Here is a 57,671-nt window from a genome sequence, read left to right as displayed (position 1 = left end):
CCGCCGGCACGTCACCGTCCTGGTGCTCACCGGCAACCGGTTCATCGTCAGCCACACCGACGAGCAGGCCGCCGACGCCGGCTCCCCCTCCCCGTACGCGACCACCTCGACCGAGTCGGTCAAGCTGTCCGGCATCTCCTCGGTGGTGCTCAGCCGGGTCGTCGCCAACCCGGAGTCCTACACCCCCGGCACCCTGCCCCGCGAGGTGGTCCTCACCATCGGCTGGGGCGCCGTCTCCCGGATCGACCTGGAGCCGGCCGCCTGCGGCGACCCGAACTGCGACTCCGACCACGGCTACACCGGCAACTCCACCGCCGACGACCTGAGCCTGCGGGTCAGCGAGGCCGGCGACGGCCCCGAGGCCGTCCGCCAGACCCTCGCCTTCGCCCAGGCGCTCAGCGAGGCGACCGCGGCCACCGCCGCCGGGGCGGGCGCACCGGGATCCGCCCGCTGATGACGTACTCGCCCGCGCAGGACTGGCAGGACCCGGAACCGCTGGACCTCGGCGGCGCCCCCGTCCCGGAGTACGGCCGCGGTTCGCTGGCCGACCTGCTGCCCACCCTGGCGGCCGGCCAGGGGGTCCCGGGGCTGGAGGCCACCCTCGCGGAGCTCACCCCGGCCGACCGGAACTGCGTGTTCCTGATCGACGGGCTGGGCTGGGAGCAGATCCGCTCGCACCCCGAGTGGGCGCCCTATCTGACCTCCCTGCTGGCCACCTCGCGCGGGGGCACCGGCCGGCCCATCACTTCCGGGTTCCCCGCCACCACCGCCACCTCGCTGGCCTCGGTGGGCACCGGTCTGCCGCCGGCCCGGCACGGCCTTCCCGGATACGCCGTCCGCAACCCCGCCGGCGGCGAGCTGATGAACCAGCTCCGCTGGCAGCCGTGGACCGATCCGAAGGCCTGGCAGCCGTACCCCACGGTCTTCCAGCTGGCCGACGCGGCCGGCGTGGCCACCGCCCAGGTGTCCTCCCCGGCCTTCCAGACCACCCCGCTCACCAAGATCGCGCTCAGCGGGGGCAGCTTCCTCGGCCGGATGACCGGTGAGGAGCGGATGGACCTGGCGGCCGAACGGCTGGCCGCCGGCGACCGCTCGCTGGTCTACACGTACTACAGCGAGCTCGACGGGGCCGGCCACCGGCACGGTGTGGACTCCGACGCCTGGCGCGGCCAGCTGATGCACGTGGACCGCCTCGTCCAGCGGCTCGCCGAACAGCTCCCGCCGCGCACCGCGCTCTACGTCACCGCCGACCACGGCATGGTGGACATCCCGTTCGACGAGGACTCCCGGATCGACTTCGACGAGGACTGGGAACTCGGCGCCGGGGTCGCCCTGCTGGGCGGCGAGGGCCGGGCCCGGCACGTGTACGCGGTGCCCGGCGCGGAGGCCGACGTGCTCACTGTCTGGCGCGAGGTGCTCGGCGACCGGTTCTGGATCGCGAGCCGTGAAGAGGCCCTGGACCGGGGTTGGTTCGGGGCGCCCGGGGAATGCGACGAGCGGGTGCGCGGCCGGATCGGCGATGTGATCGCCGCCGCCCACGCGGATGTGGCCATCACCGCCTCCGTCAACGAGCCCAACGAGTCGGCGCTGGTCGGCATGCACGGCTCGATGACCCCCGCCGAGCAGCTCGTCCCGCTGCTCGAAGTCCGCTCCTGACCCCGCGCCCGCCGCCCCGCCCTTCCCGTACACCCCGCCCGACCGCCGAAAGGTCCGTACTTCCCATGCCCGAGCTGGTGTTCTTCTCCGGAACGATGGACTGCGGAAAGAGCACGCTGGCGCTCCAGATCGCGCACAACCGCGATGCGCGGGGCCTGGTGGGCGTGATCTTCACCCGTGACGACCGGGCGGGCGCGGGCAAGCTGTCCTCCCGGCTGGGGCTGGTCACCGAGGCGATCGAGGCGCCCGAGGGCATGGACCTCTACGCCTATCTGGTCGCCCAGCTCTCCCAGGGCGGCAAGGCCGACTACGTGATCGTGGACGAGGCCCAGTTCCTGGCCCCGGCCCAGATCGACCAGCTGGCCCGGATCGTGGACGACCTGGACATGGACGTCTTCGCCTTCGGGATCACCACGGACTTCCGCACCAAACTGTTCCCCGGCTCCCAGCGCCTGATCGAACTCGCCGACCGGCTGGAACAGCTCCAGGTCGAGGCCCTGTGCTGGTGCGGCGCCCGGGCCACCCACAACGCCCGCACGGTGGGCGGGGAGATGGTGGTGGAGGGCGAACAGGTGGTCGTCGGCGATGTGAACCGCCCCGCGGAGGAGATCGGCTACGAGGTCCTCTGCCGCCGCCACCACCGCAAGCGCATGACCTCCGCCGCCGCCCACGCGAGCACCCTCTCCCCGGACGTCCTCCCCGTCAACCACTCCTGACCGGGCGGCCCATGAGGGCCGGGGTCAGGGGGCGGGCTGGACCACGGTGAAGATCGCGCCCTCCGGGTCGGTGACGGTGGCGAGGCGGCCCAGGGCGCCCTCGCGGGGGCCACGCAGCAGCTGGCCGCCGAGTTCCACGGCCTGCGCGGCGGCCAGGTCCACGTCCGACACCTCGAAGTAGGCCATCCAGTGCGCGCCGCGGTCGTGCGGCAGGGACCGGCCCACCCCGTGCACCGAGGCCACCGGCCGGCCGGCCAGGTGCAGGGTCAGATAGTCGAAGTCGGCGGAGACCACGGCCTCCGGCTCGTGTCCGAACACGTTCTGGTAGAACTTGCCGACGCTCAGGGTGTCCCGGGTGACCAGCTCGTTCCAGACCGGGGTGCCGTGCACCCCGGACAGCCGGGTGCCCAGGTGCAGGCCGGCCTGCCAGATGCCGAAGACGGCGCCCGCCGGGTCCGAGCAGATGGCCGTGCGGCCCGCGCCGCCGGCGTCCAGCGGGCCGACCGCGACCGTGCCGCCGCAGTGCCGGATCGCCTCGGCCGTCTCGTCGGCGTCGTCGGTGGCCAGATAGGTGGTCCAGGCGACCGGGAGGTTGCGGTCCGGGGGGAGCTGGCCGATGCCGGCGACCTCCTTGCCGTCCAGCAGGGCCCGGACGTAGGGGCCGAGGGCCTCGGGGCCCGGGGCGTACTCCCAGCCGAACAGGGCGCTGTAGAAGTCCTCGGTGGTCCCGAGGCCGTGCACCATCAGGCTGACCCAGCACGGTGTGCCGGGGGCGCGCCGTGTCACTGCCTCGGTCATCGCCGAATCTCCTTCACCGTCTTCGTGCGTCCGCCGGTCGCCGTCCGTCCGCTGCCGACCGCAGCTGATGTTTTCACTCCCCGGGCCGCGGCGCGCCCCGGCCGCGCCGCATTTCCGGTGCCCCGGAGGAGATGACCGAATCCCTGCGGGAGGCGGGTGTCGGCCTTGTTACGCGGGGGCCGTCGAGGGGGAGAGGATGGGGCCATGACCGCAATCCTCACCGCATCCGAACTGATGGCCGAGCTCGCTGGTCCGCGGCCTCCGGTGCTCCTCGACGTCCGCTGGCAACTGGGTGGACCCGATCTCCGCTCCGCGTACGAGGAAGGCCATCTGCCGGGTGCCTCGTACATCGACCTCGACCGGGAACTCGCAGGTCCGCCCGGGTCGGGCGGCCGGCATCCGCTGCCCGACCCGGAGGCCTTCGGCGCGGTGATGCGCCGGGCCGGGGTCCGGTCCGGCGCACCCGTGGTCGTGTACGACGGGGGGCTCGGCTGGGCCGCCGCACGGGCCTGGTGGCTGTTGCGCTGGACGGGTCACCCGGATGTCCGGGTCCTCGACGGGGGCCTGGCCGCATGGACCTCGGAGGGTGGTGCACTGACGGTCGAGGAGCCCTCGGAAGAAGGGGGCGATTTCAAGCCAACTCCGGGCGCGATGGGCCTGCTCGACGCGACGGAGGCGGCCGCGCTGGCTCGAACCGGGCTGCTGCTGGACGCGCGGGCGGGGGAGCGGTACCGGGGCGAGATCGAGCCCATCGACCGGGTCGGAGGCCACATTCCGGGCGCGGTCTCGGCTCCGACGGCCGAAAACGTACGACCGGACGGCCGGCTGCTCCCGGCGGCGGAGCTGCGGGAGCGGTTCGCCGCCCTGGGGGCCTCCGGCGGCACCGGAGTGGGCGTCTACTGCGGCTCCGGCGTCTCCGGGGCACAGCAGGTGCTGGCCCTTGAGGTGGCGGGCATCCCGGCGGCGCTGTACGCGGGCAGCTGGTCGGAGTGGTCCTCGGACGAGTCCCGTCCGGTGGCCACCGGACCGGACCCGCAGTAAGGCACCCACGGGGGGCCCGAGCCGGGGCAGCCGAAGGCGGCCGGTCCCGTGCCGGGCCGGCCGCCGGGGTGTTCCGCCCGGGCTACTCCTGCTTCTTGCGGCGGGTGCCGAAGACGATCTCGTCCCAGCTGGGCACCGCCGCGCGGCGGCCCGGCCGCACGCCGTCCGCCTCGGCCTGGCGGTCGGTGGTGCCGGTCAGCCGGTCCCGGTGGCCGGCCACCGTGCGGGGCATCAGGACGTCGGCGTAGGCGGAGCCGGCGCCCGCCGAGGCGGCCGGCGGGACCTCCTCGGCCTCCTCCGGCTCCGGTTCGGGGGCGGCCGAGGGCCGTTCCGGGACCACCAGGTCGCCGCGGAAGCTCGGGACCGCCTCCAGCAGGCTGGTGAGGGAGTCCCGTTCCTCCTCGGGTTCCGGCGGGGCAGCGGCGATCGCCGGGAGCTGCCGGTCCAGGGCGCGGTCGAGCGGCCGGTCCAGAGTGCGGTCGAGCGGCCGGTCGCGCGGCAGCCGGGCGATCCGGGGCACGAACGGGAAGGTGGGCTCGGGGGTGGCCGGCAGGTCCTCGGACTCGCCGATCAGCGAGCGGGCCTCGTCGTCCACCGCGACCACCAGCCGGCGCGGCGGGTCGTAGGTCCAGCTGGCCGAGTGGGGTTCGCCGACCACCCGGTAGACCAGCAGGACCTCCCAGGTGCCGTCGTCGCGGCGCCAGGAGTCCCACTGCACGGTCTCCTTCTCGGCCCCGCGCAGCAGCAGCCGTTCGGCGACGGCCTCGCCGAGCTGGGGTCCGGTGTTCTCGCCGGGGCGGCGGACCGGGGTCTTGCGGGCCCGTTCGGCCATGAAGGCGCGTTCGGCGAGGACCGGTCCCTCGAAGCGGCGGACCCGGTCGACGGGGATGCCGGCGAGCTGTGCGACCTCCTCCGCGGAGGCACCGGCACGTATCCGCGCCTGGATGTCCCGCGGGCGGAGGTGGCTCTCCACCTCGATCTCGATCTGGTTCAGCCGGGCACGGTCGTTGCGTACCGCCGCTCGAAGCCGTTCGTCGATCGGAAGCGTGTACTCCGTGCTGTCCGCAGCCTTGAGCACCAGTCGTGTGCCGTCATTGGAGACGGCCACGACACGCAGTTCGGGCATGGGGACCTCCCGGGTGGTGCCTGCCGACGTCACGTGCGTCGCTGCTTCCGCTAGTCGAGTGTGGCCTGCCCGGGTGCAGCCTGCCACAACCTTGCCGAGTTAAACCGGCGTGTCGGGCAAGCGCCCTTGATCGCCGTTATGGCACGGTTACCTGTTGGCGACAGACAGTGACCGGGTGGTCACTCTGTGCAGCAGAAACCCGTGCGATAGCGCTTCCTCGCCGGTTTCGAGCGCCGTTTCTCCATCAACCGGCCCCCTCTCCCGAGTCCGGACATCCGAAAGGAAGGACGGCCCCAGGGCTCGCCACAGTACTCCATTCGGGCCACCTGGGTGGACCGCCGCGCCGCCGAACTTGTCCGGGCGGAGCGGAGTTTGCGGGCCGGGCGTTTCGACCTGCCCGCGCGCGGGGCCGGTTCGGGGTGTCCTGCTTCACAGAATCCGCAGAAACGGAACTATTCGTTTCGCTCGTGGGTCAGTAACTCCTGTAACCGGTGGAGCGGGAGTTGTGGGGATGGATCGGAACACCAGGCAGGACACACGGCCGACCGGTGGCCCGGCGGACCCGGAAGGGCCGGCGGAGCGGAAGCTCGACCTGAGCGTGGCCCAGGTCGCGGGCAGTTCCCTGGCCACCGTCGCGGCCGCCCTGCTCGCCTCCCGGCTCGGGGTCTACGGCACCATCCTGGGCGCCGGGGTGGTCAGCGTGGTGGCCACCGCCGGCGGCCCGGTGATCCAGCACTTCTTCCGGCGCACCGGGGACCAGATCCGCGAGGCCGCCGGGCCCCGGGGCGGCCGGCAGCTGCCGCTGCCGCCGGAGCCCGCCGCCCCGCCGCCGGACGGGGAGTTCGGCGAGGCCACCGTGCACGGCAGCCGCTCCCGCCGGCGCGGCGCGAAGCGGACCGCGCTCGCCGCCGGACTGGTCTTCGTCCTCTCCCTCGGCGGCATCGGGGCCTACGAGGCCTTCGCCGGCACCCCGGTCAGCCACGACGGCCGCTCGCTGCTCCCGGGCGGCCCCACCCGCTCCGCCCCGGAGCGCACCCGCACACCGGAGCCGGAGGGGTCGGAGGGGTCCGGGCGCCCCGGGGGCGGGGCCACGGACGGCCCCGGGGACGGGACCGGCGGCGACGGCACCGGCCGGTCCCCGGACCCGGACCGCTCCACCGACCCCACCCCGACCCCGACGCCCACTCCGACGCCCACCCCCACCCCGACGCCCACTCCGACCCCGACCCCGACCCCGACGCCCACGCCGACGCCCACCCCGGGCCCGTCGGACGGGCGTTCACGGCCGGCCGCCCCGCCCGCGTCACCGCCGGCGGCCCCGGAGGGCGGTCAGGACCCGAGCACCCGCCTCAGGTAGTCGTTCCCGAACACCCGGTCCGGGTCCAGCCGGTCGCGGAGCGCCGTGAACTCCCCGAACCGCGGGTAGACCCCGGCGAAGTACTCGGCGTCCCGGGTGTGCACCTTCCCCCAGTGCGGCCGCCCGCCGTGCGCCGTGAAGATCCGCTCGGCCGCCGTGAAGTACTCCCGGTACGGGGTGCCCCGGTACATGTGCACCGCGATGTAGGCGGTCTCCCGGCCCGAGGCGGTGGACAGGGTGATGTCGTCGGCCGGGGCCGTCCGCACCTCGACCGGGAAGCTGATCCGCAGGTCCGATCCGTCCACCAGGGCCCGCAGCTCCCGCAGCGCCGCCACCGCCGCCGCACGCGGCAGCGCGTACTCCATCTCCACGAACCGGACCCGCCGCGGGCTGGTGAACACCCGGTACGGGATGTCGGTGTAGGTGCGGGCCGACAGCGCCCGGCTGGCGATCCGGGCGATCCCCGGAATGGCGGCCGGCACCGCCCGGCCCAGCGAGTTGGCGGCCTGGAAGACCCCGTTGGACAGCAGCTCGTCCTCCACCCAGGCGCTGACCGCCCCGGGCGGGGCGGCCGGGCCCGCGCTGCGGTTGTTCCGCTTGGTGTTGCAGTTGCCGGTGTGCGGGAACCAGTAGAACTCGAAGTGCTCGTTCTCGACCACGTGCTGGTCGAACTCCGCCGTCACCCGCTCGAAGGGCATCGGCTCCTCACGGGCGGTCAGCAGGAACAGCGGTTCCACCGCGAAGGTCACCGCCGTGACCACGCCCAGCGCCCCGATGCCGATCCGGGCGGCCGCGAAGACCTCCGGATTCTCCTTCTCCGAGCAGACCAGCAGCTCCCCGTCCGCGGTCACCAGGTCCAGGGCGCGGACCTGGGCGGCTATCGAGGCCGAGTCCCGGCCGGTGCCGTGGGTGCCGGTGCCGATCGCCCCGGACACCGTCTGCTCCATGATGTCGCCCATGTTGGTGAGCGACAGGCCCTGCGCCGCCAGCCCCCGGTTGAGGTCCTTCAGAAGGGTGCCGGCCGCCACCTTCACCGTCCCGGCGGCCCGGTCCACCTCCAGGATCCCGGCCAGCGCCTGGGGCCTGATCAGCACCCCGTCCGTGGCGGCCGCGGCCGTGAAGGAGTGGCCGGTGCCCACCGCCTTCACCCGCAGCCCGTCCGCGGCGGCCCGCCGGACCGCCTCCCGCAGCTCCCCGACCGAGGCCGGTTCCACCACCCGGGCCGGCGTGGCGGTCACATTGCCCGCCCAGTTACGCCACGTGCTCCCGGACTTCCCTGCTGTCGCCGTCCCCATCGCCGGTGCGCTCCTCCCCTTGCGCCGGCCTGGTCAGCCGGCGGTATCCCGCGAACGCGACCGCCGCCGCGGCGGCCCCCGCCGAGATGGAGACCACGTACCCGGTCCGGGCGCCCGCCGAGTCGATCACCCAGCCGGCCACCGAGGACCCGAGCGCGACCCCGACCGCGAGCCCGGTGCTCGTCCAGGTCATCCCCTCGGTCAGCTTCGCGCGTGGTACGTGCGCCTCGATCAGGGCCATCGTCGTGACCATCGTGGGAGCGATGGCGAGGCCCGAGACGAAGAGCGCCACGGCCAGAAACGGAAGGTTCCCGGCCAGTAGGAGGGGGATCATACTCACGGCCATGGCGGTCACGCCCAGTACCCAGCGGCGTTCGGCCTTCCCCTTCAGGTGCAGCAGCCCGAAGACCACCCCCGCCAGACAGGACCCCAGCGCCCAGACGGCCAGCACCAGACTGGCCGCCGCCTTGTGCCCGGCCTCCTCCGCGAAGGCCAGGGTGACCACGTCGATGGAGCCGAAGATCGCCCCGGTGGCCACGAAGGTGGCCACCAGCACCTGGAGTCCGGGGGAGCGCAGCGCCGACCCGCGGTCCGCCTCGGTGTGCGCGGACCGCGGGTGCGGTTCCGGTTCGGTGCCGCGCTGGGCCGTCAGCCACCAGGTGCCGGCCAGCAGGCAGACCGCCGCCACCAGCGGACCCGCCTCCGGGAACCAGGTGGTGGACAGCCCGATGGCCAGGATCGGCCCGAAGATGAAGCAGACCTCGTCCACCACCGACTCGAAGGAGTACGCGGTGTGCAGCTCGCGCGGGGAGTCCCGGTAGATCACCGTCCAGCGGGCCCGGATCATCGAACCGACGCTGGGCACCACACCCGCTCCCGCCGCGAACACGAAGTACGTCCAGTCCGGCAGCCCGTACGCCGCCGCCAGCAGCAGCCCGGACACCGAGGCGACCGCGATCAGGGTCGCGGGCCGCAGCACCCGGCGCTGCCCGTGCTGGTCCACCAGCCGGGACACCTGGGGGCCCAGCGCCGCGGTGGCCAGCGCCAGGGTGGCGGTGACCAGTCCGGCGAGCTTGTAGCGGCCGGTGAGCTCCGAGATCATCGTGACGATCCCGATGCCGACCATGGACAGGGGCATCCGCCCGATGAACCCGGCGGCGCTGAACGCCTTGGCGCCGGGGGCCGCGAAAATCGCGCGGTAGGGACTGGGCACATCGCCCTCCGTAAGGGATGTCATTGGCCCATACAGGTTACGACCGGGATCAAGGCCCCCGCACGGCCGGAATCCGCATCCCTGTCCGGTGGTGACAAGGTGGCCCGGCCGACTGCACGGCGGTCGGTGCCGGGTGGCAGGATTCAAGGCATGTCAGACCAGTTCCCGCACCCCGCGAGCGGCGCCGACGGATCGGCCCGCCCCTACGACGCCCTCCTGCTGCTGTCCTTCGGCGGCCCCGAGGGTCCGGACGACGTCGTGCCCTTCCTGGAGAACGTCACGCGCGGCCGAGGCATCCCACGCGAGCGCCTCAAGGAGGTCGGGCAGCACTACTTCGGCTTCGGCGGGGTCAGTCCGATCAACGCGCAGAACCGGGAACTGCTGGACGCCCTCCGCAAGGACTTCGCCGAGCACGGCCTGGACCTGCCGGTCTACTGGGGCAACCGGAACTGGGCGCCCTACCTGACGGACGTGCTGCGCGAGATGGCGGCCGACGGGCGCCGCCGGATCGCCGTGCTGGCCACCAGCGCCTACGCCTCGTACTCGGGCTGCCGGCAGTACCGGGAGAACCTCGCGGAGTCGCTGGCCACCCTGGAGCGGGAGGGTTTCGAACTGCCGCGGGTGGACAAGCTGCGGCACTACTTCAACCACCCCGGGTTCGTCGGGCCGATGGTCGACGGGGTGCTGGAGGCCCTGGAGTCGCTGCCCGCCGGGGTCCGCGACGGCGCCCGGCTCGCCTTCACCACCCACTCCATCCCGGACGCCTCGGCCGACACCTCCGGCCCGGCCGAGGGGCACACCTCCGGCGGCCGGGGCGGGGCGTACGTCCGCCAGCACCTGGACGTGGCGGGGCTGATCGCCGACGAGGTCCGCGAGCGGACCGGCCTGGAACTCCCCTGGGAGCTGGTCTACCAGTCGCGCAGCGGCGCCCCCCACATCCCGTGGCTGGAGCCGGACATCTGCGACCACCTCCAGGCCCAGCGGGACGCCGGCGCCCCCGCCGTGGTCATGGTCCCGATCGGCTTCGTCTCGGACCACATGGAGGTCCTCTACGACCTGGACACCGAGGCCACCGCCAAGGCGGCCGAGCTCGGCCTGCCGGTGGCCCGGTCGGCCACCGTGGGCGCGGACCCGCGGTTCGCGGCGGCCGTCCGGGAGCTGGTGCTGGAACGCGCCGCGACCGAACGCGGCGAGAGCGTGGAACGCTGCGCCCTGGGGCTGCTCGGCCCCACCGCCGACCGGTGCGCGGTCGGCTGCTGCCCGGCCCGGGAGCCGCGCCCGGCGGCCGCCGGCGTGGACAGCCCCTACGCGTGAGGAGCGCCGAGGTGCCCATGGACAGGGACGAGGACGGGGCGGACCCGGCGCCCGAGCTGCTCGCGGAGCTGCTGGAGGTGGCCCTGGAGGCGGCCCGGCTCGCCGGGGAGCTGCTGCGGGACGGACGGCCGGCCGATCTGGCGGTGGCCGCCACCAAGACCAGCCCGATCGACGTGGTGACCGAGATGGACATCGCGGCGGAGAAGCTGATCGCCGGCTTCCTGGCGGAACACCGGCCGGGTGACGGGATGCTGGGCGAGGAGGGCGTGGACACCGAGGGCAGCACCGGGGTGCGCTGGGTGGTGGACCCGCTCGACGGCACCGTCAACTACCTGTACGGGCTGCCGTCCTGGGCGGTGTCCGTCGCGGCCGAGTACCGCGGCCGGACGGTGGCCGGAGTGGTCCGGGCGCCGCTGCGCGGGGAGACCTACCGGGCGGTGCTCGGCGGCGGCGCGTACCTGGAAGGCACCGCCCCGGACGGCGGGCGGCGCGCCGGGGTGCGGCTGGCCTGCCGGCCGGAGGCCCCGCTGGACCAGGCCCTGCTGGCCACCGGCTTCGGCTACCTCCAGGCCCGCCGGGCGCACCAGGCGGAGGTGGCCCGGCGGATCATCCCGCTGGTCCGGGACATCCGGCGGGGCGGTTCGGCGGCCATCGACCTCTGCGACGTGGCCTGCGGCCGGCTGGACGGCTACTACGAGCGCGGGCTCAACCCCTGGGACCTGGCGGCCGGTGAGCTGATCGCCCGCGAGGCGGGCGCGCTGACCGGCGGCCGGCCGGGCGAGCCGGCCTCGGGGGAGCTGGCCCTCGCCGCCACCCCGGCGGTCTTCGGGGCGCTCCAGCCGCTGCTGGACGAAGCGGGTGCCTGGCACGACTGACCGGCCCCGGACGGCACTGACCGCCCCCGGAGAGCGGGGACGGCGAAGAGCCGCCGTGCACGGACCCGGGGGTCCGTGCACGGCGGCTCTTCTGTGAGGGTGTGGCCCGCCGTCAGGCGGCGGCGACGTGGACGCCGTGTTCGGCGGCCAGCCGGCGGAGGTCTTCCAGCTCGGCCTCCTCGACCTCGGCGAGGAATTCGTCGCCGGTGCGGTGGGCCCGGTCGAGGTCCGACTCGGTGGTGCGAATGCGGTGCAGGAGTCCTGCGGTGAATGCGTCCATGGCGGCTGCGCCCCCTCTGCGTGGCACGGAGTGTCCGGGAGGTAGGTGATCGGTGATCGGGATGTGTATCTCGTCCTCCCCGGCACCCAGGCCCCAGAAACCTCGGGAGCACAGGGAATCCTCACTTCCGCCCCGCCGGGCCCCTCCCGGGGGCCCGCATCGGCGTCTTACAGCCGGTTTACGGCCGAAACGGGCAGGATGGGGGCGCAAACGCACTGCCCGTCTGGGCCCGGAGGAAGGAAAATCGACGTGCGCGTACTCGTCGTCGAGGACGAGCAGCTGCTCGCCGATGCGGTGGCCACCGGACTGCGGCGGGAGGCGATGGCCGTGGACGTGGTCTACGACGGCGCGGCCGCCCTGGAGCGGGTCGGGGTCAACGACTACGACGTGGTCGTGCTGGACCGGGACCTCCCGCTGGTGCACGGCGACGACGTCTGCCGCAGGATCGTGGAGCTGGGCATGCCCACCCGGGTGCTGATGCTGACCGCCTCCGGCGATGTCAGCGACCGGGTCGAGGGCCTGGAGCTCGGGGCGGACGACTACCTTCCCAAGCCCTTCGCCTTCACCGAGCTCACCGCCCGGGTGCGGGCGCTGGGCCGGCGCACCACCGTCGCGCTGCCGCCCGTACTGGAACGGGCCGGGATCAAGCTGGACCCGAACCGCCGCGAGGTCTTCCGGGACGGCCGGGAGGTGCAGCTGGCGCCCAAGGAGTTCGCGGTGCTGGAGGTCCTCATGCGCAGCGAGGGCACCGTGGTCTCCGCCGAGCAGCTCCTGGAGAAGGCGTGGGACGAGAACACCGATCCGTTCACCAACGTGGTCCGGGTGACGGTGATGACCCTGCGCCGGAAGCTGGGCGAGCCCCCGGTGATCGTGACCGTGCCCGGCTCCGGCTACCGGATCTGACGCGGATGGCGAGCTCTCCCGCGCCACCCGCGGCGCCACCGAAACCGACCTGGGACCCCGGCCCGCCCGAGGGTCCCTTCCCTTGGCTGCGGCCGACCATCCGGATACGGCTCACGCTGCTCTACGGCGGCATGTTCCTGATCGCCGGGATCCTGCTGCTGTCGATCATCTACCTGCTGGCCGCGCAGACCATGCGGGTCGGACTGCCGCCCCCGTTCAAGATCGTCGGGGGTCAGGACGTCCAGGTCACCAGTGAGACCTGTCCGGCCGTCAGCCTGGTGAAGACCGCCGGGCAGCTCAACGACGCGGTCGCGGCCTGTATGGACATCCAGCGCAAGCATGCGCTGGACGACCTGCTGAGCCGCTCCCTGATGGCGCTGCTGGGCCTGTCGATCATCGCCTTCGCCTTCGGCTACGCGATGGCCGGCCGGGTGCTCTCGCCGCTGGGGAAGATCACCCGGACCGCCCGCCGGGTGGTCGGCTCCGACCTGACCCGGCGGATCGAGCTGGACGGCCCGGACGACGAGCTCAAGGAGCTCGCCGACACCTTCGACGAGATGCTGGACCGGCTGGAGCGGGCCTTCACGGCCCAGCAGCGGTTCGTCGCCAACGCCTCGCACGAGCTGCGGACCCCGCTGGCGATCAACCGGACCCTGCTGGAGGTGCACCTCTCCGACCCCGGGGCCCCGGTGGAGCTCCAGCAGCTCGGCAAGACCCTGCTCGCCACCAACGAGCGCAGCGAGCAGCTGGTCGAGGGCCTGCTGCTGCTGGCCCGCAGCGAGAACCAGATCGTCGAGCGCAAACCGGTGGACCTGGCCGAGGTGGCCTCGCGCGCCATCGACCAGGCGCGCGGTGAGGCCGAGGCCAAGGGCGTGGAGATCCGCGGCGAGCGCGGGCTGGCGGTGGTCCAGGGCAGCGGTGTGCTGCTGGAGCGGATCGCCCTCAACCTGGTGCAGAACGCCGTCCGGTACAACGTGCCGGAGGACGGCTGGGTCCAGGTCACCACCGAGGTGGCGCACGGCCAGGCGGTGCTGGTGGTTTCGAACACGGGTCCCGTGGTTCCCGCGTACGAGATCGACAACCTCTTCGAGCCCTTCAGACGGCTGCGTACCGAGCGAACGGGCAGTGACAAGGGTGTCGGGCTCGGGCTGTCCATCGCGCGCTCCGTGGCGCGCGCCCACGGCGGACGGATCCACGCCGAGCCGCGGGAGGGCGGTGGCCTGGTGATGCGCGTCACCCTGCCCATCTGAAGCCCGTCCCGGTGTTCGCTACCGGCTGAACGCCGGGACGCCCGGGACGGGTGGAGGCTGTGGGATCGCTCACAGTCCCCGCCGCCCGCCCCTGTACGGTCCGTGACCTCCACGGACCCGGAAAGCCCGGGAAAGTCCGGGTTTCCGGCCCATCGATCGGCGGAAAATACACGGGGTGGCGTTCGTGCACGACTGCCACCGGACCGTGTACGGTCCGCTCGACATACCGGCCCATCGCCCCTTCGGGCGGGCGGCTGGGTGTCGATTGAGTAACAGACCTTGATGTGAGGCAAAATCTCCGCCTCAGGTCGGGCACAAGTCCGGCCTCTCGCGCGTTACGTGCGCTGAGACACCGCTAACACCCAGAGGGGGAGAGCGAACAATGGCAACGGACTACGACACCCCACGCAAGACCGACGACGACGTCGACAACGACAGCATTGAAGAGCTGAAGGCCCGGCGCAACGACAAGTCGACCTCGGCCGTCGACGTCGACGACTTCGACGCCGTGGAGGGCCTGGAGCTGCCCGGCGCGGACCTCTCCAACGAGGAACTGGCCGTCCGAGTGCTGCCCAAGCAGGCCGATGAGTTCACCTGCATGAGCTGCTTCCTGGTCCACCACCGCAGCCAGCTGGCCCGCGAGAAGAACGGCCAGCCCATCTGCCGCGACTGCGACTGAGGGCTGCCGGCCGTGACAGGCTCGACGCCGTCCCGCAAGCGGTTCTTCCGCAGGCAGGGTGAGTCGGCGGAGACGTCCGTGGACGCCACGGGCCCGGAAACGGGCCCCGGGGCCCACGAACGCTTCCCCGCGCCCACCGGGCCCGCGGACCCCGAGGCGGACGGAGGGCCGGTGCTGCCGGCGGTCAAGCAGACCGGCGGCCTGACCCGGTGGAAGTCCGCCGGGCACCGGATGGAAGCCGTCAGGAACGGCGTGCGCAAGGGCGGCGACGGTGCTCGCGCGGTCGCCCTGTACATCGCCGACCGGATCATCGAGAACGCCCCGCGCGTTCCCGTACGGGACCTCGCGACCCTGCGCGCGCAGTTCCCGGGCCTGGGTCCCGATCAGCTTGCCGACAAGCTGATCTCCGGTGCCGCCAACGGCACCTCGACCGTGGGCGCGGGCATCGGCGCGGCCGCGATGCTGCCCGTGCCGCCGGCCATGCCGGCGGAGCTGGCCGCCGAGATCACCGGGGTCGCGGCGATCGAGCTCAAGCTCGTCGCCGAGCTCCACGAGGTCTACGGGCTGCGCCCGCCCGGCAACCTGATGGAGCGCAGCTTCGCCTATCTGACCTCGTGGACGGAGGAGCGGGGCGTGGACCTCACCAAGCCGACCACGCTCAACGCCGCCCTCGGCGGTCAGATGAAGCGGGAACTGCGGCAGCAGATCATGAAGCGGATGTTCCGCAACCTGCCCAACCTGATGCCGTTCATGGTCGGCGCCGCCGTCGGAGCGGTCATGAACCGCCGCGACACCAAGAAGCTCGCGGAGAAGATCCGCCAGGACCTGCGCCACCGGGCGGTGCCCTGGCACCAGCTCGCGGCCCTGCCCCCGCTGGAGCGGCCGCCGCACGAGCCCCCCGCGCTCGGCACCCCGGGACCGGGAGAGCTGCCCGGGTCCGGCTGACCCGGCCCGGTCCCGCCGAGCCCGCCGGGCCTGCGCCCGCTCCTACTCGGCGCGGGCCGCCCGAAGTGCGGCCGCCAGGGCCTCCGGCTCACGGGTGGACACGTACACGTAAGGGGTCGGATCCGCCGGGTCGGTGATCTCCACCCGGACCGCCGTCGGCACATAGCTGCGCATCAGCATGAACGCCCGGGTGTCCGCCTTGTGGGTGCGCCAGGCGCGCGCCTGCTCCGGGTCCAGCACCTCGGGCTCGCCCAGCGCCGCCACCGGGATCCGGGCGTCGCCCGCGGCCAGCGCCCCGTTCACCACCCGGACCCGGGCGCTGCCGTACGAACTGACCGCCAGCCCCGTGAGCGCCGTACCGCCGACCAGCCCGGCCAGCATCGGCAGCAGTCCCAGCGGCAGCAGCATCACCGCGCAGGCGAGACCCATCAATGCGGCGATGCCCCACCAGGCTCGGGGGGCGTGCAGGCGTTCGTCGTGGTGCGCGGGGGAGGGCTGCATGCTCCCAAGCTTGGCACGAGGCGACCGGCGGACAGCGGCGCGGGTAAGGTCTGCGGCTGTGAGTGGACGAAACGCAAGCCTGACGCCCCCGGCCGACGCCGTGGCACCCGTCCGGCACCCCGACGCCCCGGCACCCGGCGAACTCCTCGGCGCGCACTACGAACACTGTTTCGGCTGCGGCGGGGGGCAGCCGCACGGGCTGCACCTGGAGGCCAGGGCCGGCGAGGGGGTGCGCGTCAGCGCCGAGTTCACCGTGAAGCCCGCCCACCAGGGCGCGCCCGGCCTGGCCCACGGCGGGGTGCTGGCCACCGCGCTCGACGAGACCCTCGGCTCGCTGAACTGGCTGCTGCGGGTCATCGCGGTCACCGGCCGGCTGGAGACCGACTTCGTGCGCCCGGTCCCGGTGGACACCGTGCTCCACCTCCAGGCCGAGGTCACCGCGGTGGCCGGCCGGAAGATCTACTCCACCGCGGTGGGCCGGATAGGCGGGCCGGACGGCCCGGTGGCGGTCCGCGCGGAAGCCCTTTTCATCGAAGTCAAGGTCGACCACTTCATCGAGAACGGCCGACCGGAGGAGATCCGGGCGGCGATGGCCGACCCGGACCAGGTCAGGCGCTCCCGCGCCTTCGAGGTGAACCCCTGATGACCGTGCACGGCAACCACGCACCCGTGGACGTACTGATCCGCCGGGTCGACCCGGAGGTACCCCTTCCGGCATACGGCCACCCGGGCGACGCCGGCTGCGACCTGGTGACCACCCAGGCCGCCGAGCTCGCCCCGGGGGAGCGCACCGTACTCCCCACCGGGGTGTCCATCGCCCTGCCCGACGGGTACGCCGCCTTCGTGCACCCGCGGTCCGGCCTGGCCGCCCGCTGCGGGCTCGCGCTCGTGAATGCCCCGGGGACGGTGGATGCCGGGTACCGTGGGGAGATCAAGGTGATCGTGGTCAATCTCGACCCGCGCGAGAGCGTCCGGTTCGAGCGCTTCGACCGCATTGCCCAGCTGGTTGTCCAGCGGGTCGAGAAGGTGCGCTTCCACGAGGTGGCGGAACTTCCCGGCTCCGCCCGGGCCGAGGGGGGTTTCGGCTCCACCGGCGGTCATGCGGCTGTGGCCGGAAACGGCGCTGGTCAGCAGGGTGGGAATGGCTACGCTTCGGTCGTATCCGACCGGGAAGGACAGTGACGTGTTCGGACGTCGCAAGAAGAACAGCTCCGTCAAGGACGGTGGCGCGGCCGAGCAGGTCGTCGACGGCGTCGGAGCGGAGGACAACGAGGCCGCCGGTCACCCGGACGCCTCCGGTGAGCCCGCGGGCGAGGAGTTCGCCCAGGGCGGACAGCGCCGTGTGAACCTGCCGCCGGCCCCGCGGCCGGACGGTCCCTGGGACCTCTCCGAGGTGCCCGGCGACCCGGCCGAGGGCCGGGTGGACCTCGGCGGCATCTTCGTCCCGGGCGTCGAGGGCATGGAACTGCGCGTGGAGGTCGCCGGGGACGCGATCGTCGCCGCGACCGTGGTGCTGCGCGACAGCGCGGTGCAGCTGCAGGCCTTCGCGGCGCCCAAGAAGGAAGGCATCTGGGGCGAGGTCCGCGAGGAGATCGCCTCCGGCATCACCCAGCAGGGCGGCATCATCGACGAGGTCCAGGGCCCGCTGGGCTGGGAGCTGCGCGCACAGGTCCCGGTCCCGCTGCCGGACGGCACCCGCGGCGCCCAGCTGGTGCGCTTCGTGGGCATCGACGGCCCGCGCTGGTTCCTGCGCGGGGTGATCTCGGGTCAGGGCGCGGTGCAGCCGGAGTCCTCGGGCCTGCTGGAGCAGATCTTCCGGGACACCGTGGTGGTCCGCGGCGAGGGCCCGATGGCCCCCCGCGACCCGATCGTCCTGAAGCTCCCGAACGACGCCCAGATGGTGCCGGACGGCGTGCAGACGGACGAGCAGGAGGGCTCCCGCTTCTCCGGTGGCATGGGTCAGCTGGAACGGGGCCCGGAGGTCACCGAGATCCGCTGAGGCCCCATCCGGCCGCGCGACCACGACGGGCCGCACTTCCCCCTGCGCGGGGAGTGCGGCCCGTCGCCGTACGTGACAATGGGGCACATGGGACGCGGCAAGCTTCGGATCCACCTCGGCGCGGCTCCGGGCGTGGGCAAGACGTACGCGATGCTGGCCGAGGGGCACCGGCGGGTGGAGCGGGGCACCGACTGCGTGGTGGGGTTCGTGGAGCACCACGGGCGGCCCCGGACCGAGGTGCTGCTGCACGGACTGGAGACGGTGCCGCGCCGGGACCTGGTGTACCGGGGCTCGGAGTTCACCGAGATGGACGTGGACGCGGTGCTGGCCCGCCGGCCGGCCGTGGCCCTGGTGGACGAGCTGGCGCACACCAATGTGCCGGGCTCGCGGAACGCCAAGCGCTGGCAGGACGTCGAGGAGCTGCTGCGGGCCGGGATCGACGTGGTGACCACGGTGAACATCCAGCACCTGGAGTCGCTGGGCGACGTGGTCGAGGGCATCACCGGGGTCCGGCAGCGCGAGACGGTGCCCGACGAGGTGGTGCGGCGGGCCGACCAGATCGAGCTGGTGGACATGGACCCGCAGGCACTGCGCCGGCGGATGGCGCACGGCAACGTCTACCGCCCCGACAAGGTCGACGCGGCCCTGTCCAACTACTTCCGCCCGGGGAACCTGACGGCGCTGCGCGAGCTCGCGCTGCTGTGGGTGGCCGACCGGGCCGACGAGTACCTCCGGGAGTACCGGGGCGAGCACGGCATCCGGACGCCCTGGCAGGCCAGGGAGCGGATCGTGGTCGGGCTGACCGGCGGGCCGGAGGGCCGGACGCTGATCCGGCGGGCCGCCCGGCTGGCGGAGAAGGGGGCCGGCGGCGAGGTGCTGGCGGTGTACATCGCCCGCAGCGACGGGCTGACCGCGGCCTCGCCCAAGGAGCTCACGGTGCAGCGGACCCTGGTCGAAGACCTGGGAGGAACGTTTCACCATGTGATCGGGGACGACATCCCCGAAGCCCTCCTGGAATTCGCCCGCGGCGAGAACGCCTCCCAGATCGTGCTGGGCTCCAGCCGCCGCAGGGCCTGGCGGTACGTCTTCGGGCCCGGGGTCGGCGCCACCGTCGCCCGGGACTCCGGACCCGACCTCGACGTCCACATCGTCACCCACGAGGAGGCCGCCCGCGGCCGCGCCCGCATCCTGCCCGCCGCCCGCTCCGGGGCCCGGCCGGCCGCGCTCGGCCGGCCCCGGATCCTGGCCGGCTGGGTGGTCGGCCTGGTCTTCCCCGCCCTGCTGGGGATCCTGCTCACCCATGTGGACGCCGATCCCGGCCTGGCCAACGAGATGCTGATGTTCCTGGCGCTCACGGTGGCCGCCGCACTCCTCGGCGGACTGCTGCCCGCCCTGGCCTCCGCCGCCTTCGGCTCCCTGCTGCTGAACTACTTCTTCGCCCCGCCGCTGCACCGGCTCACCATCTCCGACCCCAAGAACATCGTCGCCATCGTGGTGTTCTTCTCGGTGGCCCTCGCGGTGGCCTCGGTGGTGGACCTGGCGGCCCGCCGCACCGAACAGGCCGCCCGGCTGCGCGCCGAGTCCGAGATCCTCTCCTTCCTCGCCGGCAGCGTGCTCCGCGGCGAGACCGCCCTCCCCGCCCTGCTGGAGCGGGTCCGCGAGACCTTCGGCATGGACTCCGTCACCCTGCTCGAACGGCACGGCGACAACGAGCCCTGGACCTCCGCGGGCAGCACCGGACCGCACCCCGCCACCCGCCCCGAGGACGCCGACGTGGACATGCCCGTCGGCGACCACCTCGCCCTCGCCCTCAACGGCCGGGTGCTGCGCGCCGAGGACCGCCGGGTGCTCGGCGCCTTCGCCGCCCAGGCCGCCGTGGTGCTGGACCGCCGCCGACTCGTCGACGAGGCCGAGGGCGCCCGCCGACAGGCCGAGGGCAACAAGATCCGCACCGCCCTGCTCGCCGCCGTCAGCCACGACCTGCGCACCCCGCTGGCCTCCATCAAGGCCTCGGTGAGCTCCCTGCGCGCGGCCGACGCCGAGGACCTCGACTTCTCCGAGGAGGACCGGGCCGAGCTGCTCGCCGGCATCGAGGCCGGCGCCGACCGGCTGGACCACCTGGTCGGCAACCTCCTCGACATGTCCCGCCTCCAGACCGGCACCGTCACCCCGCTGATCCGCCCCGCCGACCTGGACGAGGTGGTCCCGATGGCCCTCGGCGGCGTACCGGAGGACAGCGTCGTGCTGGACATCCCCGAGACCCTGCCGATGGTCGCCGTCGACCCCGGACTGCTGGAACGCGCGGTCGCCAACGTGGTCGAGAACGCCGTCAAGTACAGCCCCGCCGGACAGCCCGTCACGGTGGCCGCCTCCGCCCTGGGCGACCGGGTGGAGGTCCGGGTGGCCGACCGCGGACCCGGGGTCCCGGACGAGGCCAAGGACCGCATCTTCGCCCCCTTCCAACGGCACGGCGACGCCCCCCGCGGAGCCGGGGTCGGCCTCGGCCTGGCCGTGGCCCGCGGGTTCGCCGAGGCCATGGACGGCACCCTCGCCGCCGAGGACACCCCCGGCGGCGGACTCACCATGGTGCTCACCCTGCGCGCCGCACCGCCCGGGGACGGACCCCCGGACACCGGCCGGCCGCACCCCGGACGGCAGGAAGCCGCCGGAGTCCCAGAGAAAGCAGGACCCTCATGACCCGGGTGCTCGTGGTCGACGACGAGCCGCAGATCGTCCGCGCCCTCGTGATCAACCTCAAGGCGCGGAAGTACGAGGTCGACGCCGCCGTCGACGGGGCCGGCGCCCTGGAACTGGCCGCCGCCCGGCACCCCGACGCCGTCCTCCTGGACCTCGGCCTGCCCGACATGGACGGGGTCGACGTGATCCGCGGGCTGCGCGGCTGGACCCGCGTCCCCATCCTGGTCCTCTCCGCCCGCCACAGCTCCGACGAGAAGGTGGAGGCCCTGGACGCGGGCGCCGACGACTACGTCACCAAGCCCTTCGGCATGGACGAGCTGCTCGCCCGGCTGCGCGCCGCCGTCCGCCGGGCCGAGCCGGTGGCCGGCCCCGTCGGCGAGGAGGTCCTGGTGGAGACCGCCGGGTTCACCGTGGACCTCGCGGCCAAGAAGGCCGTCCGAGAGGGCCGTGACGTCCGCCTCACCCCCACCGAATGGCACCTGCTGGAGGTCCTGGTCCGCAACGGCGGCCGGCTCGTCAGCCAGAAGCAGCTCCTTCAGGAGGTCTGGGGCCCCTCCTACGGGACCGAGACCAACTACCTCCGGGTCTACATGGCCCAGCTGCGCCGCAAACTGGAGCCCGACCCCTCGCACCCCGTGCACTTCATCACCGAACCGGGCATGGGATACCGCTTCGAGAGGTAGTGGAGCCGCCGGTACGCTTCCTGTATGAGTGCTGAACCGCGTCCCGAGAAGCCCGCGAAGCCGGCCCGGCCCGCAGGCCGGTTCCGGCGGATGATCGAACGGCTGTCCTCCACCCAGGAGGAGCTGCATTCGGCGGAGCTGCAGGAGGACGCAGAAGCCGCCGGCTGCACCAGGATCTGCGACTGCCACGACCGCCAGATAGTGAAGGTGACCGGTACGCTGCGCACCGTCACCCTGCGGCCGAGGGCGGGCGTCCCCGCGCTGGAGGCGGAGCTGTTCGACGGCTCGGCCGCACTGGACGTGGTCTGGCTCGGCCGGCGCTCCATCGTGGGCATCGAACCGGGCCGCCGGATGATCGCCTCCGGCCGGATCGCGATGAGCCACGGCCGACGGACCCTCTTCAACCCCAAGTACGAACTCCGACCCCTCGGACAGGAGCACTAGCCGGTGACGTCATTGGACAAGCCGACCGAGCCCACCCCCGGCGCGGGGGCACAGGCCGACGCGGACGACCAGAAGGCGGTCACGCAGGCGGCGCTCTTCGACGCCTTCGGCGGGATCCGCGGAACCCTGGAGACGATGCTCCCCGGGCTTCTCTTCGTGATGATCTACACGGTCAACAAGGACGTGAAGCTCTCCGCCATCGCGGCGGGCGCCGTCGCGGTCCTGCTGGTGATCGTCCGGCTGGCCCGCAAGGACACCGTCAAGCACGCCTTCAGCGGGGTCTTCGGCGTCGGCGTCGGCGTCGCCTTCGCCCTCTTCACCGGCAGCGCCAAGGGCTTCTACCTGCCCGGCATGATCTACGGCGCCGGACTGGGCGTGGCCTTCACTCTGTCCGCCCTGGTCGGCTTCCCGCTGCTCGGGGTGGTGCTCGGACCGGTCTTCAAGGAGAACTTGTCCTGGCGGACCCGCAACCCCGGACGGAAGAAGGCCTACACCCAGGCCAGCCTCGCCTGGGGGCTGATCTTCCTCGCCAAGTACGCGATCCTCTTCCCGCTCTACTGGTGGGGGGACGCCACCCAGCTGGGCTGGGTGCTGATCGCGCTGAAGCTGCCGCCGATGGTGCTGGCCGTCTACTTCACCTGGGTGTTCCTGGCGAAGGCGCCGCCGCCGATCGACGTGTTCGCCGAGATGGAGGCGGAGGAGGAGGCCGAACGGCTCCGCAAGGCCGCCGGACACTGAGCCCCGGACACTGAGCCCCGGACACTGAGCCCCGGACACTGAGCCCGGGACACTGAGCCCGGGACACGGCCGAGGGGCGGGACACCGGGATGACCGGATGTCCCGCCCCTCGGCCGTTGTCCCGCCCAGACGTCTAGCGGCGGGCCTGGAGGAGGTCCTCCAGCTGCTCCTCACGGGCCTGCGCGGCCACGAACAGCAGCTCGTCACCGGCCTCCAGGGTCTCCTCCGGGCTCGGCGTGAGCACCCGGTTGCCCCGGATGATCGTCACCAGCGAGGTGTCCTCGGGCCACTCGATGTCACCGATCTGGGTACCCGTCACCGAGGACTCCGGCGGCAGCGTCAGCTCGACCAGGTTGGCGTCGCCGTGGCTGAAGCGCAGCAGCCGGACCAGGTCGCCGACGCTCACCGCCTCCTCCACCAGCGCCGACATCAGCCGCGGGGTGGACACCGCCACGTCCACGCCCCAGGACTCGTTGAAGAGCCACTCGTTCTTCGGGTTGTTGACGCGGGCCACCACCCGGGGCACCCCGTACTCGGTCTTCGCCAGCAGCGAGACCACCAGGTTCACCTTGTCGTCACCGGTGGCCGCGATGACCACGTTGCAGCGCTGTAGCGCCGCCTCGTCCAGCGAGGTGATCTCGCAGGCGTCGGCCAGCAGCCACTCGGCCTGCGGGACCCGCTCGACCGAGATGGCCGTCGGCGCCTTGTCCACGAGCAGCACCTCGTGGCCGTTCTCCAGCAGCTCACCGGCGATGGACCGGCCCACCGCGCCGGCTCCGGCGATCGCGACCCTCATGCGTGTGCCTCCTCGGGACCCTCGGCGAAGGCCTCCTCCACCTTGGCGATCTCGTCCGTCCGCATCATCACGTGGACGAGGTCGCCCTCCTGCAGCACGGTCTGGGAGGTCGGCAGCATCGCCTCGCCCAGCCGGGTGAGGAACGCGACGCGGACCCCGGTCTCCTCCTGCAGCTGACTGACCTTGTGCCCGATCCAGGCGGCGGAGGTGTGCACCTCGGCGAGCTGGACGCCCCCGCTCGGGTCCCGCCACAGCGGTTCCGCGCCCGAGGGGAGCAGCCGGCGCAGCATCTGGTCGGCCGTCCACCGCACGGTCGCCACGGTGGGGATGCCCAGCCGCTGGTAGACCTCCGCGCGCTTGGGGTCGTAGATCCGGGCGGCGACGTTCTCCACGCCGAACATCTCGCGGGCCACCCGGGCGGCGATGATGTTGGAATTGTCACCACTGGAGACGGCCGCGAACGCGCCCGCCTCCTCGATTCCCGCCTCGCGGAGGGTGTCCTGGTCGAAGCCGACCCCGGTCACCCGGCGACCGCCGAACCCGGCTCCCAGCCTGCGGAACGCGGTGGGGTCCTGGTCGACCACGGCGACCGTGTGCCCCTGCTGCTCCAAGGTCTGCGCGAGGGCGGAGCCCACTCTTCCGCAGCCCATAATGACGATGTGCACGGCCGTCCTTCCGGCTGTAGCGGCTGTTGCTCTCTCCAGCCTCATTCATGCTCAGGCTTCACAGGGTCTCAGACCGTGGCCCAAGCTACACACGGGCGGTCACCGATGGGGCCGGTAACCGCGCAGTGGTGCGTAAATGCCCGCCCGTGGGGGGTGGTGGTTGGGCAGCGGTCTTTTCGAACGCTTAACATCCTCTGCGTGTCCAAACTGACCGACGTGCCCAAACGGATCCTGATCGGCCGGGCGCTGCGCAGCGACCGCCTCGGGGAAACCCTCCTTCCGAAGCGGATCGCCCTGCCCGTCTTCGCCTCCGACCCCCTCTCCTCCGTGGCGTACGCCCCGGGCGAGGTGCTGCTGGTCCTGTCGATCGCGGGCGTGTCGGCGTACCACTTCAGCCCCTGGATCGCGGCCGCGGTCGTCGTCCTGATGTTCACCGTGGTGGCCTCCTACCGGCAGAACGTCCACGCCTACCCCAGCGGCGGCGGCGACTACGAGGTGGCCAACACCAACCTCGGCCCCCGGGCCGGCCTCACCGTCGCCAGCGCCCTGCTCGTCGACTACGTCCTGACCGTGGCCGTGTCGATCTCCTCCGGAGTCGAGAATCTCGGCTCCGCGGTGCATTTCGTCATCGAGCACAAAGTGCTGTCCGCCATCGTCATGATCCTTCTGCTGACGCTGATGAATCTGCGCGGGGTGAAGGAATCCGGGAAGCTCTTCGCGATCCCGACCTATGTGTTCGTCGCCGCCGTATTCATCATGATCGCCTGGGGTGCCTGGCAGGGCATCGTGATGGACCAGTCGATGGACGCGCCCACCGCCGGACTGGAGATCAAACCCGAACACCAGGGACTGGCCGGGTTCGCCCTGGTCTTCCTGCTGCTGCGGGCCTTCTCCTCCGGCTGCGCCGCCCTCACCGGCGTCGAGGCGATCAGCAACGGCGTGCCCGCCTTCCGCAAGCCCAAGAGCAAGAACGCGGCCAGCACCCTCGCCCTGATGGGCCTGCTCGCCACCACCATGTTCTGCGGGATCATCGGCCTGGCCATGGCCACCCACGTCAAGATGGCCGAGAACCCGGCCGTCGACCTGCTCAAGGACGGAGTCCCGGTCGGCCCCGAATACGTCCAGGACCCGGTCATCTCGCAGGTCGGCGAGGCCGTCTTCGGCAGCGGCAGCATCCTCTTCGTGCTGCTCGCCACCGCCACCGCGCTGGTGCTCTTCCTCGCCGCCAACACCGCGTACAACGGCTTCCCGCTGCTCGGCTCGATCCTCGCCCAGGACCGCTACCTGCCGCGCCAGCTGCACACCCGCGGCGACCGGCTCGCCTTCTCCAACGGCATCGTGCTGCTGGCCGGCGCCGCCATACTGCTGGTCTGGATCTACGACGCGGACTCCACCAAGCTGATCCAGCTCTACATCGTCGGCGTGTTCGTGTCCTTCACGCTCAGCCAGATCGGCATGGTCCGGCACTGGAACCGCCATCTGCGCACCGAACGGGACCCGGCCGCCCGCCGGCGGATGCACCGCTCCCGCGCCATCAACACCTTCGGCGCCGCCTTCACCGGCCTGGTGCTGGTCGTGGTCCTGGCCACCAAGTTCACCCACGGGGCCTGGGTCGCCCTGCTCGGCATGGTGATCTTCTACGGCACCATGAGCGCCATCCGCAAGCACTACGACCGGGTGGCCGCCGAGATCGCCGCCGCCGAGGGCCCCAGCGACGACAGCGTGCGCCCCTCCCGGGTCCACTCCATCGTCCTGGTCTCCAAGGTCCACAAGCCCACCCTGCGCGCCCTCGCCTTCGCCAAGCTGACCCGCTCGGACACCCTGGAAGCGCTCAGCATCAGCGTGGACCCGGTCGAGACCAAGGCGCTGCGGACCGAATGGGAACGGCGCGGGATCAACGTGCCGCTCAAGATCCTGGACTCCCCGTACCGCGAGATCACCCGGCCGGTCGTCGAGTACGTCAAGGGACTGCGCAGCGAGAACCCGCGCGACGCCGTCAGCGTCTACATCCCCGAGTACGTCGTCGGACGCTGGTACGAGCACGTGCTGCACAACCAGAGCGCCCTGCGGCTCAAGGGCCGGCTGCTGTTCACCCCCGGGGTCATGGTCACCTCGGTGCCGTACCAGCTGGAGTCCTCCGAGCTCGCCAAGCGGCGGGCCAAGCGCCGGCAGGACTGGAACGCGCCCGGCTCGGTCCGCCGCGGCCCGGTCGACGCGCCGCGACCCCCGAAGGAGACGGCCCGGGCGGGCGGCAAGCCGAACGGCAAGCCGGGGAGCGAGCCGAAGGGCAAGTCGGGCGGCAAGCCGGGCGGCACGGCCTAGCGTCCGGCGGCGCCGACGGCCTCCGCGGCCACGTAGACTGGTGGGTCGGTCCCCGGACCGACCCACCAGTCTTTCTCTTCCCGCACGTCCCTTTCCGCACCTGGAGCCTCCCCGCCATGACCACGCCCATCGAATCCGAGAAGCAGTCACTGGTCGGGGAGGAGTACGAGGTCGAGGTCGGCCCCGTCGCACACGGCGGCCACTGCATCGCCCGCACCGCCGACGGCCGGGTCCTGTTCGTCCGCCACACCCTCCCCGGCGAGAAGGTCCTCGCCCGGGTCACCGAGGGCGAGACCGACTCCCGCTTCCTGCGCGCCGACGCCGTCACCGTCCTCACCGCCTCCAAGGACCGCGTCGACGCCCCCTGCCCCTACGCCGGCCCCGGCCGGTGCGGCGGCTGCGACTGGCAGCACGCCAAGCCCGGCGCCCAGCGCCGGCTCAAGGGCGAGGTGATCGCCGAACAGCTCCAGCGGCTCGCCGGACTCACCCCCGAGGAAGCCGGCTGGGACGGCACCGTGATGCCCGCCGAGGGCGACAAGCTGCCCGCCGGCCAGGTCCCGCAGTGGCGCACCCGGGTCCAGTTCGCCATCGACGAGGACGGCACCGCCGGCCTGCGCAAACACCGCTCGCACGAGATCGAGGCCGTCGACCACTGCATGATCGCCGCCGCGGGCGTCTCCGAACTCGGCATCGAGAAGCAGGACTGGCCCCAGATGGCCACCGTCGAGGCCATCGCCGCCTCCGGCTCCGGCGACCGCCAGGTCGTCCTCACCCCCCGCCCCGGCGGCCGCCTGCCCCTCGTCGAACTCGACAAGCCGGTCTCCGTCCTGCGCGTGGAGGAGAAGGACGGCGGGGTCCACCGCGTCCACGGCCGCCCCTTCGTCCGCGAACGCGCCGACGGCCGCACCTACCGCGTCGGCATGGGCGGCTTCTGGCAGGTCCACCCGCAGGCCGCCGACACCCTGATCAAGGCCGTCATGCAGGGCCTGATGCCCCGTAAGGGCGAGATGGCCCTCGACCTCTACTGCGGCGTCGGCATCTTCGCCGGCGCCCTCGCCGAACGCCTCGGCGAGACCGGCGCGGTCCTCGGCATCGAGACCACCAAGCGCGCCGTCGAGGACGCCCGCCACAACCTGGCCGACTTCCCCCGGGTCCGCATCGAGCAGGGCAAGGTCGAGCAGGTCCTCCCCAAGACCGGCATCACCGAATGCGACCTGGTCGTCCTGGACCCGCCCCGCGCGGGCGCCGGCAAGCAGACCGTCCGCCACATCGCCGGCCTCTCCGCCCGCCGCATCGCCTACGTGGCCTGCGACCCGGCCGCCCTCGCCCGCGACCTCGGCTACTTCCGCGACAACGGCTACAAGGTCCGCACCCTCCGCGCCTTCGACCTCTTCCCGATGACCCACCACGTCGAATGCGTCGCCATCCTGGAGCCCGTCCGCGAAGACGCCTGACCGGGCGGATCTTCCGTATGGGGTCAGGAAGGCTCGCCGGATGGCGGGGGCTGCCGGTGCTTCGGTTCCGGCTGAGCCAGGTGTTCGATGAGAGCGCGCTGGCCGTCGAGCTCCTGGGCTTGTTCAGGTGGGACGTCGTAGTGGCGCAATGCGTCGGTTTCGGCGCGGGCAGCGGCGTGGTCGCCGCAGTACGCGAGGACCACGGCGCGTTGTGCGCGCAGACCGAGCGTGAGGTCGGTCAGCGCATGCCGGTCGGCAAGTGGCAGGAGGGTTCGGTCCAGGAGGGTCAGGGCCTCCTGGGGTTCCCCGATCTCGACGAAGTCGTCGGCGACCTCCTGTCCCATCGCCACCGTCGATCGCCAGACGTGGGCCAGCTGGTAGAACTTCATGGCGTGCAGGGCGGCCAGTCCGTAGTGGCCCTCCTGCTGTTGCCGGGTGCATCGGACGATCAGTGACAGGCAGTCGGCCAGGCGTTTGCAGTCGTCCAAGTCGACTTCTGTGCGGGCGATGTGATCAGCCAGAGAGTCGATTCCCGTTCCGACGACGTCGGAGGGGGTGAGGCCGATGTGGCTGTAGTAGTGCTCGGCGAGGTCCTGGGCCAGGATGCGTGCCTGGACGTGTTGATTCGCCGCGTAGAAGCCTGCCGCCTGGGTGTAGCGCAGGATTCGCAGGCCGAGGGCATTCCCGGAGATTTGCTGGCAAGCCGTCAGATACGTCGTGTTCATGGCGCGGACATCGCCTGATGCGGCCTGTTGAAGCATCGTCTGAGCCGCCAGTACGCAGGTCTCCCGTGGGCCTGCGACAGCGGGATGTGCGGCGGTGAGCCTGCTCATTTCTTCGGTCAGCTCGCTGTGGGCGGCGGCGTCGCTCGCGTCGATGGCGAGCAGGGCCAGGGCGTTCAGGGCGTCGAATCGGGCGCCGGGCTGGGCGTGCGGGTCTCGGGCCACCGCGGCGATGGTCGGACGCACCGTGCCGGAGAAGGAGTGCTCGAAGAAGAGGTCGTGTGTGGCGAGTTGGATCAGTTCTTCGGTCTGGCCGGTGCGCGCGAGCAGCATGACCCAGCGGGCAAGTCGACCGGCGGGTGCCGTTCCCGCGTGGAGGGAGGTCCGCAGAATGTCCCTGAGCTCGCGTGCGACGGCCTCCTCGGCTTCCCGCGCGGGGCGATGTTCGGTCGCGAGGGCCCGGGCGGCGTCATGGAGAGTGATCAGACCGCTGCCGGTGCGCTGGACGATCCCGAGGGAGGTGAGGTCCCGCAGGGCCCGGGCACAGTCGGCGGCGTCCACGCCGGTGATGTGGGCCAGCTTGGTCAGTTCGTCCTGGGTCAGCGGTGTCTCGGCATAGGCGAGGAGGAACGCGGTGGTGTGGGCCCGGGGATCCAGGGAGCCGAGCACCTCGCCGAGGATCAGATCCTGGGCTGTGGGGATGCCGTGCCGACGGTCGGTGAGCGCGTCACACATCCGGACGGGGTCGCTGTCGTACTGATTGCGGGCCAGGACAGCTGCGCCGCGCACATAGAGCGGAAGCCCTCCGGTGAGGTGGAGGATCCGGCGGACGGTGTGACTGTCCGCGGGAACCTCGGCGGTTGCGAAGGCGGCGGCGACGCTGTCCGGGCTCCAGCCGGTGAGGGTCTCCTCGGTGATGCCCAGCCGTGCGGTGAGGAGGACCTGGTCCGGCCGCGGCTGTCCGAGCAGGGTGAAGCGGGCCGAGGCCAGGGTCTCCACGATCTGCTGCAGAGGTGTGGCATCGATGCGATGCACGTTGTCGAGCACGATCGTGATGCGTGCGCCGTCGAGGCGCCGGTGAACCGAACGGAGGGCATCGATACCGGCACCGTGTGCGAGCTCCGTGCGCTGTTCGGCGTCCAGGTGCCGTGCGGCCAGTTCCCGGGCGAGGGATCCGGCGGCGGCTTCGCCGGTGAATGAGGCGACGTCGAAGTAGACCGGCGGTTCGGGGGAGTGGACGGCAGCGTGCGTGGCCCAGGCTGTTTTGCCGGCGCCGGAGAAACCGGTGATCAGACGGACTCGCGCGTCGGTGACCAGTTCTGGTTCGTCGGCCTGCGGAAGGTAGGGGTCCGGCAGGGCGGGAAAGGCCTGTAGCTCCGTGACGAACTGTTCGAAGAGGGCGGGTAGTTCGGCGGGTAAGAGGGCCTGTCCCTGGTGTCCGGTGCAGGCGTGGGCGATGCGGGCGGCGAGTTTGAGGACGAGCGTGCGGGGAGCGAGGGAGGAGAAGGGGACCCGGCCGGCTTCGTCGGCGCACCAGGTGAGGGCTTCGTCGATGTCGGCCCAGGCAGGCGGCAGCCATGGCTCGGGAACGGGAGCCCCGGGGCTGAGGACATGGACGTCGCTCGGCCATCGGCCGGAGGCGAGCTGGTCGGCGAGGTCGGGCCCGACGGTGGCATCGGTCACGATGACCAGAGAGGGGCGCCCCGGTCGGTCCCCCTTCTCGTGCAGGGTGCGGATGGCGGCGTAGTTGTCCACGGCGCTCCGGATGTCGCTCCACCGGAGTCTGCGGCCGCGGGTCTTCACCTGCAGGTATACGCGGCGGTCGGACAGGACGAGTTCGATGTCCTCGTCGCGTTCGACCAGGAGGCGGTGCGCGCTCCCGGCGGTCATACGCAGCAGACAGCCCACGGCGTACAGGTGCTGATAGACGAAGCCCTTGTGCACCGAGGTGATCCGGGTCAGTTGCGCCGGATCCAGGACCGATTCGTCGGCGGCCGAGGATGTGGGCCGTGCGGGACGGGCGAGGTCGTCGGACACGTCGTCCATCCTCCCGTCCGGCACCGGATTGTGTGGTTCGCACCGTGTCATTGGTGCTTGAAAGGGGCGGGGTAGCGGGATTGGAGTGGGGGGCTGGCTTTGGGGCCCTGGGTGAAGGTGTAGGCGGGGGTGTCGAGGGGGGTGCCGGTGTGGCGGTCCACGAGGACGGGGTCCGCGGGGGTGCCGGTGGTGGTGTGGGTCAGGATCAGGCTGCGGTCCTCCTCGGGGAGGTGGTGGTTGCCGTAGGCGGCCATCAGGAGGATGAGGGGGCGTAGGGCCCGGCCCTGGGGGGTGGGGGTGTAGGACGGGCCGTCCGGGTGGGTGGGGGTGTTGTCCGGGGCCTGGTGGAGGAGGCCTCGGGTGGTGAGGTCGGTGAGGCGGGAGGCGAGGAGGCCGGCGGGGGTGGTCAGGTTGCGGCGGATCGCCTCGAAGCGGGTGTGGCCGTCGAGGACCTCGTGGAGGATCTCCAGCGTCCACCACTGGCCGATCACCCGCACCGTGCGGGCCAGCGGGCAGTCGGGGATGCGGGGCGCCGGGCCGGCGCCATCGGCCGGGGGGCCGGGTGCGCTTGCCGCTGCCGCTGCCGCTGCCGCTGGCGCTGGCGCTGCCGCTGCCGCTGCCGCTGCCGCTGCCGGTGCCGGTGCGGGTGTGGGTTGTGGTGCGGGGTCCGGGGGCATGGGGGCGGGCCTTTCGGGGTGCGGGCCCGGGCCCGCCCGGGGCTCGGGGAACGCGGGCGGGCCCGGGCCGGGGAGAGAGTGCGGGACGGGGTGTCGGGGCGGCCCGGGCCGGGGGCCGGAGGTGTACGGGCCGGGTGTCGGACCGGGCCCAGCCGCTGTTGGGCGGGGCCCCCGGGGGTGCGTGGAGCGGGGTGGGCCGGCATGGTGCGTGCGTGCCGAGCATGCGTGGTGGGCGGTTCCGGGCCCGCGGGTTGTGGGTCGCTTCGGTGGGTCGGGGGCGGCTCTGGCTCCGGGGTGCCGCCGGCCTCGCCGGCAACGGCGGGGGCCCCGGGGTCAGGGGGTGGGTTTCAGGGTGGTGTAGCGGCGCATGGCGTAGAGGAGGGGGGCGGTGGGGGGTGTGGGGTGGGGGGTGTGGATGTGGAAGACCTCGCCCAGGACGACGACGTGGTCGCCCACCGGGAGGGTGGTGGTGAGGCGGCAGTCGGCGATGGTGTGGGCGTCCTCCGTGAGGTGGGGGAGGCCCGAGCGGGGGTGCGGGGTCCAGGGCACCCGGTCGAAGCGGTCGGGGGCGCCCGAGGCGAACAGGGCCGCGGTCGGTTCGGCGCGTTCGTGCAGCAGGTTCACCGCGAACGCCGAGACCCGCAGCAGGGCGGCCAGGGTGGGGCTCCCGGCGCGCAGGCACACCAGCAGGGTCGGCGGGTGCAGGGCGACGCTGCTCAGCGAGGAGCAGGTCAGGCCCCATGGTTCGCCGTCCGGTCCGGTGGTGGTCACGATGGAGACCCCGGCCGGGTGGGTGGTCATCAGGGAGCGGAACGCGGCCTGGTCCACCGGTGTGCGCGGGACCGCGTCCGTCACGGGGTTCGGCATGGTCGGACTCCTCCCGGCGGTGGCTAGGCCCTGCCCGCCTTGAGCCGGTTGACGTGCTCCAGGTACTCCCAGTGGCTGGGGAGCTCCTGGGTGAGGGCGGCGGCCTGGTCGCGGACCAGGCGGAGTTCCTTGGTCGCGGCGACCTCGTCCATCATCGCCAGGCCGGGCAGCGAGCGGATGTCGATGCCGCCGAGGCCCAGCAGCATCGCGGTGTAGGAGTAGGGCTCGAAGCCGTGGTAGTGGGGGAAGACGGTGTCGGCGTCGGGCAGTTTGACCCGCCACTGCTCCAGCCGTTCGGCGAACCCGTCGGGGACCTTGCGGGTCTTGGCGTCCCGCCAGTAGTCGTTGTCGGCGCGCCGGGCGGCGACGTAGTGGAGGACGAGGAACTCCCTGACGCCGTCCATGACGTTGCCGACCTGGCGGTTGTAGGAGCGGCGGAGCTGGTCGTCGTCGCGGCCGCCGGGGAAGTGCTTGACCAGCTGCTCCACGGCGTTCTGGATGAAGAACAGCCCGGTGGATTCGAGGGGTTCGACGAATCCGCTGGAGAGGCCGATGGCCACGCAGTTGTTCACCCAGGAGTTCTCGCTGCGGCCGATCCGCATCTTGATGTGGTTCGCGGTCAGGTCCTCGGCGGCGGGGCCCACGAACGCGCGCAGGGTGCGTTCGGCCTCGTCGGGGGTGCAGTAGTCGCTCGCGTAGACGTATCCGGTGCCGACCCGGCCGACCAGCGGGATCGTCCAGATCCAGCCGGCGTCCTGGGCGGAGGCCCGGGTGTACGGGCCCATGCCCTGCTCGGCCATCTCCATCGGCACCCGCAGGGCGACCGCGCTGTCGTTGGGGAGGGTGTCCTGGTAGGAGAGGAAGGGGACGCCGAGGGTCTTGTTGAGGAGTATGCCGCGGAAGCCGGTGCAGTCGATGAAGAGGTCGGCCGCGAGGTCGCCGCTCTCCTTGGTGCGGACGTGCGTGATGTTCCCGCTCTCGTCCACCTCGGTGCCGACCACGTCGTCGAGGACGTGCCGGGCGCCGCGGTCGGTGCTGTAGCGGGTGAGGAGCCGGGCCAGCAGGGTGGCGTCGAACTGGTAGGCGTAGGGGAACTGGGTGGTCTGCTCGGCCATGGTGGAGCGGGCGGCGTGCGCCGCCTCGTGCTCGCCGGCGTCCAGTGCCAGCAGGCTGCCGCCCAGCTGGCGGGGGGCGCGCCGGGCGTCGCAGAGCGCGGCGATGACGGAACAGTCCTTGTCGTAGTCGGGGCTGGGCCGTTTGTGCAGCCACCAGTCGGCGAGGGAGACGCCCTCGACGATCCGCGGCCGTTCGAAGGGGTGGTAGAAGTGGTGGCCCTTCTCCCGCCAGTTGTCGTAGCGGATGGCGAGTTTGTAGGTGCCGTGGCACTCCGGCATCCAGTCGGTCTCGGCGAGTCCGAGGTAGGAGAAGAAGTGCCGGATGGTGCTGAAGGAGGCTTCTCCGACACCGATGGTGGGCACGTTCTTCGATTCGACGAGGGTGACGGCGAGCCGGTCCCCGAAGGTCGCCTTCAGATAGGAGGCGGTCATCCAGCCCGAGGTTCCGCCACCGACGATCACCACGCTCTTGGCCATGCTGTTCTCACTTCCCGCACTCGTCGGCGAATTCGATGATCTTGCGTACCCCGGTTTCGAGGGCCGTCGGGTCCACGCAGAAGGCGATGCGGACCAGATGGCGGGCCCAGGGGGCGTAGTCGTGGGAGCGGACGCGGCCCCGGTCGTCGAACTCGGGGCGCATCGCGAACCCGTCGCCCGGGACGACGGCGACTCCCTTGCTCTCCAGCAGCCGGGTCGCGAAGGTCTCGGAGTCCAGGCCGGTGCGGGCCACGTCGAGCATCGCGTACCAGCCGCCGGCGGGCGGTTCGGCCAGCAGTCCGGCGTCGACCAGCGGGGCCAGCAGCAGGTCCCGGTTGTGCCGGACCAGTTTGCGGTTGGCGGCGGCCGACTGGTGCCGGCTGTTCAGTGCGGCGATCCCGGCGTACTGGACCGGGGTGGCGGTGCCGATGATGTTGGCCTCCTGGGCGACCTTCATGACCTCGGCGGCCCGGTCGTTGGCCAGGGCCACGCAGCCCAGCCGGTAGCCGGTCATCGCGAAGCTCTTGGAGAAGCTGAAGACGCTGTGCACGATGCGTTCGGCGACCGGGAGGTCGTGCTCCAGGGAGGCGGTGGAGATGTGCTCGCCCTCGTAGAGGAAGTGCTCGTAGGCCTCGTCGCTGATCACGTGCCAGCCGCGGGTGCGGGCCAGGTCGACGAGGGCGGCGAGCTCCGTCCGGTCCAGGACGACTCCGGTCGGGTTGGCGGGGGAGTTGATCAGCAGCACCCGGGTGCGGGGGGTCGCGGCGGCGGCTATCGCCGCGGGGTCCGGCCGGAAGCCCTCGCCCAGTGGGTACAGCACCGGCCGGAAGCCGGCGAGGAGGCTCTGCTGGAGATGGACCGGCCAGTGCAGTTCCGGCAGCAGGATCTCGGCGCCGGGTTCGGCGAGGGACTGGAGCAGGGCGGCCAGGCCCTGGCAGGAACCGGGGGAGATCAGCAGCCGGGAGACGGCGCTGTCCACGCCGTTGTCGGTGCGGAGCTTCTCCACCAGGGCCTCGCGCAGCTCGGGCAGGCCCTCCACGCCGGTGTACTTGGTCTCGCCCCGCCGGACGGCGTCGACGAAGGCGTCGGCCACGTCCTCGGAGGGGTCGAAGTACGGGTCGCCGACGTGCAGTTTGACCACCTCGGTGCCGGTCTCCCGTTCCCTCGTCTCGGCCGCCCGGAAGATCCGGTGCAGACAGGAGGAGGGGATGGAGCCGGCGACGGACACGATCTCTGGACTCACGCTCTTACCGCCTTTGTTCCGGTTGATTCCGGTTCGTTCAGGTCCGTTCAGGTCCGTTCAGGTTCGTTAAAGTTCGTTGAGGTTGGTTCCGTGCGAGTGGTCCGGTGTGCCGGGGGCGGCCGGCCCTCAGGCGGTGCGGCCGCCGTCCACCGGGATCAGGGCCCCGGTGACCCAGCCCGACAGGTCGGGGTCGAGGAGCAGGCCGACCCAGCGGCCGATCTCCGGTCCCTCGCCGAACCGGCCCATCGGGGTCGCGGACAGCAGGTCGGCCCGCATCCGCAGGGTGTCCGCCCCGTCCAGGCCGGTCTCCTCCCACATGGGGGTGTCCACCGGGCCGGGCAGGACGGCGTTGACCCGCACGTCCGGGGCGAGTTCGCGGGACAGTGACCGGGTGAGGCTGTTGAGGGCCGCCTTGGTCGCCCCGTAGAAGGCGCGTCCCGGCATGGCGAGCACCCCGCCGACCGAGGAGACGTTGACGGCGCTGCCGCGGTGGGCGCGCAGTTGGGGCAGGGCGCGGCGGATCAGTTCGGCGGGGGCCCGGACGTTGACGGCGAACATGGCGTCGAAGAGGGCGGGGCCGGTGTCGTCGAGCGGGCCGAAGCGGGCCAGTCCGGCGTTGTTGACCACCGCGTCGAGCCGGCCGAAGCGGCCGGTGGCGGTCGCGACGATCCGGTCGGCCGCGCCGGGGGCGCAGACGTCCTGGGCGAGGACCGCGACGCCGTCCCCGTAGCGGGCGGCGAGTTCCCGCAGGGGTTCCTCGCGGCGGCCGACGGCGGTGACCCGGGCGCCGGACTCCAGCAGGCTCTCGGCGATGCCGCGTCCGATGCCGGTGGCCGCGCCGGTGACCACCACGGACTTCCCGTCCAGGCTCATCGGGGTGCCCCGCTCCCGGCGAGGGCGGCGGTGATGTCGGCGATCGGGCCGGCCGGGTCGGTGAGGAGGCGGAAGTGGCCGCCGGGCCAGGAGCGGACGCCGAACGGTCCGGTGCCGACCGCGGCCCAGCCGGCGGCCCCGGCCCGGTCCACCAGGGGGTCCTCGGTGTGGTGGTGGCAGCGGACCGGGCAGCGCAGCGGTGCGGCGCCGGGGGCGGGCCGGTAGGTCTCGCTGAGCGCGATGTCGGACCGCAGGACGGGCAGCAGCAGTTCCCGGAGCTCGGCGTCCCCGGCGAGGTCGGGGGTGATCCCGCCGAGGTCGCGCAGGGCGGCCCACAGGTCCTCGTCGGCGGCCAGGTGGGTGGTGCCGCCGCCGGCCAGGCGGGGGGCGGGCGAGCCGGACACGATCAGGTGCCGTGCCGGGCGGCCGAGTTCCTGGAGGGCGCGCGCGGTCTCGTACGCGACGAGGGCGCCCAGGCTGTGGCCGAACAGGGTGCAGGGCAGCGGGTCCAGCCGGAGCAGTTCCCCGGCGACCCGTGAACCGATCTCGGCGATGTCGCGGGCGGGGGGTTCGGAGAACCGGTCGGCGTGCCCCGGGTACTGCACGGCGAGGAGTTCGGCGGTCGGCGGCAGGGCCGGGGACCAGGCGCGGTAGGTGGCCGCCGAACCGCCGGAATGGGGGAAGCAGACCAGTCGGTCGGCGGGCCCCGGCACGCTGTTGAGGGCCCGCAACCAGCCTCGGTCGCGCGTTCGGATGCGATTCACGTCATCGAGCTTCACCGAAGGCCGGGGGGTGGCCCCGGCAATCTGTCAAAGCTCTGTCGGGCCCGGCGCCGCCCGGTGGCTTCTGGCCGAACCTGAGGGCGTCGCACCCTAGGAGGACACATGCTGGACGGGTTCGTGCCCTGGCCGCCGGACTTCGCCGACCGCTACCGCCGGGCCGGGTACTGGCGGGGCGTACCGCTGCGGCGGCTCTTCGACGAACGCGTCGGACGCCATCCGCACAAGACGGCGGCCGTGGACGCGGCCGGCCGGGTCGGCTACGCGGAACTGGCCGGGCGGGCCGACCGCATCGCCTCCGGGCTCCTCGGGCTCGGCATCGGCCCCCGGGACCGGGTGGTGGTCCACCTGCCGAACCGGATCGGGTTCCTCTCCACCCTCCTCGCCCTGCTGAGCGTCGGGGCGATCCCGGTGCTGGCCCTGCCCGGGCACCGCCGCGACGAGATCGTCCATCTGGCGCGCTCCTCGGAGGCGGTGGCCTACATCGGGCCGGACCGGTTCCAGGGCTTCGACTTCCGGGCGCTGGCCCGCGAGGTCCGCGGTCTGCTGCCCGGGCTGCGGCACGTGGTGGTCGACGGGGACGCGGAGGAGTTCGTGCCGCTGTCGGAACTGGCCCGGTCCGCCGTACGGGAACTGCCGCCGGTCGACGCCTCCGAGGTGGCGCTGCTGCTGCTGTCCGGCGGCACCACCGGGGTGCCGAAGCTGATCCCGCGCACCCACGACGACTACGCGTACAACATCCGGGCCTGTGCCGAGGTGGTGGAGTTCGACGAGGACGGGGTCTATCTGGCCGCGAACCCGGTGCCGCACAACGCGGCGCTCGGCTGTCCGGGGGCGCTGGGGGCGCTGCTGCTGGGCGGGAAGGCGGTGCTGGCCGCCAATCCGAGCCCGGACCACGTGTTCCCGCTGATCGAGCGGGAGGGGGTCACCCTCACCACGCTGGTGCCGGCGCTGGCCCTGCTGTGGGCGGACGCGGCCCGGACCGACCCGGTGGACATGGCCGGGATGACCGTCCAGGTGGGCAGTTCGAAGTTCGGTCCGGCGGCGGCGGAGCGGGTGAGCGGCGCCCTGGGCTGCCGGATCCTGAACGTGTACGGCATCGGGGAGGGGCTGATCACCCACACCCGGCCGGGCGACCCGCCGGAGGTGGTGTTCGGCACGGAGGGCCGGCCGGTCTGCGCCGACGACGAGATCCGGATCGTGGACGCCGAGGGGGCCGAGGTCGGGCCCGGGGTCACCGGGGAACTGCTCACCCGGGGCCCGTACACCATCCGCGGCTACTTCGCGGCGCCGGAGCACAACCGGCGGTCGTTCACCGAGGACGGCTTCTACCGGAGCGGGGACCTGGCGCGGATGACCGGGGACGGGAACGTGGTCATCGAGGGCCGGCTGAAGGACATCATCCACCACCTGGGGGAGAAGGTCTCGGCGGAGGAGGTGGAGGGGCACGTGCTCACCCATCCGCTGGTCCTGGACACCGCGGTGGTCGGCATCCCGGACGAGGAACTGGACGAGCGGCTCTGTGTGTTCGTGGTGCCCGCGGGCGCCGCGGCCGAGGGGGAGCCGGCGGAGCGGGCGGCGGCGCTGACCCTGCGGACCGTCCGGGACCACATCCGGGGGCGCGGGCTGGCCTCGTACAAGCTGCCCGACGAGCTGGTGCTCCTGCCGGAGCTGCCCCGGACCCCGGTGGGGAAGATCGACAAGAACGCGCTGCGGGCCGCCCACCGCGAGCGGCCGGCGCCCCTGACGGCCTGAGGCCGGCGCGCACCACCGAAGAGCACCACCGAAAAGCCCCCGCCCCGTGGTCCCCCCGGTCTCACAGGCCCTCCGGGGGGAGCGCGGGGCGGGCCCGGTGCGGGCCGGCGCGGTTCAGCGGGGCAGGAAGCGGACGGGCAGGGTCTCGTGCCCGGTGAGGAAGTTCGAGTAGAGCGGGTGCGGGGTGCCGCGCAGCTCCATCTCCGACACCCCGGCCACCAGGGCGGCCAGCAGGCAGCGCAGTTCGGCCCGGCCGAGGAAGGCGCCGAGGCAGTAGTGCGGGCCGTGGCCGAACGAGAGGTGCTTGTTGGGGGAGCGGTCCAGGGTGAGCCGGCGCGGCCGGTCGAACACCGACTCGTCGTTGTTGGCGGAGATGTTCCACAGGGTGACGATGTCGCCCGCGCGGATCCGCCGGCCGTGCAGATCGAGGTCCCGGACCGCGGTACGGGCCAGGTGGATGCCCGGGGTGGACCAGCGGATCAGTTCCTCCACCGCGCTCTCCAGGGCGACTTGGCCGCTCCGCAGGGCCTCCCACTGGCCGGGGTTCCCGATCAGGGCGAGCACCGCGCAGATCGCCGACAGCCGGGAGGTCTCGTCACCGCCGAGGATGAGGCTGTAGCAGTTCACGGCGATCTCGTCGACGCCGAGCGGACGCCCCTCGACCTCCGCGGTGGCCAGCATGCTGATCACGTCCTCGCCCGGCCGGTCCCGGCGCTCCTGGGCGAGGTCCATGAAGTACAGCACGATCTCGTTGCGGGCGGCGAGGGCGTCGATCTCCCCGCCTTCGGCGCGGGCCGAGGACAGCGCCGTCTTGCTCCACCGGAGCAGGTCCGCACGGTCGACGGCCGGGACGGACAGCAGGTCGCAGATGGTGTTCATCGGGATCCGCTCGGCGACCTCGGCGGCGAAGTCGAAGGACTCCCGTCCGATGACCGCGGACAGCAGCTCCCCGGTGCGCTCCCGCACCTTCTCCACGACCTCGCCGAGGACCCGGGGGGTGAACGCGCTGAACATGAGGTTGCGCAGCCGCCGGTGGTGCGGGCCGTCGGTGACCGCCAGCATGCTGCCGCCGGCCGAGTCCCCGCCGCGCAGCACCACGTCGAGGACGTTCCCCCGCACGGAGGTCAGGGCCGTGTCGTGGTAAAGCGACTGGATGTCGGCATAACGGGAAACCACCCAGAAACCGGGTTTCCGGCCGACCGGTTCGTGCCAGTAGACGGGGCATTCGGCACGGACTTCACGCCAGAAATCGTGGACGTCGTTCTCGATGAATGTGGCCGGATCGGTCAGATCCAGGGAACGCACACGGAGATCGTACGGACTCATTTCCCGATGGTGACAGCCCGGCCCGGCCGGCCGGGTGAACTCTTGCCGCTTCCTTTCCTGTCCGTCCGGAGAGGGCGGAACGGTACGGTGCCCCACCGGAGATGTCAATATGCAGAACACATGGTGATGGGTGCGGAGTGAATCTGTCTGGTGTGAGCTCCGACTGATAGCGTCGAAATCTCTTCCGGGAGTCGAGTCCGGCCCCATTGCCCGGAGCACTCGACATCAATTCAGGCCCGTATTGCCTGAGGAATCGGAGCGCCCAGTGTTCGTTGTCGGAAGATTTCGGAACATTTCTGCGCGAGGGGGGGACTGTTCGCATGTCCAACCCGTTTGAGGACGAAAACCGAGACTATCTCGCACTGTGCAACGAGGAAGAGCAGTACTCGCTCTGGCCGACGGACACGGCCGTTCCCGAGGGCTGGCGGGTCGTGTACGGCCCGGCCGGCCGGGCGGAGACCGTCGACCACATCGACCGGGTCTGGACCGACATGAGGCCCAAGAGCCTCCGCTCCTCGTCGCCGTCGCGCTGACGGTCTTGTTTCTCGATTTCAACGGAACGGGGGATACCTGTGAAGGTAGAAGTGAAGGATCGAGTCACGTTCGTCCGCTGGCCCGCGGAAAGCAACATCAGGGAACAGTGCAAGGTCAGGGGGCATCTCTGTCTCCTGGTGGTCGAGCACGGCGCCTCCCCGCCGGAACACCTCAGTCCCCACGAGGACTGGGTGCGCCCTCCCATCGTCCAGGAAGACCTCCAGGCCAGACTCCGCCAGCTGGCGGACCGGGCCGTCCTCAAGTCGAAGCCGGTACTGGACCCGGCGGGAATCCTCTACTTCAAGGATTCGTCCGTCACGCTCTCCCTCACGCAATGCGAGATGCTGGCGCCGCTGGTGGCCCAGTACGGTCAGATCGTCTACCGGACCGAATTGCGCGAGATCCTCGAACACTCCGGTTCGAGTTCGTCCAGCAACGCCCTGGACCTGCATGTGATGCGACTGCGCCGGCGCCTGCAGCTCGCGGGTCTCGCGGTGCGGAACGTGTGGGGGCGCGGGTTCGTCCTCGAACCCCTCTGAGCGGCCGTCCCCGGAACCTCTCGGGACCCGCTCCGGGACACCCCTACGGGACCCGCTCCGGGACACCCCTACGGGTGCCGCCCCGGGCCGATCCGCCGGCAGCGCGTCCGGCCGCCGGATCGGCCCGGGGGCCGGCCGGGGACCGGCAGGTGGACCGGCACGTGGACCGGTCCGCGGGCTCAGGGGGCCGCGACGCCGAGCCCGGCGTGCGCCTGGCCGCGCAGTCCGCGCAGCTCCGCGAACGGCAGCGTGCAGCGGCCCAGCAGGTAGTCGGCGCCCGCCGAGCCGCCCGTTCCGGCCTGCCCGCCCATGATCCGGGTGACCAGGCTGATGTGCGCCACCTGCCACCGCCAGTAGCCGTTGCCCACGTCCAGCAGCGCCTCGATGATCCGGTAGTGGACCTCCGCGTCGATCCCGCGCCGGGCCACGCCCGCCACGGTGTGCCCCGACCGGACCACCCAGGCGGCGAAGGCCTCGTACAGCGGCCCGTCCTGGCCGGAGTCGCCGATCAGGTGCCGCAGCCGGTGGAACTGCTCCGACTGGGCGCCGCTCGCCGTGCCCAGCAACGGCCGGAACGCCGCGAAGTCGCGCAGCGGCAGCCGGTCCAGCGCGGCCACCTGGGAGTTCAGCACCCGGAGGAGTTCCGCGGCCCGCTGGAGCAGGTCGACGATCCATTCCGCCGGTGCGGTGTCATCCGTGGTCGTGAAGGAATCGACCACCGCTTCCAGATCGTCGATGACCTGCCGGAGCCACAATTCGCTCGCCTGGTGGGCGATGATGAAGAACTGCTCCGACAGCACGGTGGATTTCATGGCCGCGGATCCGGCACTGCGGGGCTTCTGGAGGGACAGCAAAACATCCAGTTCCAGGTAATCGTGATACTTCGGTTCGTCGGTCACAACTGTTCCCTCTCTCCGTGACGGAGGTCCGCGGCCCGGGACGCCCGTGCGGCGGCCGCGCGGGACCGGTCGGGTCGCGGAGCGGCAACGCCGGGTCCTGCCCCATCATGGGGCGCCCCGCCCCGACCCGAGCCCGCCGGGAAAGAGTTCTTTCACGCCCCGGCCGGCGGCCCGGGCTCCATGCCATCGTCGACCACTGTCATTCCTGTGTCATTCCTGCCGGAAATCTGTGTCGGAGGCGGAGCGGAGTTGAAGACTTTTTCGGACCTTTTCGAGTCCGTGGTCGCCGAATCGGGTGATTCCCCGGCCGTCGTATTCGGTGACAGCACCCTCGGATACGCGGAGTTGAACGCGAACGCGAACCGGCTCGCCCGAAGGCTCATCGCGGCCGGCGTGGGACCGGACTCCCTGGTCGCCGTCGCGGTGCCCAGGTCCGCCCGGCTGATCGTCGCGGTGCTCGCCGTGCTGAAGGCCGGCGGCGCCTACCTCCCGCTGGACCCCGGCTACCCGGCCGAACGGCTGGCCCACATGGTCGAGGACGCCCGCCCGGTCCTGCTGCTGCGGACCCGGGACGTCGCCGCCCCCGGCCTGGACCTCCCCGAGCTGGTCCTCGACGACCCGGCCGCCGAGGCCGGGTGCGCGGCGGAGCGCGCCGAGGACATCGCCCCGGCCGAACGGTCGGCGGCCCTGACCCCGCTCCACCTGATGTACGTCATCTACACCTCCGGCTCCACCGGGGTCCCCAAGGGCGTCGCCGTCCCCCACACCGGAGTGCCCGACCTGGTCTCCACCCAGGCCAGGCTCTACGGGGTCGGCCCCGGCCAACGCGTCCTGCAGTGGGCCTCGTTCAGCTTCGACGCCTGGTTCTGGGACTTCACCCTCGCCCTGCTGCACGGCGCCACCCTGGTGATGGCCGGACAGCACGAGCTGCTCCCCGGCGAGCCCCTGCGCGAAACCCTGCTCCGGCACCGGATCGACCACGCGGTGCTGCCGCCGGTGGCCCTCGGCATCACCGAGGAGGAGGGGCTGCTGACCGGCGGCACCATCACCTCCACCGGGGACGTCTGCACCGGCGCCCTCGCCGAGGAATGGTCCAAGGGCAGGCGCCTGTTCAACGCCTACGGCCCCACCGAGGTGACCGTCGGCGCCTCCATCGGCGGCCCGATCGAGGGCGTCCAGGAAGAGGTGACCATCGGGACGCCGTGGGACGGCGGGGCGGTGTACGTCCTCGACGAGCGGCTCACGGACCGCCGCGACGGCACGGAGGGCGAACTGTTCCTGGCGGGCAGCGGGGTGGCCCGCGGCTACCTCAACCGGCCGGGACTGACCGCCAGCCGGTTCGTCGCCGACCCCTACGGCCCGCCCGGCAGCCGGATGTACCGCTCCGGGGACCGCGGCCGGCACGAGCCGGACGGCGCCCTGTTCTTCACCGGCCGCATCGACCAGCAGGTCAAGGTCCGCGGGTTCCGCATCGAACTCGGCGAGATCGAGGCCCGGCTGGAGAGCCACCCCTCGGTGGAGATCGTGGTCGCGGCCGTCGGCGGGGACGAGGTCTCCACCGAGCACATCGTCACCTACGTCAAGACCTCCGCCCGGCACACCGTGACCGAGGCGGAACTGCGGGAGCACGCCCGCCGGGCACTGCCCGAGCACATGGTGCCCTCCCGCATCGTGGTCCTCGACCGGTTCCCCACGCTGCTGAACGGAAAGGTCGACCGCAAGGCGCTCGCCGAGCGGGCCGCCCGCAGCACCCCCGAACCGGCGGACGGCCCGCCCGCCGCCGCTGCCGGCCCGGAGTCCTGCGAACAGGCCCTGTGCCGGATGGTGCGGGAGACCCTGAAGAGCGGCCCGGTGCACCCCGGGGACAACTTCTTCGACCTGGGCGGCCACTCCGTGCTCGCCGCCCGACTGGTCAGCAGGATCCGTAGGGAACTCGGCCTGCGGATCCCCATGCGATCGATGTTCGAGGCCGAAGACCTCGCCGAACTGGCCCGGACCATGGAACAGGTCGGGCGGACCCCCCAGCCCTGACCGGATGACGACGCCGCTGATCCCCCAGCGCGCAAGGGAGTTTGGACATGCCAACGAACGCCGGGATGGACCGGGACGGCCTCCGCAGGACGGTCGCCGACCTGCTGGGCATCGAGCTGACCACCGCCGACGACGACAGCAACCTCTTCGAACTCGGCCTCCAGTCGCTGGAGATGATGCGGCTGGCGAACCGGCTGGCCCGGACCGGCGCCGAGGTCAGCTTCGCCCGGCTGTCCGACGACCCCCGGCTGTCCGCCTGGTTCGGCCTGCTCGCCGACCGCCCGGCCGCCCCTCCGGTCCCGGCCCCGGGGGGACTCGCCGACCCCGAGGGCCGCCCCTTCCCGCTCACCGCGGTGCAGCAGGCGTATCTGATCGGCCGCGCCGACGACCAGCCGCTGGGCGGGGTCAGCTGCCACGCCTATCTGGAGTTCGAGGCGCGGAACGTGGACCCGGAGCGGCTGGAGCGGGCCGTACGGGCCCTGATCGCCCGGCATCCGATGCTGCGGGCGGCCTTCGCCGACGACGCCACCCAGCGGGTCCTGCCGGAGTCCGGCTGGCCGGGGGTGACCGTCCACGACGTACGCGCCCGGCCCGCCGACCAGGCGGCGGCAGCGGCCCTGGCCGTCCGCGACCGGCTGTCCCACCGCCGCCTCGACGTCGGACGGGGCGAGGTCCTCGACCTCACCCTGACCCGGCTCCCCGGCGGCACCGACCGGCTCCACTTCAACGTGGACCTGCTGGCCTCCGACCTGGCCAGCATCCGGGTGCTGCTCGGCGACCTCGCCGCCCTCTACGAGGACCCCGGGGCCCTCGAACCCCTCGACTGCACCTTCGGCCGCTACCTCGCCGAACAGGAGGCCCGGCGCGCCCCGGAGCGCGAACGGGCCCGCGGATACTGGCGGGAGCGGCTCCCCTCGCTGCCCGGCGGCCCCCGGCTGCCGCTGGCCGTCGACCCCGAGTCGGTGGCCGTGCCCCGCTTCACCCGCCGCTCGCACGGGCTCTCGGCCCAGGAGTGGCGCACCATGGAGCGGCTGGCGGCCGAGTCCGGGCTGACCCCCTCGGTGGTGCTGGCCACGGCGTTCGCGATGGTCCTCGGCCGCTGGAGCGGGGACGAGCACTTCCTGCTCAACCTGCCGCTGTTCGACCGGGACCTGGACGCCCATCCGCGGATCGACCGGGTGGTGGCCGACTTCACCGGACTGGTGCTGGTCGAGGTGGAGGCGGCGGCCGGCGGCTTCGCCGACCGGGCCCGCGCCATGCGCCGGCAGATGCACGAGGGCATCGGAAACTCCGCCTACTCCGGAGTCGACGTGCTGCGCGACTTCGTGCGCACCGACCAGGACGCGCCGCGCACCGCCCCGGTGGTCTTCGCCTGCGACCTGTCCGGGCCGCTGGTCCCGGACGCCTTCGCCGCCCGGTTCGGCGAGCCGGTCTGGATGATCTCCCAGACCCCGCAGATCTGGCTGGACCACCAGGTCTACCGCACCCGCGACGGCGGGGTGCTGCTGGTGTGGGACGCGGTGGAGGAACTCTTCCCGGCCGGTGTGCTGGACGCCATGATGTCGGCCTACGAGGGCCTGGTCCGCCGGCTGCTGGACGGCGGATGGGAGGCCGGGGCGCCGGAGATCCCACTGCCCCTCGCCCAGGAACAGCGGCGGACCGAGGTCAACGCGGCCGCCCGCCCGCTCACCGGGAACCTCCTGCACACGGAGTTCTTCGCACGGGCCGGCGGGCGGGCCGGGCGGCCCGCCCTGCTGTGGGGCGAGCGGGAGTCGGTCACCCACGGGGAACTGGCGCGCCGGGCCCTGTCCGTCGCCGGGGCGCTGACCCGGCGCGGAGTGGGCCGGGGCTGCCGCGTGGCGGTCACCGCCCCGAAGGGGGCCGGGCAGATCGCGGCCGTCCTCGGGGTGCTCGCCGCGGGCGCGGCCTATGTGCCGATCGGGGTGGACCAGCCGGCCGAACGGCGCGCCCGGATCCTCGAACTCAGCGGTGCGACCGTCCTGTTGGACGGTTCCGGGCTGCCGGGCCCGCACCAGGCCGGGGCCGAGGTGCTCGCCATCGGGGAGGCGCTGGCGGAGCCCCCGCTGGACGCCCCGGTGCCGGGCGAGGACCGGGACACCGCCTATGTGATCTTCACTTCGGGCTCCACCGGGCTGCCCAAGGGCGTGGAGGTCAGCCACCGGGCGGCCGTCAACACCGTGGAGGACGTCAACGAGCGGTTCGGGATCGGCTCCGGCGACCGGGTCCTCGCGGTCTCCGCGCTGGACTTCGACCTCTCGGTGTGGGACGTGTTCGGCTTCCTCGCGGCCGGCGGCGCCGCCGTCCTGGTGCCCGAGTCCGGGCGCCGCGACGCCGCCCAGTGGCTGGACCTGTGCCGACGGCACGGGGTGACCGTCTGGAACTCCGTCCCGGCCCTGCTGGACATGGCGCTGACCGCCGCCGACGGGCACCCGCTGCCCGCCTCCCTGCGGCTGGCCCTGCTGTCCGGCGACTGGATCGGCCTCGACCTGCCCGGCCGGCTGGCCCGCGCCTCGGACGGCCGGTGCCGGCTGGTCGCGCTGGGCGGCGCCACCGAGGCGGCGATCTGGTCCAACTCCCACGAGTTCGCCGCCGGGGCCGCCGAACTCCCCGCGCACTGGCGGTCCGTCCCGTACGGAAAACCGCTGCGCAACCAGCGGTTCCGGGTGGTCGACGGCCTCGGCCGGGACTGCCCCGACTGGGTCCCCGGCGAGCTGTGGATCGGCGGCACCGGGGTGGCCCTCGGCTACCGGGGCGATCCCGAGCTGACCGCGGCCCGCTTCCCGGAACGGGACGGCGGGCGCTGGTACCGCACCGGGGACCTCGGCCGCTACTGGCCGGACGGGAACCTGGAGTTCCTCGGCCGGCTCGACCACCAGGTGAAGATCAACGGCTTCCGGATCGAACTCGGGGAGATCGAGACCGTCCTGCTGGCGCACCCCGAGGTGGCGCAGGCGGTGGCCGTCCCGATCACCGGGGGCCGCCCGGAACTGGTCGCCGCCCTGGTCGAACACCCCCCGGCGCCGGACGCGACCCCGGCCCCGGAACCGGCCCGGGACCGGGCCCCGGACCGGCCGGAGGCCCGTACGGAAGCCGCCGGCCGGGCCGGGCGGGAGGCCTTCCTGCCGCCCGCCGCGGCCACCGGCACCCGGCTCCTGGAACACCGGCTGGTCGAGGTGCTCCTCGCCCAGGTGCTGGCCCCGCTGGTCGGCCCCGGCGGGGAAGCGGCCCGCGCCGCCGCCGTCCGCGCCGCCCAGCGCCCGGTGGCGGAGATCTGGCTGGAGTACCTCACCCGGCGCTCGGTCCTGGAATCCGCCACCGGAACCGGCCACACCCACGGCCCCCGCTGGGCGGAGGCCACCGACCCGGTCCGGATCAAGGAGGTCCGGGAGGCCACCCGGGGGACCGAACTGGACCAGGTCGCCACCGCACTGGAATGGGCCGGCCCGCTGCTCGGCGCGATCCTGGCCGGCCGGGCGGACGCCCTGGCCCTGCTCGACGACCCGGTCCTGGCCCCCGAGGCACTCGGCGACCTGGCCCCGGCCGCGGCCCTCCTGCTGGGGGCCGTCGCCGAGGACCTGCGGGCGCGGGCCGAGGCCGCCGACCCGCCGTCCGTCGCCGAATGGGACGTGGCCGACGGCCGGGGCGCCGCCCGCCTGCTGACCGCACTGGGCCCCGGCACGGTCGAGTACACCCTCCTCGGCCCCGCGCTCCCGGCGCTGGCCGCCACCGGCACCCGGCTGAACGCGCTCGGGCACCGGACCAGGGGCGCGCTCCAGGGCCCCGCCGCGATCGCGGCACAGCACCTCCACGCCTTCGACGCGGTGGTGGCGAACAACGTGCTGCACCGGATGCCCGACCCGGAGACGGCCCTGGCCGCCACCGCCCTGCTGCTGGCCCCCGGCGGACGCCTCTACCTGCTGGAACGGGAACACCCCAGCCCGCTCGCCCTGGTCACCGCACTGCCGCTGGAGGCACGCGCCGGCCGCTTCGAGGAGGGCCGGCCGGAGTCCGGCTGGCTGTACGGGCGCGAGCGCTGGGCGCGGGCCTGCGCCGGGGCCGGCCTGGTCGGGGCCCGGGTGCTGGCGGCCGGTCCCGGCGGCGAGGTGCTGCTGGTCGCGGACCGGCCCGCGACGGCCCGCGGGATCGACGCGGACCGGCTGCGCCGGTGGGCCGCCGACCGGCTGCCCGAGCACATGGTCCCGGCCCGGTTCGCGGTCCTGCCCGCACTGCCGCTCAGCGGCAACGGAAAGGTCGACCGGGGGCGGATCCGGGCGGCCCTGGAGGAGTCCGCCGACCGCCCCCGCGAGGTGGGCGAACCGCCCCGGGGAGGCACCGAGGGCTTCGTCGCCGAGCGCTGGACCGGGCTGCTGGGCCTGGACGCGGTCGGCCGGGAGGAGAACTTCTTCCGGCTCGGCGGGGACAGCCTGCTGGCCACCCGGTTCGTCGCGGAGGTCCGCGCCGTCCGGGGGGTCGAACTCCCCATGCGCGAGGTGATGCGCACCCCCACCGTGGTGGCGCTGGCCGCGCTCATCGACCGGCTCGCGACCGCGGCCGGACCGGGTCACCAGGACGACTGCGAAGAGGGTGCGGTGTGAACGCCAACGACCTGATCGAAGAGTTCCGGGCGGCCGGCATCCGGCTGTGGCGGGAGGGGGAGCAGCTGCGCTTCCGTGCCCCCCGGGGCGCGATGACCGAGCACCGGCTGACCGAACTCCGGTCGCGCAAGACGGAGTTGCTGGCCCTCCTGCCCGAAGGCGCCGGGACCGATACGGCCTCCGCCGGGACGGACGGGAGGTCCGCCGGGTCCGCCCCGGTGTGGCAGGACCGGCCCGGTGCGGCCGCCGAGCCCTTCCCGCTCACCGACATCCAGTCGGCCTATCTCTTCGGCCGCAACGCGGCCTTCGACTACGGCGGCGTCTCCTGCCACGTCTACCTGGAGTACGCCTACCCCGCCGACCTGGACCCCGGCCGGCTCCAGACGGCCTGGGACGGACTGGTCCGGCGGCACGGCGCGCTGCGCACGGTCATCTCCGAGGACGGCACCCAGCGGGTGCTGCCCGAACTCCCGGACACCCGACTGGAGTTCGCCGACCTGCGGACGGCGCCCGCGGACACCGTCGAGAAGACCCTCGCCGGGATCCGCGAGGAGCTCTCCCACAAGGTGCACCCGGCGGGCGCCCGCCCGATGTACGAACTGCGGCTCACCCTGGCCGCCGACCGGAGCCTGCTGCACGTGTCGGTGGACTTCATGGCCCTGGACTGGCTCAGCATGCAGCGGCTGCTGACCGAGCTGGACCTCCGCTACCGGCGGCCCGACCACCCCCTGGAACCGGTGGACGCCACCTTCCGGGACTACGTCCTCGCCGAGCACCGGCTGCGCGGCACCGACCGGTACGCCCGCGACCGCGCCTACTGGTGGGACCGGCTCGACACACTGCCCGGAGCCCCGGCGCTGCCGCTGCGCGAGGACCACGACCCGGCGGCCTCGCCCGCCGCGTTCCGCCGGCTGACCGCCGCCCTGGACGACCGGGTGTGGGCGGCGCTGAAGGCCCGGGCCGCCGAGCACGGCATCACCGCGGCCAACGCGGTCCTGGCGGCGTACGCGGAGACCATCGGCCGCTGGAGCGGCACCGAGCGGTTCTGCCTCGGCCTGCCGGTGCTCAACCGGATGCCCCTGCACCCGGGAGTGGACCGGCTGCTCGGCGACTTCACCTCGCTGAGCCTGCTCGCCGTGGAACCCGGCGGCCGCACCGGCTTCGCCGAGCGGGCACGGGCGCTGGGCGAGCGGGTCTTCGAGGACCTCGACCACCGGCTGTTCAGCGGGGTGGAGGTGCTGCGCGAGCTCACCCGGCGGCGCGGCCGGGAGGCGGCGGCGGTGCTCCCGGTGGTGTTCACCGGCAGCATCGGGGTCGGCGGGGCCGCCGAGTCGGCCGCGGGCCGGTCGGCCCGCCCGGTGTACGGGATCAGCCAGACCCCGCAGGTGTGGATCGACTGCCAGGTCGGCGACCAGTACGGCGGCCTGGACATCAACTGGGACATCCGGGAAGGGGTCCTCCCCGAGGGCCTGGCGGAGGAGATGTTCGCCGCCTTCGAGGGGCTGCTGCACCGGCTGGCCGGACACGCCGGAGCCTGGGCCGCGGTGGACCCGCAGCCGCTCCCGGACGCGCAGCGGGCCCGCCGCGCCGAGGCGAACGCCACGGCCGCCCCCGCCCCCGGGGGCCTGCTGCACGAGCCGCTGGTGGCCTACGCCCGCCGGTTCCCGGACCGGGTGGCGGTGATCGACCCGGCGGGGGCGATGACGTACGGGGAGTGGCTCGGGCGCGCCGCCGGGGTGGCGGCGGAGCTGCGGGCGGCGGGCTGCCGGCCCGGCGGCTTCGTCGGCGTACTGGTCGACAAGAGCCGGGAGCAGGCCGTCGGGGTGCTCGGGGTGCTCCTGGCGGGCGGGGTGTACGTGCCGGTGGACCTCGGCCAGCCGGCCGTCCGCCGGGACCGCATCCTCACCGACAGCGGCTGCGCCTTCGCCGTGGTCGCCGGCCAGGGGGCGGTGACGGCGCCGCCCGGGGTCCGGACGGTGGACGTGTCCGGGGTCCGGCGGGTGCCGGTGGCCGAGGTGCCCGAGGGTGTCGCGGTGGACCCCGGCGAACTCGCCTACGTCATGCACACCTCGGGTTCCACGGGGGTGCCCAAGGGGGTGATGATCGACCACCGGGCGGCCGCCAACACGGTGCACGACATCAACGGGCGCTTCGGGGTCGGGGACGCCGACCGGGTGCTGGGACTGGCGGCGCTCAGCTTCGACCTGTCGGTCTACGACCTGTTCGGGCCGCCCGCCGTCGGTGCCGCCCTCGTGCTGCCGGACCCGGCCCGCCGGGGCGACCCCTCGCACTGGGCGGCGGTGGTGGCCGGGCACGGGGTGACCCTGTGGAACTCGGTGCCCGCCCAGCTCCAGATGCTGCTGCACTACCTGGACGCGGAACCGGCCGACCTCGGCGTGCTGCGGCTGGCCCTGCTGTCGGGGGACTGGATCCCGCTGTCGCTGCCCCAACACGCCGGCCGGCACCTGCCCGGCACCGAACTGGTCAGTCTGGGCGGGGCGACGGAGGCGGCGATCTGGTCGATCCACCACCGGATCGGGACCGTGGAACCGCACTGGCGCAGCATCCCCTACGGCACCCCGCTCGCGAACCAGCGGTTCCACGTGCTCGACTCGGCCCTGCGGGACCGGCCCGACCTGGTCGTCGGCGAGCTGTACATCGCGGGCGCCGGGCTGGCCACCGGCTACCTCAACGACCCGGAGCGGACCGCGGAGCGTTTCCTGCGGCATCCGGAGACGGGGGAGGCGCTCTACCGCACCGGGGACCTCGGCCGCTATCTGCCGGACGGCGGGATCGAGTTCGCCGGCCGCGCCGACCAGCAGATCAAGATCCGCGGGCACCGGATCGAGCTCGGCGAGATCGAGGCGGTGCTCGGCGAGCACCCCGCGGTGGGCACCTGCGTGGTGCTGACGGCGGGCGGCGACGCCTTCGAGCGCTCGCTGGTCGCCTTCGTCATCCCGAGCGGGCCGGACACCGCCCCGCAGGGCGCGGAACTCGTCCGCTGGGTGGCGGACCGGCTGCCCTCGCACATGGTCCCGGCCCGGGTGCGGCTGGTGGACTCGCTGCCCCTGACCGGGAACGGGAAGGTCGACCGCAAGCGGCTCCTGGAGTCCGCCCCGGCGCCCGCCGCCCCGCGGGCCGGCCGCGCGGGGCCGCCGAGGCCGGGCACGGAGCGTCGGATCGCCCTGCTGTGGGGGGAGGTGCTCGGCGCCGGACCGGCCGACCGGGAACAGGGGTTCTTCGAGGCGGGCGGCGACTCGCTGCTGGCCGCCCGGTTCGTGGGGCAGCTGCGGGAGAACCTGCCGGAGGCCGGGCGGATCCCCTTCGACGTGCTGCTGCGGGCCCTGCTGGAGGGGCCGACGGTGGCCGCCCTGGCCGGACGGATCGAGTCCGCGCCCGGGGCCGAGACGGCGGACGCGCCGGTGGCCGGGGCGGTGGCCGGGTCGGACCCGGAGCCGGCGCTGGTCCGGCTCGCCGGGCCGGGCGGCGGGCCGGTGCGGCTGCTGGTCCACGAGGGGCCGGAGGTGCCGGAGGCCGACCGGGCGACGGTCACCGCACTGGCCGGGGACGGCACCCTGCTGGGGATCGCCCTGCCTGCCGGGGCCGCCGGGGCCGCCGGGGCCGCCGGGCCCGCTGGGGCGGTCGAGGAGTTCGAGGAGTTCGAGGAGTTCGTGCTCGGCCGTGCCCGGGAGGTCCGGGCCGCCGGGCACCGGGAGGTCGAGGTCATCGGCCTGGGCGCGGGCGGGCCGGCCGCCCTGGAGCTGGCCCGGGCGTTCGCCGAAGGGGGCCTGACGGTGCTCCGGCTGACGCTGGCGCCGCGCGGCCGTGTGCCGGCGTACGACCCGGAACCGTACGCGGGAGACATCACCCTGGTCGGCACGGTCGGGCGGGACGGGCCCTGGCGCGAGGTCTGTCTGGGCGAACTGACCCTGGTCGATGACCTGTTCGCGGAGGACCGGCGATGAGGCGGGCCGGTGCGGAAGGTCCGCTGCGGGTCGTGGTGTGCGGCACCCGGTTCGGCCAGGTGTATCTCGCGGCCCTGGCCGCGGCCGCCCCCGGACGCTTCCGGCTGGCCGGGGTCCTGGCCCGGGGGAGCGCCCGGTCGGTGGCCCTCGCCGAGCGGTACGGGGTGCCGCTCTACACCAAGGTGGCGGAGCTGCCCGAGGAGGTCGACGCCGCCTGTGTGGTCGTGTCCACCGCGGTCGGCGGCGGCCGGGGCGCCGAGCTGGCGCAGTCCCTGCTGGCGCGCGGGATCCATGTGCTCCAGGAGCATCCGGTGCATCCGGCCGAGCTGGCGGACTGCCTGCGGGCGGCCCGCCGGACCGGCACCCAGTACACCGTCAACTCCTTCTATCCGCACCTGGAACCGGTCCGGCGGTTCACCGGGGCGGCGCGGCGGCTGGTCGGGATGCGCCGGCCGGTGTTCGTCGACGCGCTGTGCGCGGTGCAGGTGTCCTACGACCTGCTCGACATCCTGGCCGGGGTCTTCGACGGGCTGCGCCCCTGGTCGGTCTCCTCCGTGACGGGCGGCGCGGGCCGGCCGCTGACCGCGGTGGAGGGGCAGGTCGCGGGTGTGCCGCTGACCCTGCGGGTGGAGAACCGGATGCAGGCGGGGGACGACAGTTCGAGCCTGCTGCTGCACCGGATCACCGTCGGCACCGACGCGGGCAACCTGATGCTGGCCAACACCCACGGCCCGGTGGTCTGGAGCCCGGTGCTGCACCTGCCCTCGGACGGTTCGGGGCGGTTCCTGCCCGGCCGGTCGGAGGCGGCGGGGGCGGAGGCGGCGGAGGCGTGGCCGCACGGGGCGGGTGTCACCGGAGGGTTCGTGGGGCCGTCCGGGACGCCCACCTGGTCGGGTGCCGTGCACGAGGTCTGGGGGGAGGGGGTGCTGACCGCGCTGGAGGGGCTGCGCGAGCGGGTGGACTCCGGCCGGGACCCGCTGGAGGGCAGCCAGCGCCCGCTGGCCGTGGCCCGGGCCTGGCAGGAGCTGACCGAGGCGCTCGGCTATCCCGAGGTGGCCGAACCGGCCGTCGGGGACCCGCTGACGGTGGCCGATCTTGCAGGTCAGCCCGTATCCGGCCACCCGTAGGGCGACGGCCGGCGGCCGCGCCGCCACGGTGGTGGCAGAGCTGTCCCGTGCGCGGTACCGTGATATCGGAACGCGTATGAAAATTGATGGGAGAACGATGAGCGCGATCGGTCCCGCTGAGGCGGAACAGGGAATGGGACGGCTGTTACGTCCGTTTGCCGGGAGTTTCGCGGCGGTGGTGGTCCTCCAGGTGGTGGGCGCCCTGGCCGGCCTGGCCCCGCTGCTGGCGGTGGTCGAGCTGGGGAGGACCCTGCTGGAGCCGGGCCCGGTGGACCGGGACCACGTGTGGACCGTGGTGACGGTGGGCGCGGTGGGACTGTTCGTGAAGCTGGTGTTCACGGCGGCCTCCTCCGGGATCGGCCATGTGATGGACGGCCGGGTCCAGCTCTCGTTCCGGCGCCGGCTGGCGGCCCGGCTGGGCCGGGTGCCGATCGGCTGGTTCTCCCGCCGCCGGACCGGCGAGCTGGCGAAGGTGGTGGGCGAGGACGTGGGCGCGGTGCACCCGTTCATCGCGCACACCCCGGGGGAGCTGGTGTCCGCGTTCGTGGTGCCGCTGGCCTCCCTGGTCTACCTGTTCACCGTGGACTGGCTGCTGACGCTGATCACCCTGGTGCCCGTGGTGCTGGCGATGGCGATGGTGCCGCTGATGATGACCCCTTCGCGGGTGCGCGAGCAGGAGGAGTTCGACGCGGCGATGGGCCGCATCAACTCCTCGGTCATCGAGTTCGTGCAGGGCATCGCGGTGGTCAAGGCCTTCGGCGGGTCGGGGCGCGCGCACCGCAGGTTCCGGACGGCCACGGACGAGTTCGTCGGCACCTTCCAGCAGTGGGTGCGCGGGATCTCCCGGATCGCGGCCGGAATGCAGTTGGCCCTGTCGCCGCCGTTCGTGATGCTGGTGGTGCTGACCGGCGGGGCCGTGATGATCAGCGGCGGCGACCTGGCCCCGGCGGACCTGCTGCCGTTCCTGCTGCTGGGCCTCGGGCTGACCGCACCGGTGGCGGCACTGGGCCACGGCTTCGACGACATCCAGGCCGCGACCCGGGCGGTCGCCCGGATCCGCGAGGTCCTCGCCGTGGAACCGCTGCCGGAGCCGGCCCGCCCCAAGTCCCCGCAGGGCCACCGGGTCGAACTGCGCGACGTCCGCTTCGCCTACGAACCCGACCGCGAGGTGCTCCGCGGCGTCGACCTGGTCCTGGAACCGGGCACCGTCACCGCCGTCGTGGGCCCCTCCGGCAGCGGCAAGTCGACCCTGGTGCAGCTGCTGCCCCGGTTCTTCGACCCGACCGCCGGCCAGGTGGTCGTCGGCGGGGTCGACCTGACCGAGATGGCCGCCGCGGACCTGTACCGGACGGTGTCGTTCGTGTTCCAGGACGTGCGGCTGCTGCGCGCCTCGGTCGCGGAGAACATCGCGCTGGCCGTCCCGCACGCGGACCGCTCCGAGATCGTCCGCGCGGCCCGGCTCGCCAACATCCACGAGCGGATCCTCCAGCTCCCCGACGGCTACGACACCGTCATCGGCGAGGACACCGGCCTCTCCGGCGGCGAGGCCCAGCGCGTGGCCATCGCCCGCGCCCTGCTCGCCGACACCCCCGTCCTGGTCCTCGACGAAGCGACCGCCTTCGCCGACCCGCACACCGAACGGGCCGTCCGGCACGCCCTGTCCACCCTGGAAGGCGAACGCACCGTCCTGGTCATCGCCCACCGACTGGAGACCGTCATCGACGCCGACCACGTGATCATGCTGGAGGACGGGCGGATCGCCGAGCAGGGCCGACCCGCCCGACTCCTCGCCCAGGACGGCCGGTTCAAGGAGTTCTGGCAGGCCCGGCAGACCGCGTCCGTGCCCGCCCCGCAGGGAGGTGAAACCCGATGATCCGCATGCTGACGAGCGTCCTGGGACGCCGCTACGCCGCCCCGCTGCGGCGCACCGTGGCCCTGATGACGGCCACCTGTATCGCCGAGGGCCTCTCCTACGCCCTCCTGGTCCCCATCCTCCGCGAGCTGTTCGGGCCCACCCCCGAGGACGCCCGCCCCTATCTGATCGCCTTCGGCGCCGCCTTCGCCCTCTACGCCGCCCTGCGCTACATCAGCGACCTGGCCGGCTTCCACGTCGGCACCGAACTGCTGCGCGGCCTCTACCACCGGCTGGGCGACCACATGTCCACCCTCCCCATCGGCTGGTACAGCACCGGCCGCCTGGGCGAGATCTCCGTCCTGGCCAGCCGCGGCGTCCTCCAGGCCATGAGCGTCATCGCCCATCTGCTGGCCCCCTTCATCGCCGCCGCCGTCACCCCCGCCACCATCGTGGTGGTCATCCTGGTCTTCAACTGGCAGCTCGGCCTGGCCGCCCTGGCGGCCGCGCCCCTGGTCGCCGCCATCCAGTACCTCACCGGCCGCTCCATGGCCGCCCTCGACGAGGAGCGCGCCGAACGCGACGCCGAGGCCACCGCCCGTGTCATCGAGTACCTCCAGATCCAGCCCGTACTGCGGGCCGGCGGCCGCACCACGGAGCGGTTCACCCTCCTCGACGGCGCCCTCGCCGACGTCGAGGCCACCTCGCGGCGCACCACCGTCAAGGCGCTGCCCGCCGCCATCGGCCTCACCCTCACCGTCCAGGCCGCCTACACCGCCCTCCTCGTCCTGGGCACCCACCTCGCCCTCGGCGGCACCATCACCACCGCCGAGACCCTCACCGTCCTCGTCCTCGCCGCCCGCTGCGCCGACCCGCTGCTCTCCCTCACCGACATCAGCGGCAAACTCCGCGGCGCCCGCCACGTCCTGGCCAAGCTCGACACCGTCCTGCGGACCCCGCCGCTGCCCGAGCCCGCCCACCCCCGGCAGCCCGACCACCACGCCCTGCGACTGGAGGACGTCACCTTCGCCCGGACCGGCCGGACCGTCCTGGACCACGCCGACCTCACCGTCCCCCAGGGCAGCAGGCTGGCCCTCGTCGGCCCCTCCGGCGCGGGCAAGACCACCCTGCTGCAACTCCTGGCCCGCTTCCACGACACCGACGCCGGCACGGTCCGCATCGGGGACACCGACGTCCGCGACATCGCCACCGAGGACCTGATGGCCCGGATCGCCATCGTCTTCCAGGACGTCTACCTCTTCGACGGCACCATCGAGGACAACATCCGCCTCGGCAAGCCCGACGCCACCGAGGCCGAACTCCGGGCCGCCGCCACCGCCGCCCGCCTCGACGAGGTCATCGAACGGCTCCCGGACGGATGGAGCACCCCCGTCGGCGAGGGCGGCAACCTCCTCTCCGGAGGGGAACGCCAGCGCGTCTCCATCGCCCGCGCCCTCCTCAAGGACGCCCCGATCGTGCTCCTCGACGAGGTGACCTCCGCACTCGACCCGGTCAACGAGACGGCCGTCCACGAGGGCATCGAACGCCTGATGCGCGGCCGGACCGTGGTGATGGTCGCCCACCGGATGCGCACCGTCCAGCGCGCCGACCACGTCGCCTTCCTCGACGGCGGCCGCATCGTCGAACACGGCACCCACGAGGAACTCCTCGGGCGGAACGGCCGCTACGCCGAGTTCTGGAACATCTCCATGGCACCCGCGACCAGCGAATAGGAGGAGGAATGTCCGCTTTCCGCCGACACGCCCCGCGGCCGTACGCCCGGGCCCGGGTGCTGCTGTTCCCGCACGGCGGCGGCAGCGCGAGCTACTACCGCACCTGGGCGGCCGCCGCCCCCTGGGACATCGAGTTCCTCGCGGTCCAGTACCCGGGCCGCGAGGACCGGTACGCCGAACCGGTCCCGGCGGACGTCCAGGAGCTGGCCGCCGCCCTGGCGGACGGGGTGCGGGCCGACGGCCCGCCGCTCCCCACGGTGGTGTTCGGCCACAGCATGGGCGCCCTGGTGGCGTACGAGTTCGCCCGCCGGCTGTCGGCGGCGGGCGAGGAGCCGGGGGCCCTGGTGGTGTCCGGGCACCCGGCCCCGCACCTCACCCGGCCGGGCCGGGTACACCTGGGCGGCGACGAGGACCTGGTGGCGGAGCTCCGCCGGACCGGGGCCACCCATCTGGACCTGCTCGACGACCCCGGGCTGATCAGGGCGTTCCTGCCCGTCATCCGGGGCGACTACCGGCTGAGCGAGACCTACCGCCCGCTGCCCGGGGGGCCGCCGCTCGACCTCCCGGTCACGGTGCTCTACGGGGACCGGGACCCGGAGATCGAGCCCCGGGAGGCCGAGGGCTGGCGCGAGACCACCGGCGGCCCGTGCGAGGTCCGGGTCCTCGACGGCGGCCACTTCTACCTCGACCGGCACCGCGACCGGGTCGTGGAGCTCCTCACCGTACGGGCCCGGGCGGCCGCCGAGGCCTCACCGGT

47 protein-coding genes (2 of these 47 cut by a window edge) are annotated in these 57,671 nt (G+C 73.1%); 30 read left to right on the top strand and 17 right to left on the bottom strand.

All coding sequences use genetic code 11. The annotated features are described in order from the left end of the window. From ACZ50K_RS21125 to ACZ50K_RS21115, 3 genes are all read left to right on the top strand, one after another. On the top strand, positions 1-454 hold the 3' portion of the coding sequence (locus tag ACZ50K_RS21125; RefSeq protein WP_468905141.1) for a DUF5998 family protein. The gene continues 161 nt to the left of window position 1, outside the view; the window shows 454 of its 615 coding nt (coding positions 162-615); its start codon lies beyond the left edge, outside the window; the stop codon is at positions 452-454. Then, on the top strand, positions 454-1,656 hold the full coding sequence (locus tag ACZ50K_RS21120; RefSeq protein ID WP_468905138.1) for an alkaline phosphatase family protein: 1,203 nt from the start codon (positions 454-456) through the stop codon (positions 1,654-1,656). The genes ACZ50K_RS21125 and ACZ50K_RS21120 overlap by 1 nt, the downstream gene beginning before the upstream one ends. Before the next feature lie 65 nt (positions 1,657-1,721). Further along, on the top strand, positions 1,722-2,372 hold the full coding sequence (locus ACZ50K_RS21115; RefSeq protein ID WP_468905136.1) for a thymidine kinase: 651 nt from the start codon (positions 1,722-1,724) through the stop codon (positions 2,370-2,372). A gap of 24 nt (positions 2,373-2,396) precedes the next feature. On the opposite strand, the gene ACZ50K_RS21110 is transcribed toward ACZ50K_RS21115, so the two are convergent. Further along, positions 2,397-3,170, bottom strand: coding sequence for a VOC family protein (locus tag ACZ50K_RS21110; RefSeq protein ID WP_468905134.1), 774 nt, complete (start codon positions 3,168-3,170; stop codon positions 2,397-2,399). A gap of 204 nt (positions 3,171-3,374) precedes the next feature. Here ACZ50K_RS21110 and ACZ50K_RS21105 point away from each other — a divergent pair, with 204 nt between their 5' ends. Then, complete coding sequence (locus ACZ50K_RS21105) at positions 3,375-4,211, top strand: sulfurtransferase (RefSeq protein ID WP_468905131.1); 837 nt, start codon at positions 3,375-3,377, stop codon at positions 4,209-4,211. 82 nt (positions 4,212-4,293) lie between these two features. On the opposite strand, the gene sepH is transcribed toward ACZ50K_RS21105, so the two are convergent. Continuing rightward, a complete protein-coding gene (gene sepH / locus ACZ50K_RS21100) occupies positions 4,294-5,370 on the bottom strand; it encodes a septation protein SepH (protein ID WP_468905128.1) in 1,077 nt (358 codons plus the stop codon). 478 nt (positions 5,371-5,848) lie between these two features. On the opposite strand from sepH, the gene ACZ50K_RS21095 reads away from it, so the two are divergent. After that, positions 5,849-6,694: a hypothetical protein gene (locus ACZ50K_RS21095; protein ID WP_468905125.1), complete on the top strand. Its 846-nt coding sequence runs from the start codon at positions 5,849-5,851 to the stop codon at positions 6,692-6,694. Here ACZ50K_RS21095 and ACZ50K_RS21090 read toward each other — a convergent pair. Continuing rightward, on the bottom strand, positions 6,667-7,989 hold the full coding sequence (locus ACZ50K_RS21090; RefSeq protein ID WP_468905123.1) for a D-arabinono-1,4-lactone oxidase: 1,323 nt from the start codon (positions 7,987-7,989) through the stop codon (positions 6,667-6,669). The genes ACZ50K_RS21095 and ACZ50K_RS21090 overlap by 28 nt on opposite strands. Beyond that, positions 7,946-9,202 (bottom strand): MFS transporter, encoded by a 1,257-nt coding sequence (locus ACZ50K_RS21085; protein ID WP_468905120.1) that lies wholly within the window; start codon positions 9,200-9,202, stop codon positions 7,946-7,948. The genes ACZ50K_RS21090 and ACZ50K_RS21085 overlap by 44 nt, the downstream gene beginning before the upstream one ends. A 150-nt stretch (positions 9,203-9,352) precedes the next feature. Here ACZ50K_RS21085 and ACZ50K_RS21080 point away from each other — a divergent pair, with 150 nt between their 5' ends. Both ACZ50K_RS21080 and ACZ50K_RS21075 read left to right on the top strand, forming a co-directional pair. Continuing rightward, on the top strand, positions 9,353-10,516 hold the full coding sequence (locus ACZ50K_RS21080; RefSeq protein ID WP_468905118.1) for a ferrochelatase: 1,164 nt from the start codon (positions 9,353-9,355) through the stop codon (positions 10,514-10,516). Positions 10,517-10,533: 17 nt separating this feature from the next. Beyond that, entirely contained in the window at positions 10,534-11,391 is an 858-nt protein-coding gene (locus ACZ50K_RS21075; RefSeq protein WP_468905378.1) for an inositol monophosphatase family protein, read from the top strand. Positions 11,392-11,503: 112 nt separating this feature from the next. Here ACZ50K_RS21075 and ACZ50K_RS21070 read toward each other — a convergent pair whose 3' ends face one another. Further along, complete coding sequence (locus tag ACZ50K_RS21070; RefSeq protein WP_468905116.1) at positions 11,504-11,671, bottom strand: hypothetical protein; 168 nt, start codon at positions 11,669-11,671, stop codon at positions 11,504-11,506. A 249-nt stretch (positions 11,672-11,920) separates the two neighbouring features. Between ACZ50K_RS21070 and ACZ50K_RS21065 the strand changes: the two genes are divergently transcribed. From ACZ50K_RS21065 to ACZ50K_RS21050, 4 genes are all read left to right on the top strand, one after another. After that, positions 11,921-12,574, top strand: coding sequence for a response regulator transcription factor (locus ACZ50K_RS21065; RefSeq protein ID WP_468905113.1), 654 nt, complete (start codon positions 11,921-11,923; stop codon positions 12,572-12,574). Between the two features lie 5 nt (positions 12,575-12,579). After that, positions 12,580-13,824, top strand: a complete 1,245-nt coding sequence (locus ACZ50K_RS21060; RefSeq protein ID WP_468905111.1) for a sensor histidine kinase — start codon at positions 12,580-12,582, stop codon at positions 13,822-13,824. Positions 13,825-14,206: 382 nt separating this feature from the next. Then, positions 14,207-14,503, top strand: coding sequence for a DUF4193 domain-containing protein (locus ACZ50K_RS21055; RefSeq protein WP_468905108.1), 297 nt, complete (start codon positions 14,207-14,209; stop codon positions 14,501-14,503). Positions 14,504-14,515: 12 nt separating this feature from the next. Further along, entirely contained in the window at positions 14,516-15,448 is a 933-nt protein-coding gene (locus ACZ50K_RS21050; protein WP_468905105.1) for a hypothetical protein, read from the top strand. Between the two features lie 42 nt (positions 15,449-15,490). Here ACZ50K_RS21050 and ACZ50K_RS21045 read toward each other — a convergent pair whose 3' ends face one another. Continuing rightward, complete coding sequence (locus tag ACZ50K_RS21045) at positions 15,491-15,949, bottom strand: DUF3093 domain-containing protein (RefSeq protein WP_468905103.1); 459 nt, start codon at positions 15,947-15,949, stop codon at positions 15,491-15,493. 58 nt (positions 15,950-16,007) lie between these two features. Between ACZ50K_RS21045 and ACZ50K_RS21040 the strand changes: the two genes are divergently transcribed. The 7 genes from ACZ50K_RS21040 to ACZ50K_RS21010 all read left to right on the top strand — a co-directional run bounded on the left by ACZ50K_RS21040 (position 16,008) and on the right by ACZ50K_RS21010 (position 22,510). Then, positions 16,008-16,592: a PaaI family thioesterase gene (locus ACZ50K_RS21040; RefSeq protein ID WP_468905101.1), complete on the top strand. Its 585-nt coding sequence runs from the start codon at positions 16,008-16,010 to the stop codon at positions 16,590-16,592. Next, complete coding sequence (gene dut, locus ACZ50K_RS21035; protein ID WP_468905099.1) at positions 16,592-17,131, top strand: dUTP diphosphatase; 540 nt, start codon at positions 16,592-16,594, stop codon at positions 17,129-17,131. The genes ACZ50K_RS21040 and dut overlap by 1 nt, the downstream gene beginning before the upstream one ends. Before the next feature lies 1 nt (position 17,132). Then, a complete protein-coding gene (locus ACZ50K_RS21030; RefSeq protein WP_468905096.1) occupies positions 17,133-17,948 on the top strand; it encodes a DUF3710 domain-containing protein in 816 nt (271 codons plus the stop codon). 87 nt (positions 17,949-18,035) lie between these two features. Continuing rightward, on the top strand, positions 18,036-20,645 hold the full coding sequence (locus ACZ50K_RS21025; RefSeq protein WP_468905093.1) for an ATP-binding protein: 2,610 nt from the start codon (positions 18,036-18,038) through the stop codon (positions 20,643-20,645). Next, positions 20,642-21,328, top strand: a complete 687-nt coding sequence (locus ACZ50K_RS21020; protein WP_468905091.1) for a response regulator — start codon at positions 20,642-20,644, stop codon at positions 21,326-21,328. The genes ACZ50K_RS21025 and ACZ50K_RS21020 overlap by 4 nt, the downstream gene beginning before the upstream one ends. Positions 21,329-21,352: 24 nt before the next feature. Beyond that, on the top strand, positions 21,353-21,772 hold the full coding sequence (locus ACZ50K_RS21015; protein ID WP_468905089.1) for an OB-fold nucleic acid binding domain-containing protein: 420 nt from the start codon (positions 21,353-21,355) through the stop codon (positions 21,770-21,772). A 3-nt stretch (positions 21,773-21,775) separates the two neighbouring features. Continuing rightward, entirely contained in the window at positions 21,776-22,510 is a 735-nt protein-coding gene (locus ACZ50K_RS21010; RefSeq protein ID WP_468905087.1) for a DUF3159 domain-containing protein, read from the top strand. A 133-nt stretch (positions 22,511-22,643) separates the two neighbouring features. Here ACZ50K_RS21010 and ACZ50K_RS21005 read toward each other — a convergent pair whose 3' ends face one another. Both ACZ50K_RS21005 and ACZ50K_RS21000 read right to left on the bottom strand, forming a co-directional pair. Next, positions 22,644-23,306, bottom strand: a complete 663-nt coding sequence (locus ACZ50K_RS21005; protein ID WP_468905084.1) for a potassium channel family protein — start codon at positions 23,304-23,306, stop codon at positions 22,644-22,646. Continuing rightward, positions 23,303-23,971 carry a potassium channel family protein gene (locus ACZ50K_RS21000; RefSeq protein ID WP_468905081.1) on the bottom strand — a complete coding sequence of 223 codons (669 nt, stop codon included), beginning with the start codon at positions 23,969-23,971 and terminating at the stop codon, positions 23,303-23,305. Before ACZ50K_RS21000 ends, ACZ50K_RS21005 begins: the two co-directional genes overlap by 4 nt. Before the next feature lie 198 nt (positions 23,972-24,169). On the opposite strand from ACZ50K_RS21000, the gene ACZ50K_RS20995 reads away from it, so the two are divergent. Both ACZ50K_RS20995 and ACZ50K_RS20990 read left to right on the top strand, forming a co-directional pair. Beyond that, a complete protein-coding gene (locus tag ACZ50K_RS20995; protein WP_468905079.1) occupies positions 24,170-26,293 on the top strand; it encodes an APC family permease in 2,124 nt (707 codons plus the stop codon). A 116-nt stretch (positions 26,294-26,409) separates the two neighbouring features. Continuing rightward, entirely contained in the window at positions 26,410-27,747 is a 1,338-nt protein-coding gene (locus tag ACZ50K_RS20990; RefSeq protein WP_468905077.1) for a class I SAM-dependent RNA methyltransferase, read from the top strand. Positions 27,748-27,770: 23 nt separating this feature from the next. Here the strand turns inward: ACZ50K_RS20990 and ACZ50K_RS20985 are convergent, their stop codons facing one another. From ACZ50K_RS20985 to ACZ50K_RS20955, 7 genes are all read right to left on the bottom strand, one after another. After that, positions 27,771-30,224 (bottom strand): P-loop NTPase family protein, encoded by a 2,454-nt coding sequence (locus ACZ50K_RS20985; RefSeq protein ID WP_468905075.1) that lies wholly within the window; start codon positions 30,222-30,224, stop codon positions 27,771-27,773. 329 nt (positions 30,225-30,553) lie between these two features. Beyond that, positions 30,554-30,997 (bottom strand): winged helix-turn-helix transcriptional regulator, encoded by a 444-nt coding sequence (locus tag ACZ50K_RS20980; RefSeq protein WP_468905073.1) that lies wholly within the window; start codon positions 30,995-30,997, stop codon positions 30,554-30,556. Between the two features lie 519 nt (positions 30,998-31,516). Next, positions 31,517-32,050, bottom strand: a complete 534-nt coding sequence (locus ACZ50K_RS20975) for a flavin reductase family protein (RefSeq protein ID WP_468905070.1) — start codon at positions 32,048-32,050, stop codon at positions 31,517-31,519. A gap of 23 nt (positions 32,051-32,073) precedes the next feature. Further along, positions 32,074-33,642 carry a tryptophan halogenase family protein gene (locus tag ACZ50K_RS20970; protein WP_468905068.1) on the bottom strand — a complete coding sequence of 523 codons (1,569 nt, stop codon included), beginning with the start codon at positions 33,640-33,642 and terminating at the stop codon, positions 32,074-32,076. 7 nt (positions 33,643-33,649) lie between these two features. Continuing rightward, on the bottom strand, positions 33,650-34,885 hold the full coding sequence (locus ACZ50K_RS20965) for a pyridoxal phosphate-dependent aminotransferase (RefSeq protein WP_468905066.1): 1,236 nt from the start codon (positions 34,883-34,885) through the stop codon (positions 33,650-33,652). Between the two features lie 126 nt (positions 34,886-35,011). Then, a complete protein-coding gene (locus tag ACZ50K_RS20960; RefSeq protein WP_468905063.1) occupies positions 35,012-35,758 on the bottom strand; it encodes an SDR family NAD(P)-dependent oxidoreductase in 747 nt (248 codons plus the stop codon). Then, positions 35,755-36,522, bottom strand: a complete 768-nt coding sequence (locus tag ACZ50K_RS20955; RefSeq protein WP_468905060.1) for a thioesterase II family protein — start codon at positions 36,520-36,522, stop codon at positions 35,755-35,757. Before ACZ50K_RS20955 ends, ACZ50K_RS20960 begins: the two co-directional genes overlap by 4 nt. 120 nt (positions 36,523-36,642) lie before the next feature. Between ACZ50K_RS20955 and ACZ50K_RS20950 the strand changes: the two genes are divergently transcribed. Next, complete coding sequence (locus ACZ50K_RS20950; RefSeq protein ID WP_468905057.1) at positions 36,643-38,292, top strand: (2,3-dihydroxybenzoyl)adenylate synthase; 1,650 nt, start codon at positions 36,643-36,645, stop codon at positions 38,290-38,292. Positions 38,293-38,406: 114 nt separating this feature from the next. Here ACZ50K_RS20950 and ACZ50K_RS20945 read toward each other — a convergent pair whose 3' ends face one another. After that, complete coding sequence (locus ACZ50K_RS20945; protein WP_468905054.1) at positions 38,407-39,597, bottom strand: cytochrome P450; 1,191 nt, start codon at positions 39,595-39,597, stop codon at positions 38,407-38,409. A gap of 341 nt (positions 39,598-39,938) precedes the next feature. On the opposite strand from ACZ50K_RS20945, the gene ACZ50K_RS20940 reads away from it, so the two are divergent. Continuing rightward, positions 39,939-40,151 (top strand): MbtH family protein, encoded by a 213-nt coding sequence (locus tag ACZ50K_RS20940; RefSeq protein WP_468905051.1) that lies wholly within the window; start codon positions 39,939-39,941, stop codon positions 40,149-40,151. A 51-nt stretch (positions 40,152-40,202) separates the two neighbouring features. Then, complete coding sequence (locus ACZ50K_RS20935; protein WP_468905049.1) at positions 40,203-40,691, top strand: winged helix-turn-helix domain-containing protein; 489 nt, start codon at positions 40,203-40,205, stop codon at positions 40,689-40,691. Positions 40,692-40,870: 179 nt separating this feature from the next. On the opposite strand, the gene ACZ50K_RS20930 is transcribed toward ACZ50K_RS20935, so the two are convergent. Next, positions 40,871-41,590, bottom strand: a complete 720-nt coding sequence (locus ACZ50K_RS20930; RefSeq protein ID WP_468905047.1) for a tryptophan 2,3-dioxygenase family protein — start codon at positions 41,588-41,590, stop codon at positions 40,871-40,873. A gap of 249 nt (positions 41,591-41,839) precedes the next feature. On the opposite strand from ACZ50K_RS20930, the gene ACZ50K_RS20925 reads away from it, so the two are divergent. From ACZ50K_RS20925 to ACZ50K_RS20895, 7 genes are all read left to right on the top strand, one after another. Next, positions 41,840-43,621, top strand: a complete 1,782-nt coding sequence (locus tag ACZ50K_RS20925; RefSeq protein WP_468905045.1) for a non-ribosomal peptide synthetase — start codon at positions 41,840-41,842, stop codon at positions 43,619-43,621. Between the two features lie 47 nt (positions 43,622-43,668). Then, positions 43,669-48,237 (top strand): non-ribosomal peptide synthetase, encoded by a 4,569-nt coding sequence (locus ACZ50K_RS20920; protein ID WP_468905043.1) that lies wholly within the window; start codon positions 43,669-43,671, stop codon positions 48,235-48,237. Then, positions 48,234-52,202: a non-ribosomal peptide synthetase gene (locus ACZ50K_RS20915; protein ID WP_468905041.1), complete on the top strand. Its 3,969-nt coding sequence runs from the start codon at positions 48,234-48,236 to the stop codon at positions 52,200-52,202. Before ACZ50K_RS20920 ends, ACZ50K_RS20915 begins: the two co-directional genes overlap by 4 nt. After that, positions 52,199-53,329, top strand: coding sequence for a Gfo/Idh/MocA family oxidoreductase (locus ACZ50K_RS20910; protein ID WP_468905039.1), 1,131 nt, complete (start codon positions 52,199-52,201; stop codon positions 53,327-53,329). The genes ACZ50K_RS20915 and ACZ50K_RS20910 overlap by 4 nt, the downstream gene beginning before the upstream one ends. 133 nt (positions 53,330-53,462) lie before the next feature. Further along, a complete protein-coding gene (locus ACZ50K_RS20905; RefSeq protein ID WP_468905036.1) occupies positions 53,463-55,202 on the top strand; it encodes an ABC transporter ATP-binding protein in 1,740 nt (579 codons plus the stop codon). Continuing rightward, the gene (locus ACZ50K_RS20900; protein ID WP_468905033.1) at positions 55,199-56,914 is read left to right on the top strand and encodes an ABC transporter ATP-binding protein; all 1,716 of its coding nucleotides are present in this window, start codon (positions 55,199-55,201) and stop codon (positions 56,912-56,914) included. Before ACZ50K_RS20905 ends, ACZ50K_RS20900 begins: the two co-directional genes overlap by 4 nt. A gap of 8 nt (positions 56,915-56,922) precedes the next feature. Continuing rightward, positions 56,923-57,671: the 5' portion of a thioesterase II family protein gene (locus ACZ50K_RS20895; protein WP_468905030.1), read on the top strand. 22 nt of this gene lie beyond the right edge of the window; 749 of the gene's 771 nt are visible here — the first part of the coding sequence; the start codon lies at positions 56,923-56,925; the stop codon falls past the right edge of the window.

This window comes from Streptomyces sp. NPDC033845 (assembly GCF_055576225.1).
The sequence above is the reverse complement of the archived record's forward strand: the minus strand, read 5'-3'. Positions and strand labels throughout refer to the sequence as shown.

Bases quoted from the DNA above. Each gene is read 5' to 3' on its own strand.
- ACZ50K_RS21020 (WP_468905091.1), top strand. From the start codon at position 20,642: ATGACCCGGGTGCTCGTGGTCGACGACGAGCCGCAGATCGTCCGCGCC.
- ACZ50K_RS21025 (WP_468905093.1), top strand. From the start codon at position 18,036: ATGGGACGCGGCAAGCTTCGGATCCACCTCGGCGCGGCTCCGGGCGTG.
- ACZ50K_RS21070 (WP_468905116.1), bottom strand. From the start codon at position 11,671: ATGGACGCATTCACCGCAGGACTCCTGCACCGCATTCGCACCACCGAG.
- ACZ50K_RS20970 (WP_468905068.1), bottom strand. From the start codon at position 33,642: ATGGCCAAGAGCGTGGTGATCGTCGGTGGCGGAACCTCGGGCTGGATG.
- ACZ50K_RS20960 (WP_468905063.1), bottom strand. From the start codon at position 35,758: ATGAGCCTGGACGGGAAGTCCGTGGTGGTCACCGGCGCGGCCACCGGC.
- ACZ50K_RS21075 (WP_468905378.1), top strand. From the start codon at position 10,534: ATGGACAGGGACGAGGACGGGGCGGACCCGGCGCCCGAGCTGCTCGCG.
- ACZ50K_RS21120 (WP_468905138.1), top strand. From the start codon at position 454: ATGACGTACTCGCCCGCGCAGGACTGGCAGGACCCGGAACCGCTGGAC.
- ACZ50K_RS20910 (WP_468905039.1), top strand. From the start codon at position 52,199: ATGAGGCGGGCCGGTGCGGAAGGTCCGCTGCGGGTCGTGGTGTGCGGC.
- ACZ50K_RS20975 (WP_468905070.1), bottom strand. From the start codon at position 32,050: ATGCCGAACCCCGTGACGGACGCGGTCCCGCGCACACCGGTGGACCAG.
- ACZ50K_RS20920 (WP_468905043.1), top strand. From the start codon at position 43,669: ATGCCAACGAACGCCGGGATGGACCGGGACGGCCTCCGCAGGACGGTC.
- ACZ50K_RS21110 (WP_468905134.1), bottom strand. From the start codon at position 3,170: ATGACCGAGGCAGTGACACGGCGCGCCCCCGGCACACCGTGCTGGGTC.
- ACZ50K_RS21105 (WP_468905131.1), top strand. From the start codon at position 3,375: ATGACCGCAATCCTCACCGCATCCGAACTGATGGCCGAGCTCGCTGGT.
- ACZ50K_RS20900 (WP_468905033.1), top strand. From the start codon at position 55,199: ATGATCCGCATGCTGACGAGCGTCCTGGGACGCCGCTACGCCGCCCCG.
- ACZ50K_RS21055 (WP_468905108.1), top strand. From the start codon at position 14,207: ATGGCAACGGACTACGACACCCCACGCAAGACCGACGACGACGTCGAC.
- ACZ50K_RS21115 (WP_468905136.1), top strand. From the start codon at position 1,722: ATGCCCGAGCTGGTGTTCTTCTCCGGAACGATGGACTGCGGAAAGAGC.
- ACZ50K_RS20940 (WP_468905051.1), top strand. From the start codon at position 39,939: ATGTCCAACCCGTTTGAGGACGAAAACCGAGACTATCTCGCACTGTGC.
- dut (WP_468905099.1), top strand. From the start codon at position 16,592: ATGACCGTGCACGGCAACCACGCACCCGTGGACGTACTGATCCGCCGG.
- ACZ50K_RS21045 (WP_468905103.1), bottom strand. From the start codon at position 15,949: ATGCAGCCCTCCCCCGCGCACCACGACGAACGCCTGCACGCCCCCCGA.
- ACZ50K_RS21060 (WP_468905111.1), top strand. From the start codon at position 12,580: ATGGCGAGCTCTCCCGCGCCACCCGCGGCGCCACCGAAACCGACCTGG.
- ACZ50K_RS20905 (WP_468905036.1), top strand. From the start codon at position 53,463: ATGGGACGGCTGTTACGTCCGTTTGCCGGGAGTTTCGCGGCGGTGGTG.
- ACZ50K_RS21095 (WP_468905125.1), top strand. From the start codon at position 5,849: ATGGATCGGAACACCAGGCAGGACACACGGCCGACCGGTGGCCCGGCG.
- ACZ50K_RS21005 (WP_468905084.1), bottom strand. From the start codon at position 23,306: ATGAGGGTCGCGATCGCCGGAGCCGGCGCGGTGGGCCGGTCCATCGCC.
- ACZ50K_RS21080 (WP_468905118.1), top strand. From the start codon at position 9,353: ATGTCAGACCAGTTCCCGCACCCCGCGAGCGGCGCCGACGGATCGGCC.
- ACZ50K_RS21015 (WP_468905089.1), top strand. From the start codon at position 21,353: ATGAGTGCTGAACCGCGTCCCGAGAAGCCCGCGAAGCCGGCCCGGCCC.
- ACZ50K_RS20990 (WP_468905077.1), top strand. From the start codon at position 26,410: ATGACCACGCCCATCGAATCCGAGAAGCAGTCACTGGTCGGGGAGGAG.
- ACZ50K_RS20950 (WP_468905057.1), top strand. From the start codon at position 36,643: ATGCTGGACGGGTTCGTGCCCTGGCCGCCGGACTTCGCCGACCGCTAC.
- ACZ50K_RS21090 (WP_468905123.1), bottom strand. From the start codon at position 7,989: ATGGGGACGGCGACAGCAGGGAAGTCCGGGAGCACGTGGCGTAACTGG.